This is a genomic window from Sodalis praecaptivus (genome assembly GCF_000517425.1).
Classification (GTDB): Bacteria; Pseudomonadota; Gammaproteobacteria; order Enterobacterales; family Enterobacteriaceae; genus Sodalis_A; species Sodalis_A praecaptivus.
The window spans coordinates 3,279,964-3,337,634 of sequence record NZ_CP006569.1; the positions used below are offsets into that span (position 1 = coordinate 3,279,964).

The 57,671-nt window shown below is 49.0% G+C and carries 55 protein-coding genes (2 of these 55 only partly in view); 20 read left to right on the forward strand and 35 right to left on the reverse strand.

Translation table 11 applies throughout. From position 1 onward, the window contains the following. Together SANT_RS14500 and SANT_RS14505 are read left to right on the forward strand one after the other, a co-directional pair. Positions 1-495, forward strand: the 3' portion of a protein-coding gene (locus SANT_RS14500) for an RHS repeat domain-containing protein (RefSeq protein WP_025422997.1). The gene continues 5,166 nt to the left of window position 1, outside the view; 495 of the gene's 5,661 nt are visible here — the last part of the coding sequence; its start codon lies off the left edge, out of view; the stop codon is at positions 493-495. Positions 496-512: 17 nt separating this feature from the next. Next, the gene (locus tag SANT_RS14505) at positions 513-5,960 is read left to right on the forward strand and encodes an RHS repeat-associated core domain-containing protein (protein ID WP_025422998.1); all 5,448 of its coding nucleotides are present in this window, start codon (positions 513-515) and stop codon (positions 5,958-5,960) included. A gap of 104 nt (positions 5,961-6,064) precedes the next feature. Here SANT_RS14505 and SANT_RS14510 read toward each other — a convergent pair whose 3' ends face one another. The 3 genes from SANT_RS14510 to SANT_RS14515 are packed head-to-tail and all read right to left on the reverse strand — an operon-like array spanning position 6,065 to position 6,874. After that, entirely contained in the window at positions 6,065-6,382 is a 318-nt protein-coding gene (locus tag SANT_RS14510) for a hypothetical protein (RefSeq protein WP_038668621.1), read from the reverse strand. Continuing rightward, on the reverse strand, positions 6,297-6,596 hold the full coding sequence (locus SANT_RS24185) for a hypothetical protein (protein ID WP_071882033.1): 300 nt from the start codon (positions 6,594-6,596) through the stop codon (positions 6,297-6,299). Before SANT_RS24185 ends, SANT_RS14510 begins: the two co-directional genes overlap by 86 nt. After that, positions 6,593-6,874 (reverse strand): hypothetical protein, encoded by a 282-nt coding sequence (locus SANT_RS14515; RefSeq protein WP_148296295.1) that lies wholly within the window; start codon positions 6,872-6,874, stop codon positions 6,593-6,595. Before SANT_RS14515 ends, SANT_RS24185 begins: the two co-directional genes overlap by 4 nt. 328 nt (positions 6,875-7,202) lie before the next feature. Here SANT_RS14515 and azuC point away from each other — a divergent pair, with 328 nt between their 5' ends. Then, positions 7,203-7,286, forward strand: coding sequence for a stress response protein AzuC (gene azuC / locus SANT_RS24890; protein ID WP_215670137.1), 84 nt, complete (start codon positions 7,203-7,205; stop codon positions 7,284-7,286). Between the two features lie 96 nt (positions 7,287-7,382). On the opposite strand, the gene SANT_RS14520 is transcribed toward azuC, so the two are convergent. Next, entirely contained in the window at positions 7,383-7,709 is a 327-nt protein-coding gene (locus SANT_RS14520) for a helix-turn-helix domain-containing protein (RefSeq protein WP_025423000.1), read from the reverse strand. Between the two features lie 91 nt (positions 7,710-7,800). Between SANT_RS14520 and SANT_RS14525 the strand changes: the two genes are divergently transcribed. Beyond that, positions 7,801-8,052, forward strand: a complete 252-nt coding sequence (locus SANT_RS14525; RefSeq protein WP_025244642.1) for a helix-turn-helix domain-containing protein — start codon at positions 7,801-7,803, stop codon at positions 8,050-8,052. Between the two features lie 30 nt (positions 8,053-8,082). On the opposite strand, the gene SANT_RS14530 is transcribed toward SANT_RS14525, so the two are convergent. Both SANT_RS14530 and SANT_RS14535 read right to left on the reverse strand, forming a co-directional pair. Then, positions 8,083-9,042 carry a DMT family transporter gene (locus tag SANT_RS14530; protein ID WP_025423001.1) on the reverse strand — a complete coding sequence of 320 codons (960 nt, stop codon included), beginning with the start codon at positions 9,040-9,042 and terminating at the stop codon, positions 8,083-8,085. 76 nt (positions 9,043-9,118) lie between these two features. After that, entirely contained in the window at positions 9,119-9,952 is an 834-nt protein-coding gene (locus SANT_RS14535; RefSeq protein ID WP_025423002.1) for an AraC family transcriptional regulator, read from the reverse strand. A gap of 1,307 nt (positions 9,953-11,259) precedes the next feature. On the opposite strand from SANT_RS14535, the gene SANT_RS14540 reads away from it, so the two are divergent. From SANT_RS14540 to SANT_RS14575, 8 genes are all read left to right on the forward strand, one after another. Continuing rightward, positions 11,260-12,306 (forward strand): acyltransferase, encoded by a 1,047-nt coding sequence (locus SANT_RS14540; protein WP_025423003.1) that lies wholly within the window; start codon positions 11,260-11,262, stop codon positions 12,304-12,306. Between the two features lie 287 nt (positions 12,307-12,593). Further along, a complete protein-coding gene (locus tag SANT_RS14545; protein ID WP_025423004.1) occupies positions 12,594-15,200 on the forward strand; it encodes a sigma 54-interacting transcriptional regulator in 2,607 nt (868 codons plus the stop codon). A 189-nt stretch (positions 15,201-15,389) separates the two neighbouring features. Then, the gene (locus tag SANT_RS14550) at positions 15,390-15,872 is read left to right on the forward strand and encodes a PTS sugar transporter subunit IIA (protein ID WP_025423005.1); all 483 of its coding nucleotides are present in this window, start codon (positions 15,390-15,392) and stop codon (positions 15,870-15,872) included. Further along, positions 15,869-17,047: a glycoside hydrolase family 88 protein gene (locus SANT_RS14555; protein WP_025423006.1), complete on the forward strand. Its 1,179-nt coding sequence runs from the start codon at positions 15,869-15,871 to the stop codon at positions 17,045-17,047. Before SANT_RS14550 ends, SANT_RS14555 begins: the two co-directional genes overlap by 4 nt. Before the next feature lie 22 nt (positions 17,048-17,069). Next, on the forward strand, positions 17,070-17,561 hold the full coding sequence (locus tag SANT_RS14560; RefSeq protein ID WP_025423007.1) for a PTS sugar transporter subunit IIB: 492 nt from the start codon (positions 17,070-17,072) through the stop codon (positions 17,559-17,561). A 19-nt stretch (positions 17,562-17,580) separates the two neighbouring features. Then, complete coding sequence (locus SANT_RS14565; protein WP_025423008.1) at positions 17,581-18,387, forward strand: PTS mannose/fructose/sorbose/N-acetylgalactosamine transporter subunit IIC; 807 nt, start codon at positions 17,581-17,583, stop codon at positions 18,385-18,387. Next, complete coding sequence (locus SANT_RS14570) at positions 18,380-19,219, forward strand: PTS system mannose/fructose/sorbose family transporter subunit IID (protein WP_025423009.1); 840 nt, start codon at positions 18,380-18,382, stop codon at positions 19,217-19,219. The genes SANT_RS14565 and SANT_RS14570 overlap by 8 nt, the downstream gene beginning before the upstream one ends. Before the next feature lie 156 nt (positions 19,220-19,375). After that, positions 19,376-20,359 (forward strand): hydroxyacid dehydrogenase, encoded by a 984-nt coding sequence (locus SANT_RS14575; RefSeq protein ID WP_025423010.1) that lies wholly within the window; start codon positions 19,376-19,378, stop codon positions 20,357-20,359. A 251-nt stretch (positions 20,360-20,610) separates the two neighbouring features. On the opposite strand, the gene SANT_RS14580 is transcribed toward SANT_RS14575, so the two are convergent. Next, positions 20,611-21,078, reverse strand: coding sequence for a glycoside hydrolase family protein (locus SANT_RS14580; RefSeq protein WP_025423011.1), 468 nt, complete (start codon positions 21,076-21,078; stop codon positions 20,611-20,613). Positions 21,079-22,171: 1,093 nt separating this feature from the next. On the opposite strand from SANT_RS14580, the gene SANT_RS24195 reads away from it, so the two are divergent. After that, positions 22,172-22,423: a hypothetical protein gene (locus SANT_RS24195; RefSeq protein WP_148296297.1), complete on the forward strand. Its 252-nt coding sequence runs from the start codon at positions 22,172-22,174 to the stop codon at positions 22,421-22,423. Between the two features lie 498 nt (positions 22,424-22,921). On the opposite strand, the gene SANT_RS14590 is transcribed toward SANT_RS24195, so the two are convergent. Further along, complete coding sequence (locus tag SANT_RS14590; RefSeq protein ID WP_148296298.1) at positions 22,922-23,377, reverse strand: hypothetical protein; 456 nt, start codon at positions 23,375-23,377, stop codon at positions 22,922-22,924. 770 nt (positions 23,378-24,147) lie between these two features. On the opposite strand from SANT_RS14590, the gene SANT_RS14595 reads away from it, so the two are divergent. The 3 genes from SANT_RS14595 to SANT_RS23470 all read left to right on the forward strand — a co-directional run bounded on the left by SANT_RS14595 (position 24,148) and on the right by SANT_RS23470 (position 28,418). Continuing rightward, complete coding sequence (locus SANT_RS14595; protein ID WP_025423013.1) at positions 24,148-24,861, forward strand: helix-turn-helix transcriptional regulator; 714 nt, start codon at positions 24,148-24,150, stop codon at positions 24,859-24,861. 1,195 nt (positions 24,862-26,056) lie between these two features. Continuing rightward, a complete protein-coding gene (locus SANT_RS14600; RefSeq protein ID WP_025423014.1) occupies positions 26,057-26,755 on the forward strand; it encodes a helix-turn-helix transcriptional regulator in 699 nt (232 codons plus the stop codon). Between the two features lie 946 nt (positions 26,756-27,701). Further along, positions 27,702-28,418 carry a helix-turn-helix transcriptional regulator gene (locus tag SANT_RS23470; protein ID WP_025423016.1) on the forward strand — a complete coding sequence of 239 codons (717 nt, stop codon included), beginning with the start codon at positions 27,702-27,704 and terminating at the stop codon, positions 28,416-28,418. A 1,074-nt stretch (positions 28,419-29,492) separates the two neighbouring features. On the opposite strand, the gene SANT_RS24510 is transcribed toward SANT_RS23470, so the two are convergent. After that, entirely contained in the window at positions 29,493-29,633 is a 141-nt protein-coding gene (locus tag SANT_RS24510; RefSeq protein WP_237234617.1) for a phage holin, read from the reverse strand. A 209-nt stretch (positions 29,634-29,842) separates the two neighbouring features. On the opposite strand from SANT_RS24510, the gene SANT_RS24200 reads away from it, so the two are divergent. Beyond that, entirely contained in the window at positions 29,843-30,262 is a 420-nt protein-coding gene (locus tag SANT_RS24200) for a hypothetical protein (protein WP_148296299.1), read from the forward strand. A gap of 2,080 nt (positions 30,263-32,342) precedes the next feature. Then, positions 32,343-33,056 carry a PAS and helix-turn-helix domain-containing protein gene (locus SANT_RS14620; RefSeq protein WP_025423018.1) on the forward strand — a complete coding sequence of 238 codons (714 nt, stop codon included), beginning with the start codon at positions 32,343-32,345 and terminating at the stop codon, positions 33,054-33,056. Positions 33,057-33,111: 55 nt separating this feature from the next. Here SANT_RS14620 and SANT_RS14625 read toward each other — a convergent pair whose 3' ends face one another. From SANT_RS14625 to SANT_RS14640, 3 genes are all read right to left on the reverse strand, one after another. Continuing rightward, positions 33,112-33,489: a S24 family peptidase gene (locus tag SANT_RS14625; protein ID WP_025423019.1), complete on the reverse strand. Its 378-nt coding sequence runs from the start codon at positions 33,487-33,489 to the stop codon at positions 33,112-33,114. 176 nt (positions 33,490-33,665) lie between these two features. After that, positions 33,666-34,778, reverse strand: a complete 1,113-nt coding sequence (locus SANT_RS14630; RefSeq protein ID WP_025423020.1) for an acyltransferase family protein — start codon at positions 34,776-34,778, stop codon at positions 33,666-33,668. A 1,109-nt stretch (positions 34,779-35,887) separates the two neighbouring features. Beyond that, complete coding sequence (locus tag SANT_RS14640) at positions 35,888-36,070, reverse strand: hypothetical protein (protein WP_148296300.1); 183 nt, start codon at positions 36,068-36,070, stop codon at positions 35,888-35,890. Positions 36,071-36,255: 185 nt separating this feature from the next. Here SANT_RS14640 and SANT_RS14645 point away from each other — a divergent pair, with 185 nt between their 5' ends. After that, positions 36,256-36,969, forward strand: coding sequence for a helix-turn-helix transcriptional regulator (locus SANT_RS14645; protein ID WP_025423023.1), 714 nt, complete (start codon positions 36,256-36,258; stop codon positions 36,967-36,969). Positions 36,970-37,025: 56 nt separating this feature from the next. Here SANT_RS14645 and SANT_RS14650 read toward each other — a convergent pair whose 3' ends face one another. The 7 genes from SANT_RS14650 to SANT_RS14680 form a co-directional block, all read right to left on the reverse strand. After that, positions 37,026-37,397: a S24 family peptidase gene (locus tag SANT_RS14650; protein WP_025423024.1), complete on the reverse strand. Its 372-nt coding sequence runs from the start codon at positions 37,395-37,397 to the stop codon at positions 37,026-37,028. Between the two features lie 133 nt (positions 37,398-37,530). Then, positions 37,531-38,343, reverse strand: coding sequence for a hypothetical protein (locus SANT_RS14655; protein WP_025423025.1), 813 nt, complete (start codon positions 38,341-38,343; stop codon positions 37,531-37,533). Next, a complete protein-coding gene (locus tag SANT_RS24210; RefSeq protein ID WP_025423026.1) occupies positions 38,343-40,748 on the reverse strand; it encodes a prophage tail fiber N-terminal domain-containing protein in 2,406 nt (801 codons plus the stop codon). Before SANT_RS24210 ends, SANT_RS14655 begins: the two co-directional genes overlap by 1 nt. 65 nt (positions 40,749-40,813) lie before the next feature. Then, positions 40,814-41,803 (reverse strand): hypothetical protein, encoded by a 990-nt coding sequence (locus tag SANT_RS22970; protein WP_148296301.1) that lies wholly within the window; start codon positions 41,801-41,803, stop codon positions 40,814-40,816. Positions 41,804-41,812: 9 nt separating this feature from the next. Next, positions 41,813-42,490 carry a hypothetical protein gene (locus SANT_RS14670; protein ID WP_025423028.1) on the reverse strand — a complete coding sequence of 226 codons (678 nt, stop codon included), beginning with the start codon at positions 42,488-42,490 and terminating at the stop codon, positions 41,813-41,815. 2 nt (positions 42,491-42,492) lie between these two features. Then, positions 42,493-42,771, reverse strand: coding sequence for a hypothetical protein (locus SANT_RS14675; RefSeq protein WP_038668632.1), 279 nt, complete (start codon positions 42,769-42,771; stop codon positions 42,493-42,495). Then, positions 42,771-45,899, reverse strand: a complete 3,129-nt coding sequence (locus SANT_RS14680; RefSeq protein ID WP_025423029.1) for a host specificity protein J — start codon at positions 45,897-45,899, stop codon at positions 42,771-42,773. The genes SANT_RS14675 and SANT_RS14680 overlap by 1 nt, the downstream gene beginning before the upstream one ends. 164 nt (positions 45,900-46,063) lie before the next feature. Here SANT_RS14680 and SANT_RS14685 point away from each other — a divergent pair, with 164 nt between their 5' ends. Continuing rightward, positions 46,064-46,285: a hypothetical protein gene (locus tag SANT_RS14685; RefSeq protein WP_025423030.1), complete on the forward strand. Its 222-nt coding sequence runs from the start codon at positions 46,064-46,066 to the stop codon at positions 46,283-46,285. Positions 46,286-46,416: 131 nt separating this feature from the next. Here SANT_RS14685 and SANT_RS14690 read toward each other — a convergent pair whose 3' ends face one another. The 16 genes from SANT_RS14690 to SANT_RS14765 form a co-directional block, all read right to left on the reverse strand. Then, positions 46,417-46,818 (reverse strand): hypothetical protein, encoded by a 402-nt coding sequence (locus SANT_RS14690; protein WP_237234618.1) that lies wholly within the window; start codon positions 46,816-46,818, stop codon positions 46,417-46,419. Next, positions 46,802-47,080, reverse strand: a complete 279-nt coding sequence (locus tag SANT_RS24515; RefSeq protein WP_158500162.1) for a hypothetical protein — start codon at positions 47,078-47,080, stop codon at positions 46,802-46,804. Before SANT_RS24515 ends, SANT_RS14690 begins: the two co-directional genes overlap by 17 nt. Positions 47,081-47,487: 407 nt before the next feature. Then, the gene (locus SANT_RS14700; protein ID WP_025423033.1) at positions 47,488-47,859 is read right to left on the reverse strand and encodes a type II toxin-antitoxin system death-on-curing family toxin; all 372 of its coding nucleotides are present in this window, start codon (positions 47,857-47,859) and stop codon (positions 47,488-47,490) included. Continuing rightward, positions 47,856-48,080: a type II toxin-antitoxin system Phd/YefM family antitoxin gene (locus tag SANT_RS14705; RefSeq protein WP_025423034.1), complete on the reverse strand. Its 225-nt coding sequence runs from the start codon at positions 48,078-48,080 to the stop codon at positions 47,856-47,858. The genes SANT_RS14700 and SANT_RS14705 overlap by 4 nt, the downstream gene beginning before the upstream one ends. A 153-nt stretch (positions 48,081-48,233) precedes the next feature. Continuing rightward, complete coding sequence (locus tag SANT_RS22975; RefSeq protein WP_025423035.1) at positions 48,234-49,154, reverse strand: hypothetical protein; 921 nt, start codon at positions 49,152-49,154, stop codon at positions 48,234-48,236. A gap of 48 nt (positions 49,155-49,202) precedes the next feature. Further along, positions 49,203-49,535, reverse strand: a complete 333-nt coding sequence (locus SANT_RS23480) for a hypothetical protein (protein WP_025423036.1) — start codon at positions 49,533-49,535, stop codon at positions 49,203-49,205. Positions 49,536-49,616: 81 nt separating this feature from the next. Further along, positions 49,617-50,180 (reverse strand): tail assembly protein, encoded by a 564-nt coding sequence (locus SANT_RS14720; protein ID WP_025423037.1) that lies wholly within the window; start codon positions 50,178-50,180, stop codon positions 49,617-49,619. Next, positions 50,117-50,860, reverse strand: coding sequence for a C40 family peptidase (locus tag SANT_RS14725; RefSeq protein WP_025423038.1), 744 nt, complete (start codon positions 50,858-50,860; stop codon positions 50,117-50,119). The genes SANT_RS14720 and SANT_RS14725 overlap by 64 nt, the downstream gene beginning before the upstream one ends. Before the next feature lie 9 nt (positions 50,861-50,869). Further along, complete coding sequence (locus SANT_RS14730; RefSeq protein ID WP_025423039.1) at positions 50,870-51,574, reverse strand: phage minor tail protein L; 705 nt, start codon at positions 51,572-51,574, stop codon at positions 50,870-50,872. A 21-nt stretch (positions 51,575-51,595) separates the two neighbouring features. Then, positions 51,596-51,925, reverse strand: coding sequence for a phage tail protein (locus SANT_RS14735; protein ID WP_025423040.1), 330 nt, complete (start codon positions 51,923-51,925; stop codon positions 51,596-51,598). Positions 51,926-52,212: 287 nt separating this feature from the next. Beyond that, complete coding sequence (locus tag SANT_RS22980; protein ID WP_025423041.1) at positions 52,213-55,392, reverse strand: phage tail tape measure protein; 3,180 nt, start codon at positions 55,390-55,392, stop codon at positions 52,213-52,215. Between the two features lie 73 nt (positions 55,393-55,465). Then, positions 55,466-55,834: a DUF2513 domain-containing protein gene (locus tag SANT_RS14745; RefSeq protein ID WP_051440178.1), complete on the reverse strand. Its 369-nt coding sequence runs from the start codon at positions 55,832-55,834 to the stop codon at positions 55,466-55,468. 42 nt (positions 55,835-55,876) lie between these two features. Continuing rightward, positions 55,877-56,110, reverse strand: a complete 234-nt coding sequence (locus SANT_RS14750) for a phage tail assembly chaperone (protein WP_025423043.1) — start codon at positions 56,108-56,110, stop codon at positions 55,877-55,879. Positions 56,111-56,130: 20 nt separating this feature from the next. Further along, positions 56,131-56,577, reverse strand: coding sequence for a phage tail assembly chaperone (locus SANT_RS14755; protein WP_025423044.1), 447 nt, complete (start codon positions 56,575-56,577; stop codon positions 56,131-56,133). 42 nt (positions 56,578-56,619) lie between these two features. Further along, positions 56,620-57,564, reverse strand: a complete 945-nt coding sequence (locus SANT_RS14760) for a phage tail tube protein (RefSeq protein ID WP_025423045.1) — start codon at positions 57,562-57,564, stop codon at positions 56,620-56,622. A 5-nt stretch (positions 57,565-57,569) separates the two neighbouring features. Next, positions 57,570-57,671, reverse strand: the 3' portion of a protein-coding gene (locus SANT_RS14765; RefSeq protein ID WP_148296302.1) for a phage tail terminator-like protein. Its footprint extends 309 nt past the window's final position; the window shows 102 of its 411 coding nt (coding positions 310-411); its start codon lies beyond the right edge, outside the window; it ends in the stop codon at positions 57,570-57,572.

Consider the following 57,671-nt stretch of genomic DNA (forward strand, 5'->3'; position numbering starts at 1 on the left):
CAGAACCCGTTGGCGCAGGCCGCCTGCCCCACGTTGCAAAACATCCTGCAACGCGGGCATCACGGCAGTTTATTGCCGACGAGCCCACGCTCAATCGCTCCCCCCTGGCCAAGCCTTCTGCCTATGCTTGCGAGCGAAGAACCGTGGATAAGCGTCGATCATCCGCTGTTAATGCTTGCCAGCTACGCCGCCGGCACCGAATCCGCCCGGCAGCTCGCCGATCTCATTAGCCGGCCGATGGCGACATTCACGCTCGCGTTAGGGCCCGCAATGGCTTTTGCCGCCGAGGGTTTCGCGCCAAGTGTTCAGCGCGATGGATCATTTCCCGCTGCGGCGCAAGGTGGCGCGGCCCATGCTTACCTTTTTTTCATGGGCTATCGCCCTGCCCCGACAATGTGCTATCCGCTGCTTTATCCCGACGGCCCTTTCGCCGGCGGCCGCCCGCTATCGGAAGCAACGACCGCCATGACGCGCTATTTTCCCGGCGCTTTTTGACCCCAGGACAAGGATGTATGAATACATTTACTTCACCGTGCATTGACCCGCGCACCGGTTTGATTCGCTTTCAGTTACCGCTGCTGCACCTCATCGGCAATGACCACATGGGTCCGGCGCTCAGCCTGATGCTGGACTATCTCCCGCTGGAAACGCAGCCTAGCCTGTACGGTCAGGGTTTCCGCGATACTTTGTCATGGTTCAATCCGCAGACCCGGCAGTTGCAAACCGACGGCGGCGCGCGTTTCGGGCTTACTCGACGAGACGGGGAATGGGCTTTCCTTTCTCCGTGCCCGCAGCACATCAAGTTGGCTACGCGCCAAGACAGCCTGTGGATTTATTATCGCAACGGCGCAATCGAAATCGTCTCCCGTTCGCCGCAGCAACCCGCCGACGATGTACTGTGGCGACTGCAAACGCGGCTCTCTGCGGGAGGAAACGCCCTAACGCTCAGTTGGGGATGGCGGCAGCATCTGGCGCTGTTGATTTCCGTTGCCGATGACGACGGCGAATTGCTGCGCACGTCGCTGCGGTTATTGCCACCCGCCGGGGAAAAGGCGCGTGCCAGGATGGATGTTGAAGGCGGATCCCCTGCGCAGGCCGAATTGATTGCTGACATCGAAGCCACCGCGCGTAGTGCGGCAAAAGCGGAAGCCGACGCCCCAGCGCAGGCCGGGTTGATTGCTGACATCGAGGCCACCGCGCGAAGTGCGGCAAAGACGGAAGCCGACGCCCCAGCGCAGGCTGGGTTGATTGCTGACATCGAGGCCAACGCCCGGAGCGCGCGAAACCCGGCGTCAGAAGCCTTTGTACAGGCAAACGCCAGCGCCCGGGCAGGGGCCAAGGCCGATGCAAAGAGCAACACGGCGTCTGCGATAAACGCAGAGCTGGTTTTTACCTGCTTTCCCGCATCGCAAGCCCCCGTCACCACCCTGTTGACCGTCGCCGGAGGCCGACTGATTCAGCTATCCAGGGGATCCGCGGGGGAACGGATTTTATGCCGTATCGCCTATCACCCCACCTTGGGGGTAATACAACAGGTTAACTTGTCCGGCGGCGTGTGCGAATCGTTTGGCTACGCAGAAGATGCGGTGTTCCCCCTTGTCAACGGCCATACCACCACCGTCAGCGACGGCGATAAGCGCCTGTATTGCCTGACCGAAACCTTCAGCATCAGCCACAGCGATGCGGTTGCTCCGCATCCGACCCGTCACCATCATCCTGACGGCGCCGCGGAAGCCCCGACCCCTTATCAGTCGGTGATGACCCGTATCCTGCCCATGCCGGCGGAAAACGTTCTCCATTCCGACGACGGCGCACCTGAGATCCAGACGATTATCCACCGCTACAATCGCTTGCATTTACTGGTGGCGAAAGAGGAGATCCGCGAAACGCAGGTCTGTGGACAACGGCGGCGAGGACGAACCAGCACGCAATGGGCTTATAACTGTGACGATGCGCTGGCGCTGGCCGATCAAAGCGCGCACTACGCGCTGGCGCGAGAAAAACGGGTCACCTGGGATGAAAACGGGCCGGCGCCCCGATATCTGCCCCGCTATCGCTGCGAAATATCCCGCTATGAATATGATAATGGGGGCAACCTCATCCAGCATGTTTATCCCGACGGCAGCAGCGAACGCATCACCTACTACTCGCCGGCAGGGGAGGAACACTGCCCTGCCGAGCCTCAGGGCTTTATCCGCTTCATCAAAAGCGTAACCCATTGCCGTAGAGGGGGGGATCCGGCCACGGGCAGAACCGTCTTCTATCGCTACCGCGGCTTCCCCGGCCGGAGCGGCTCGCCGCTGGCGGGGCGGCAAATGATCCTCTGCATCGCTGAAGAAGTACCGGGCCGGCTGCTACAGCGCTTTGATTATCACATGCAGCCCGACGGCGGCAATAATGAACACGGCCGCTTGATAAAAAAAACCTATACCCACTACCCGGAGAATACCCCGAACACGTTTAGCGAAACCTACCGCTGGAGCAAAATGATTCCCGCAGGCCAAAACGACGCCGATGCGCAGCTACAGCGGGAAACGCAGTTGCGCCATCTGGACGATGCCGCGCCGCTCACCACCACTCGGGTATGGCGTCATGCCGGCTATGCGTTGCTGTCATTTACCGATGCCTACGGCAATACGACCCGCTATCACTATGCCCCGGAGGGATATCTAGAGAAAACGGAACACCATGCCGATACCCCCTACGCCTCGGTCAGCCACCGTTGGCTGGAGGAGAACTTCCGCCAGAACGGGTTAATTACTCTGACCCGTACCGATATTCAGGGCAACCGTATCATCAGCCATATTGACGGTTTCGGTCGGCTGCACCGCCGCTATTATCAATGTCGTCAGCATCCCTTGAATCGGCTACCGATCGAGCAACGCGAGTATGATCCGCTGGGACGGCTTTCCCGCCTCACAACCTACGACCACAGCGATGAGGAAGGCCCCATTCGCCCGCTTGTCACCCGCTACAACGATTGCGCCTGGGATCACTGGGGTCACCGTTATGCAAGCGTCGATCACGACGGCCAGCAGGGCGTTTGCCATTACCATCATCTGGACATTATTAAACAGAAAAGCAGCAAACAAACGCGCAGCGACTACCGCAGCGGCCGCCATGGCAATGCTGCGCCGCACTATTCGGGTATCTTCTACGAACGTTACCGGCACGGTAAGCCATTGCGGCAATTGCGTCTGCTGCCGCAGCCTGACGGCAAAGCCTCCGTCATTATCAGTGAACTGCGTCTGAATTATGACGATCAATGCCGTTTGAGCGCGGTGAACGAACGGGGGACAGGCCAGGCCATCCGTTGGCGCTATAATGATGACGATCGGGTAGCGCAGCAGACGCTGCAGGACGGCAGTCTGCTGCATTATCGTTACCGCTCGCCGGACGACAGTCCGTCCTTTATCGCCATCAGCGCGGGACCCACGGCGCCTCAGCAAACGCTATACCGCTGCGAGACCGATCGCTGGGGGCGGATGACGGCATCGCGCGAGGGGGAAGCGCCGACGGCGACCCAGGTCTATTATGCCGCCCTGAGCCCGCTACCCACGGCAGTCCAACATGCCGATGGCACGATCACGCGGTTCGATTTTCATCCCAAGCATAACGCTTTGATCCGGCAAAGTTGGGAGGGAGGCCACCGCGAGTTCCATTACGATAACACCACCGGGTATCTTATTGGCTGCACCGAATACCGTACCGACGCCTCCCCCTCCGGCGCCGTCGTGAGCCGCGTCGCCCTGCGCTACAATTCACAGGGTCAGCGGGTGCAGGAGATGATTTTCAGCGCGCGGGATCAACTGCTGTATGAGGTCTATTACCGGTACAGCCTCGCGGGAAGGCTCCTCAGCGTGCGCGATAGCGAAGATACGCATATACGCTATCGCTATGACGCCGCCGGTCGCTTGAGTTCCGTACGCGACAATTATATGGAAGTCCATTTTGATTACGATCATCTCGAGCGCATGACGCGCCGGCAGGTAAGACTGCCCGGTCAGGAAAACGTGACTACCCGGTGGCTGTTTGATGCTTTCAACCGCCCGGTCAATATCTTGGTCACCAGCCAAACGGGCGCGGAAACGCCGGTGGAACTCATCATTAGCCAGCAGTTTAATGGCCTGGATCAGATCGTCAAACGTACGCTGCAAGAACGCAGGGGCGGAAAGACGTTACGGCGCTACGAAAGTTTTGACTATAGCGCGCGCGGCTGCCTTACCGCCTGCCGCTACGCCGGCGAGTTGCCGCTGCTGGCGGCGGTGGGCGAGCAATTTGAGCAGGTGATCGCCGAAACGTTCACCTGGGATGCGCTAAACAACCTTACCGAGGCGACGGTACACTATGCACAACCCACACAAACCGGCTGTCCCGCCGAACAAACGACCCGCTATGGCTACCACCACCCCGACTGCCCCACTCGCCGCACCAGCATCCAGTACGGCGGCGCCGACGCCCGCACCGTCCAATTGGCCTATGATCTGCAAGGCCGCCTGATAGATGACGGTCATCGGCGGCGCTATCGTTACGATCCCCTAGGGCGATTGCAAGCGGTCTCCGGCGACGGCCTTCCCGCGACATGTTATTGCTACGACGCATTCAATCGATTGCAAGGACAGAGCGGCGAAGACGCAACCTCCCTGCACTTTTATCACGGCCGCCGCTTGGCGCATATCAAACACCATTGTCCCACCAGGCCGGCGCAGGAGATTGACCGGGTCAGCTATGTCCACGCCGCCGGTCTGGCGGCGGTGAAAACCCGCTCCGCGCTCGGAACGGATATTTTACTCACCGCGACGGATAGCCGCGGCAGTCTCCTGCGCTACGGCCGCCAACCCACCCAGCATTACCTCGCCTGGGGCACCCCTGCTGCGGCGACGTCTTCGTTTGATGCCGCTTGCGCCAGTCCATTGGCGCGCTATCTGCCGCTGTGGCAAGGGGAATTGTACGATACGGCGAGCGGCGGCTACCTTCTCGGCAGCGGCTACCGGCTTTATCGTCCCGATCTCCAGGGCTTCACCACCCAGGATAACCTGCGGGTGGGCGGTCTGACGGGGATTAACCGCTATCTTTACGGTCGCGGCGACCCTATCAATCGCTTCGATCCCGATGGCCGCTTGAGTTGGAATGCCTGGGTAAATTACGCCTATGGCGCGGGCGCCACGCTGATGGCACCGGCGGTTTTCCTGGCCGCCGGTCCGGCGGGTTTAGCGACCGCGCTCACGTTATCCGCCACCCAATTGACCAGCGGCATCCTCGCTATCGCCGCGGGCATGCTGGATCGACAGCATCCGCACGTGGCCGGCGTGTTGTCACTGTGTTCATTGGGTGTCGCGCTGGCCGCCAGCGGTATTGGCGAGGCGATCGCGGCCAGAGAGGCCATGGCGATAGAAAGCGCCGGCTTTGCGCCGCGGCCAATTTACCATCTCAACAAATCGGAGATGGGGCTGTATACCAATTACGCCAACCGTCACATCCTGGCGTTTCAAACTCACGGCTCGCCGACAGGCGCGCTGTTGCAAAACCCTGAAGGGCAGATGGTTTCCGCCGCGACGGTCGCCTATGAGTATATTCAGCCGCTGCTGGACGTTGCCATGAAGACCGAGCAGCAGGTGTTTTCCCCCAATGAACCGTTGCTGCTGCTGGCCTGCTATGGCGCGCGCAGCGGCGCGGCGCACGAGGTGGCCAATGCCCTGGGCCGGCCGGTGGCGGCCTATGATAATTTGCTCTTCACGGTAAAGTCGGTTTTTGCCGAAGGCTTCGCCGGCGGCGATATTATGCCGCGCTATCGAGTTGCCCATAATCCGCTGCGGCGTTTGTGGCTGCACGTCAGCGGACAGCCGATGTTCCACTCTGCCAGCTATCACATGGTTTATCCAGACGGCTTTGACGCAATGGCCCAGGGAGCAATGACCTCCATCAGCAACTTTGAACGTCATTACTATGGAATCGGCTAACCCCCGGCCGCGCCGGCCAAAGTGCGCTGGACGAACCGCCGGCCTCGCCCCCGTTGTTCCACGCACTGTTTGGCGGTGCGCGGTGCCCTCCTTGCGCCTAGAGGTCAATCTAGCGCGCCGGGGGAAATATTTATGGCATCGTCGTCGCCAGGAATAAGGTAACGCGACCCGCACTTCTCGGCCGCTGACGACCTGGATAGCGTCTCGGTGCCCGAGGCGCCACAATTTTTCTCCACGGTTTCGTTATGCATTAGCAGCGCTTTTTTGGTACGCGCATCCAGCAGGTCGATATCCCTGTCGGTCAGATACAGCGGCGTCACCCAGCTGCAACCGGTATCAACGATCGCCGGCGGCATCGGGATAGCGCCATTTTTTCCGCAGCCGGCTATCGACATCGCCAGCAGACAAACGATTAATTTCATCCTTGATCCCCCCTGCCGTCTTGTGAACCTCATTTTGCCGCTGCACGATATGCGCTATCGCCTGACGCTGCGCCGCCTCGCGCTGCGCCGCGGCCCGTTTTTGCGCCGCGGCACGCCCCCGCGCGCGGCCACAACCGAATGCCACCATCAGTAACCCCATCACCGCCCCGAGTAGGGTGGCGATGATGCCAGGACATGACAATAGCGTTGTCATTGATTTTCCCCCGCCGGCTGACAGGCATCGGCGACAACGGAAGCGACATCAACGCGTTTATCCTCCAGCGCCTTATCCATGGCGATTTTTTTATTCAGGACGTTCGCCCCTACCGCGACCCCAAAGTACAGACCGAACATCCATTCACTGAGGCGCAAATGGTAGGAGTACCAGCAAATAACGCCTGTACAGGTTAAAAAGGCGATGGCTTGGGTCCATTTACTGAGCGAGTGGCGGCCATGACCGACGCTTTTAAGCATACCTGTAAACCCCCTCATCTCCCCTCCCCGCCGTCTAACAACATTGCTGCTTCATCCTGAATCATTTTTGCCTCCAGTCCCGCTTATTGGGTGAATAGCGTTCAATGTAGGAGCCACGGAGCAAACCTTAGCGCAACGATGCAGGGGGTGCCGCAGACGACCGCGTGCAGGTTGTCACGATGTTGCGTGTCGGCGTCAGTGGCGGCGAATGGCGGGCTAAAAAGGGGGATGTGGCGATTTTTTGTGTGACGCGTATCACAAAAACTTGCATTATTGTGACGAAGGTCATATTATAACCGCAGCAGAATTAATAATTGGCAACAAACCGAACTGGTCGAGGAACAAGATGAAATTCCGTAACTTTATCAAAAAAATCCTGGCGTCTTACCTGAACACCGTTAAAGATGTGCCGCCCGGCGCCATGATGTAACAGCGTCCTTGCGACGAAAAAAAAGCTGCCGCGGCAGCTTTTTTTATGGTTAAAATTCCTCAACGAACAGCACGCCCAGATTATCCGGCCCTTGCCTTACTCTGATCGCTGGCGGCGCGCGACGTTCATCACTTCCCCACGACCCGGCTTCGCCAGCGCCAGAAAGATAAGCATCAACTCCGCAAGCTCATCGTCTTCGGTATACAGGTAAGCGAGAGGCACGTCGAGTACCGTTGCCAAATGCTGGGCAATCTGAATGTTGGCCTCATGGACGCCCTTCTCATAGCGATTGATACGCGTACTGGCGACAAATTCATCGATTCCCGCCGCAATACCCAACTGCTTCTGAGAGAGCCCCTTGGCCTGCCGCGCCTGTTTCAACCGCCGGCAAAAAACATCGAGATAAGAGGGTCGTGTGATCATAGCTACGATAATCGTAGTTTCGGCTTGTCATTAGAACTACGAATAACGTAGTATTGTAGCAGGAGATTCAAACACCACAGGAGAAGTGTGCATGAAGGAAGACTGGCACAAGGCTGATATTATAGCTGCATTACGTAAACGCGGTACTTCCCTGGCCGCCCTGTCCCGCGCCTTTGGCTTAAGCTCCACTACGTTGTCCAACACGCTGCACCGCCCGTGGCCTAAGGGGGAGAGAGTGATAGCCGAGGTTATCGGCGTGCCGGCGGCGGAGATCTGGCCGAGCCGCTATTATGATCATACCGGCGCGCTGCGGCCGAGAAAAGAAAAAGCCAAGGGCGTCTAAACGACCGCCGCGCCGGCGGTCGTCTGGCGCTTAGAGCGAAACGATTTTTTTCACCGGCTGCGGTTTGATACTGACCGCATAGGCGACGCCGATGATCAGGCAGGCGATGCCGGTAAGGGATAACATCGGCGGCCATGCCTGTCGCAGCAAAAAGGTATAGGTCAGGCCGGCCAGCGTTTCAAATACGATAAGCGGCCCCACCAGCACCGTGGGCAAGCGCTGGCTTGCCTCGTTCCAGCAAAACGCCCCCAACCAGGAGCACAGCAAACCGATGGCGATCATCAACGGCACGAACACCAGCGGCCGCGGACCGAACGGCAGGGAGAACGTCGGATGGGTGAACCCCAGACCCAGGCAAATCATCCCATAGGCCGCCGCGGCCAGCGGCAGCGTAGCAAGCCCCTGCGCCGTGGCCCAGGTAGTGGGTTTATGGCAGGGGTGGCGCCGTAGCCAGCGCGCGTTGCGCAAGGGATACCAGGTCCAGCACACCACGGCGATTAGCGCCAGGGCAATGCCGCTCAAATAGCGCAACAGGTGGAACGGCTGCGTGCTCTGACTTAACTCGGCGGCGTTCACGCACACCAGACCGGCGGCGATTAATAATAAAGCCGGCGACAGCCGCCCCCACGGCAATGTGCCTTCGTCACGACCGTAGGCGACATTGGCGCTCACCGCCAGTACTACCGGTAGCGTGCCGATAATCATGGTGGAAATCGGCGCTCCCGTGCGCTGTATGGCGCTGCTCAGGCAGGTGTAATAAATCAAATTACCGACCAGCGATAATTTCACCGCCTCCACCCAATCCTGTCGCTGCAACCGCTTTAACCGATGCCGGTCATACCAGGCCAGCGGCAGGGCGATAAGCCCAAAGGCGACATAGCGCCCCGCTGATTGCAAGGCGCCGGGGTAATCCGGTACCAGCAGGGGACCCACGAAAATCAGTCCCCATAATAAGCCCGCGCCAAGCGCGAAAAATATCCCTGTTATCATCATGTTTCCTGTTGTTTGTAAGGATCGTCCCTGAGTGTGCCTGGTTCAAACAGTAAAATATTGTATGAGATTGCGGTCAGCATGCCGCCGACACCACCTGCTTTTGATAGCGGACCGGCGTAGTACCGTAACGTAAAGCAAATGCGCGGGTAAGATGCGCCTGATCGGCCAAGCCCACGGCGGCGGCAACGTCAGCCGCCGCCATACCGCGCGCGAGCATCCGTTTGGCCTGGTTCAACCGGTAGGCCATTAGCATCTGATGGGGCGTAGCGTGAAACCGCGCTTTGAATTGACGCAAAAAATGGTAGGGGCTCAAAGAGACCAGACTCGCCATTTCTTTGAGGGTGATGACGTGGGCATAATACGCCACGATGTAGTCGCGGACCCTATCGAGACGGTGCGGCGCCGCCTGCTGCGGCCGCTCCGCCACGCGCGCATGGGGACGCAACAAACAGGCTATCTCGAGCAACAGGCCGGCGCAGCAAAGCGCATCCTGACCGTGCCACAGTGCATCCAGCAGCCGCGATAAGACGAGGGCGCGCGCCGGATCCTGGCGTACCGCGTCGCCAAACCACCATCCACTCTCGCCGCTGAGCGCAAAAAGCGTAGGCGGTGCAATGTATATCATCCGATAACGCCAGCCTTCCTCGGTCACCGCCTCGCCGGTATGCAGCTCGTCGGGATTCATCATCACCAGCGATTGGCGGGGAGCAAGGTGCAACGCGCCGCGATAGCGGAACCGTTCCGCCCCAGCGTCGATAAGACCTAAGCCAAACGCATCATGGCTATGAGGTTCAAAGGTATGGCTCAGCATATGCGCCCGGTAAAGCTCCACGCCCTCCAGACCAGGCGGCAAACGGAACTGGGCACGGTTTGTTTCAAGGTGAACGTTGGCTGGCATGCCTGGCATCATGGGCTCCCCTGGTCATCCTGGCTGCGCGGCAAAACCCTGCACCGTCGCGCCGGCGCTCTTGCTGTCACGCGCACGATTATCTTACCGCGATTTGACGCAGGTCGGCGGCAGAAAAAAAGCCGTGGCACGCGCCCCGTCGGCCAAAAGAATAACGCGCGAAGCGTCATCTGCGCCAGAGAAAGCATAACGCCATCGCCGCGCATAACGGCAACATCGCCATGACGCCGGTGTGGGCAGCCGTGAGGGAGTTAAAGCCGGTAGCAGAGCCCACCGGCCAAGGCCGTGAATAATAGAGCCGGGCACGGGGCCCACCGTCCAAGGCCGTGGATAATACAGCCGGGCACGGGGCCCACCGTCCAAGGCTGTGGGTAACAGGGCCGGACGCTGGCCAACGGCCATTGGCGTGAGCCGCACAGTGGGCTGCTCGGCTAAGGACAGACACGGCTAGCGCGTATGCGCAGCCTGGCGCGTATGCGCAGGCTGGCGCCGCGGCCCCTCTTTGGAAACAGGTAAAAAAAATGCCCGTCGAAGCGGGCTAGCAGAAGAAGCGTTGTTATAATTCCCCAGTGTGACTAAAAATTAATCTATCACAATACGTGATTATTTATATAAGGAATAATCCTAAAAGGTTATCACTCTTTGCCCGTTCATCGTACAGCGATTGGCGCGGGTGCCGCATGGGGCGAATGGCGCGTTGCAACGCTAGCGCCAACGGTGCCGCACAGAGGGTGAATCGCGGGTTTTGATAACCGCACATGCTTCCCAGATTGTCATCTTGCCGTCATTTATTCACCCCATACTTCTCAGGCGTCATATAACCAGATAGTGCTGTACGTCCTTTGCATTGCCCGCATTGCGCGGGCATTTTTTCGTTTTAACGCCGGCCCATTTCCATAAATCTTCACTAGACGACTAGGGCGGATCGCTCTTTGGGACGGGTTAGATGCACACTGAACCGTTTCCCCTATTGTTGACGGTATTCCATACTGACAGGGAAAATTACACCCTGCGGCGCACCGCTTTAGCGCTAGCGGAGGGGGAGTCCTTCGCGATTTCTCCCTCGCATTGCAGGCATTTAGCCAAGGGTAGTGCATTGTTCAGGTTTGCCCCACTCTCCCAAATTATCATCAGAATGGGGTCATTGCAGGTTGTCTAAATAGCGCCCGGCGATTTGAAATTATTTTCCTTGCTGGTTTTATCATCATGCGAGTTAAAACATAACAACTTATTATCCAGGAGTAACTTAATTGTTCATCGATGATCATGTTATTTTTTTAGCATTATATTTATCAGAGGTTATCGCGTTGCGAATTTATAGCATTGATTTTATCAAAATCTTGTCGATTTATCTGGTCATCGTCTCCCACGTCACGCTCTATTTTCTATTGCAATCGCCGGAGGATTTTGGCGCGCTTGCCGCGCGACAATTAGGTCAGTTTGGTGTAGTGATGTTCTATATGGCCAGTGGCTATTTCTTGTTAAACAACCGGCACAGTGACCAGTTTTCCTATGCCTATAATAAAGCCAAAAACGTGGGCATTGCGCTCATCTTCTGGCTATCCTTTTATTATGTTTACGATAACTTCTTTATTGCGTCATTTACTGAAGTTGAACATCATGATTTTCTGGCATTTATTAATCTTGACACCTGCATGAGCGATGCCAGCCACTTATGGTTTTTATTTTCCATAATTAACCTTTATTTCCTTTTGCCGCTGCTCCGATTCGCTTTTGTCAAAACGCAGCAAAAAATGCTGACAAACGTCATCGCTGCTCTCTTTGTTATCGCTAACGTATCGTTAGTGGAAAAAGTGCTTAACGCGGCACTGGGCATCGCCGATGTTATCCACCCGGCGTTACTCATGTCGAGTCAAATAACGGGGCTGCTGAGCTTTTTACTGGGGGGCTACCTCGGCCTCTTTTTCCAGCCGCGCCACCTGTCAGGCAGGCTCACTGGCGGGATGCTACTCCTGGCGATAGCGAGTTTCACGCTACTGGTCGTCTTAACCCAGCGCTGGGGTATCGATTTCTTCTACGGTAAAACCTACAACCTTTTTCTCCAGGTATCCGCCGTCAGCGTTTTCGTCTTGCTGTTATGCAGCCGCGTCGGACGACTGGAAAAGATGATTTCCCACGTGGGCAGTAAAACTCTAGGCATTTATCTGGTGCATAATATATTCATTATGGAAATCAACGGCGGCTGGATTCATCACACCCTGTATCCAAAATTTCGTTTTTTGTCGGCCTACGGTTATATCTTTTGTTATTCGCTGCTGGCCTTTATCGCGTCCTACCTTCTTTGTTGCCTACTAAGCCAGAGCCGATGGCTGAATAAGCTCATCAGCTTATAGCGCCCCGTCTTGCGTCAACGTGCTTCCCATTGGTGGCTTCCCGTTTTCCACTTTTGCCCGAAACAGCGGGACGGTCGATAAGCGATTCCCCTGGGGCAGCGGGATAGAGGTAATAGTGTGACCCGTCTCATGTAATTATCAAAATGGCGTTTCATTTCTTTAGTGTTGGCCCGACACTGCAAGTGTCCAGCGGCTAGAGTCGAAGCCAGTGTCTCATCTGCGGCGTAAAGATGGCCAAGGCGTCGTCGGCGCGGTGTCACACTGGCGCCTTGTTGACCTCACTGATGATCACTATGACCGCCAAAGAAAAAATCTATCAAAACATCGTCGCGCGCTATGCGCATCATCATGCCGGTTTCACCGCCCAGGATTGCGCCCAATTCCTGGTCGTCAACCGCAGCGTTATTAGCCACTATCTCAACCGCCTGTGTGAGGATGGCAAACTGTGCAAACACCCCGGCCGTCCGGTGCGGTTTTATATCGCGGCCGCCGACGGGTGCGCCGTCACGGCGATGCCGCCACGCCGTCAGGATGTTTTTAGCAAGCTTATCGGGGATGAGGGCAGCCTGCGCGAACAGGTCGCGCTTTGCCGTTCAGCCGTTGACTACCCTTCCGGCGGTCTGCCGCTGCTGTTGGTCGGCGAAAGCGGTGTGGGTAAGAGTTTTGTCGCAGGCATCATCCACCGCTATGCGCAGGAACGTGGCGTGATAAAACCCGATAAAGCGCTGATAGAGTTGAACTGTGCGGATTACGCGAATAATCCCGAACTGCTTTCCGCGATGCTCTTTGGCTATATCAAAGGGGCCTTTACCGGCGCCGATCGGGAAAAAAACGGCTTACTCGATGAAGCCCACGACGGTTTCCTATTTTTAGATGAAGTTCATCGCCTGTCCGCCGAGAATCAAGAAAAGCTGTTCTTGTTTATGGATAAAGGCTATTTTCATCGATTGGGCGACAACCGGGTGAAACACCCGGCCCATATCCGCTTCATCTTCGCCACCACTGAAAATACCGATCACGTATTACTCAACACTTTCCGGCGTCGCATTCCGATCAAGGTAGAATTGCCCAACTTCGCCTCACGCCCGTTGACGGAAAGAGTCGCTTTGGTGGAAGATTTTTTTCTGCGCGAAGCACAGTGCCTTGAGCAGAATATTACTCTCAGCACGGCCTTGTTAAATCAACTGGTGACGTCCCCCATTCGCGGCAATATTGGCGAGTTGAAAAATCAGATTAAAGTGCTGTGTGCCACCGCCTGGAGCGAAAGCGCTCCCGGGCAGACGCTGATAGTCAATTCCGCCTCGCCTTGTGAACCGCTGTCCCGCGACGACACGACAACGTTTCACTGGCAAACCGAAGGGCGCACCGGCCTGACGGTGTCTGCCCTATTGCCGAAAGCGATGACGGACGACGTTATCTTCCAGGAATTTTGTCACAGCGGGAATGTGTTACTCCTGATCCGCAAACTGGAACACCGCTTATCCGCCATCAGCGGCATTCTCCCTCATCCGCAATGGTACGCCGGTTACCTATGGCAGAAGGTCACGTATGCGGTAGATGAGTTAGAAGAGCTGAGCGGGCAGGAAATCGGCCAAGACGGACGCAAGGCCATTTACCTCTGCCTAAATTATGCTTTGCATCAGCAGTCCGACGCGGCGACGTTAGAGCAGCTCAACGATATCACCGACTATGTCGCGCAAAAAGCACGCATGCTGGCGCAAGAGACCATCCGATTGCTGCACCAGCATGTGACGGAACAGCCGCTGCCTTTGTTAATGCCGCTACTCGGCACCGTCTTCACGCGTCAGGTCGGCGATGACGATGTTATTCAGGGGATAATCGTCGCCCACGGCAGGGCAACCGCGACCAGTATCGCCGGTATTGCCAATAAGTTAAGCGGTGGATTTTATCTTAAAGCTTTCGATATGCCCTATTCCGTCTCGACGCGAGCTATCATTGATCGCCTGATTGACCATCTCAACAATTTCACGACCCGCGGCGGGTTGATTATTCTGGTGGATATGGGCTCGTTAAAGGAGATATATCAGGAAATTAAATTGCATCTCCATTGTGAGCTGCTGGTGGTCAATAATGTCAGTACCGCTATGGCGCTGGATATCGCCGGCAAAATTCAACATCGCGTACCGATGAAAGCCATTATCGAAGGGCTCCAGGGCGCCTATGAGATTGAAGCACGGTATTATCAGGGGCTGCTGCCGGGCAATAAAATAATCATTTCATGCATTTCAGGCGAAGGCATCGCCAAAAAGCTTAAGGATATCGTTCAGCGCTACCTGGCAGGTGAAAACATAGAGATTATTACCCTGGAGTATGATGATCTAAAATGGAAAATCGCCCACGACGCGCAGGCCCTCAACGGCACGCGATTGATTATCACCACCACCGATCTTGAAGCGGGTTACCTGCCGTCATTAAGCGTCCATCAGTTGGTAAAAGAGAAAGCATCCGTGCTGCGGCAGAAGTACTTTACCGATCTTGTCAGCCCGACCGCGCTGGAACCAATGATTGATGAGGTTGTTAAGCTATTTACCGTTGAAGGCGTCGCCGGCAGGCTGAACTTCCTTAATCCTTCGGTGGTTATCGACGAGGTGGAGGCGGTGATCAAACAATATGAGTCTTTTTATAAACGCCATTTTGAAAGCTACCTACGAATGAATCTCTTCATGCACATTGCGTTAATGATAGAACGCTTGATGGTCAACGCCGGCATGGACAACCGCGACCAGGCTACGCTTACCGAGCCCCAGCACCAATTTGTCGCGTTACAGCCGACCTTTTATCAAGCGCTGGTACGCAAATATCATATCGCCCTGCCGTTAACCGAAATGTTGATGGTTTATGAAATTATGGAGCCCTGGATCGATCCCGACTAATCTGCTTGAACCGGTGGCCGGCCCCCCGTTTGTGCTCTTTACTCGCCCGCCTGTCGGTATGGACACACCCCTTCGACACTGATATCAAGCGTCGAAAATAGATTTATCTCCCTGTTACTTATACAAAAAAATAACTGGCATGAAAGCTGCTTTGCGTTGATGACCCAGATAAACAGTAAAGGAGTCGACATGCGAGAAATCTATATCGCGAGCCACGGAGAATATGCCAGAGGTATCGTTTCCGGTCTCAGCTTATTAATTGGCGACGATCATGGCGTCACACCCATTTGCGCCTACTGCGGCGATATCAGCAATACCGCCGAACTGGAGCAGTACCTGGATAATTTGACGCTGGACGCCGCGGGTCGTGGAAACGAGGTCATTCTTTTTACCGATATGCTCGGCGGCAGCGTCAATAACACCGCGATCCTGGTGATGATGCGCCACCCGCAACTTCATGTCATTGCGGGGGCAAACCTCATCATGCTGATGGAATTTTGTCTATCGGAACAGCCGACGACGGCGCTACGCATTACGGCGGCCATTGCCATGGCCACCGACGCCATGTGCTACGTTAACCGACTGCCGGAAATCCTGCTTGCTGCTGATGCTGGCGCCTCCGATGAACACGATAACAATGATGATTTTTTTTCCACCAAGGCGTTGTCATGAACAGGGTAATATTAGAACCTTTGGCGACGCGTTTTCAACGGACGCCCGCCCGTCTGAATCAAAGCGAACTAGCGCAGGCAATTCAGCAGGTACTGGCGAAAATAGACGCACAGTTGCCCCGCTTTAGCTCGACTTTCCCCGCCGCCTGCGCCGTAGACGGGCGCTATCTGGCGGTGGAGAAAGTAGATTGGACGGAAGGTTTCTGGACAGGTCTGCTTTGGCTTGCCTTTCAGGTGACCGGCGATGATAAATACCGCCGGGTGGCGGAGAGATTTCTCGATGATTTTGCCCTGCGGCTGGCTAAAGGTATTCATATCGATACACACGATTTGGGTTTCCTTTATCAGCTTTCCTGCGTGAACGCCTGGAAAATTACCGGCAACGTCCACGCCCGTGAAATTGCGTTAACGGCGGCAGAGCATTTGTATCGCCGCTATAACGCAACCGCCGGCGTCATTCAGGCATGGGGGGATTTACGCGATCCCGCGCGTCAAGGCAGAATGATTATCGATTGTAATCTGAATTTACCGCTACTGTTTTGGGCTGCCAACGAAACCGGCAATAGCGCCTATCGCACAGCCGCCGCGACCCATTTGCGTCAGGCTGCCCGCTATTTAGTGCGTGACGATGCGTCGACGTTCCACACTTATTATTTAGACATTCATACCGGCAACGCGCTGGGGGGCGATACCCACCAGGGCTTCAGCGATAATTCCTGCTGGGCGCGTGGTCAAGCTTGGGGCATCTACGGCTTCGCGCTAGGGTTTAATTACACCGGCGATCCACAGCTGCCGATATTAACCCGTAAATTAACGCACTATTTTCTAAATCGCTTGCCTGACGATTTCATTTGTTATTGGGATCTCATATTTACCGACCAAGATCGTGCCTGGCGTGATACTTCCGCCGCCGCTATTGCCGTGTGCGGCATGCTTGAACTGCTTAAACAACTCCCGCAGACCGACGAATATCGTTCAGCCTATCTGCATGCCGTAGCGACAATAATGCGTCAATTGCAGCAACGCTATAGCACCGGGCAGGAAGACGGGTTACTTCGTGAAGGCGTTTATAACTATGGTCGCAATATGGGCATCAATGTCGCCAATTTGTGGGGCGATTATTTTTATTTTGAAGCGTTAGTTCGCTTATCTCAACCCTGGTCGCCGTACTGGTAAGTACGGTTTAGGAGCGTTAACTATGATTTCATTGATTCGGCTGGATGACCGTCTCATCCATGGTCAAGTCGCCGTGGTCTGGACCAAATATTTAGGGGTCAACCGCATACTGGTGGCCAACGATCACATTATTAATAATGATGTACAAAAAATGTCGCTGCGCATGGCGGCGCCCGATACGGCGAAATGCGCCATTATGGCCGTCGACGAGGCTAAAGAGGTCCTCAACGATCCGAGGGCCGTCAATATGAAGATTATGGTGATTATTAACCATCCGGCCGATGCCAGGCGGATTATCGAACACCTCCCCGCCATAAAAACGCTTAACATCGCCAATTATGGGCGTATTACCGATAACCTGGCGGCGAAAACCCGTGTGGCCGATACCGTCTATGTTACCCCGGAAGACATCGCTGATTTTATGGCGATTGCCGCGCGGGGCGTCAGCGTGGAATATCAAGTGCTGCCGTCGCATCCGGTCAAAAATTTCATCGAGATGTTGAAATCCGCTTAATGATCTTTGGGGACCTATTATGATCACACAAGCCTTACTCGTCGCTCTGGTGTTATATATCGCAAAATTCAGCGATCACGGCCTGGGGCAACCGCTGGTGGAACGCCCTCTGATCTGTGGCGCAATGGTGGGTGTTGTATTGGGGGATTTCCAGCAGGGCATTATCATTGGCGCCTCGCTTGAGCTAATTTTCCTCGGCACCATTACTATTGGCGGGTCGGTTCCCGCCGATCTGGCGGTGGGCTCCGTACTGGCTTCGGCCTTCACTATTTTGACCAAGGCCGAACCGGCGGTGGCGGTAGCGCTGGCATTGCCCATTAGCCTGCTGGCGGTCTTTGTTTATCAGGTCGAAAAGTTGATTTATACCGGATTGGTGGAAAAATACGATGCGTTGTTGAATGCCGGTCGCGATAAAGCGGCATTAGGCATGACCTTCGGCATGATGCTGTTTTACGGCGTGCCTTTCGCCATCATCGCTTTTTTTGGCATTTTGTATGGGACGGACGTTATCCGTTCGCTGGTGGAAAGTATTCCGCCCACCGTAATGCGCGGCATGACCGCGGTCGGCGGTATTTTGCCGGCATTGGGATTCGCCATTTTGCTTAAATCGCTATGGAACAAACAGCTGGCGGCATTCTTCTTTATCGGCTTCGCGCTGGCGGCGTACTTGCAATTGCCCATTATGGGCATAGCCATCCTGGCAGGCGCGGTAGCGGTCTACTTATGCTTTACCGAATTCAATCAACTCAAAATGTTCAACAGCTTAAAAGTCACCACAACCGCACCCGCCGCCGTGGACGATAAAGAGGGGTTTTTCAATGACTGACAACACGCTCTCCCAGGCAGCCGCCGGACAGGAGACCAAAGAAACCAGCAAAATGTTCCGCCAACTGTTTTTTCGCCAGTTCCAGCTGCTTGGGTCAATGAACTATACCCGTATGGAGGGACTCAGCTATGGCTGGACGCTGGCCCCAATGCTCAAAAAAATCTACCCCCAGCCGCAACAATATCTGGAAGCGTTAAAGCGCAACAGTCAGTTTTTTAATACCAATCAAGCGTTGGCGCCCTTTATTATGGGGTTGACGCTATCGATGGAAAAAGAGAATGCGACTAATCCGGCCTTTGATACATCCAGTATTAATGGTATCAAAGTCGCTTTGATGGGGCCTTTCGCCGGGATCGGCGACTCTTTCTTCTACGGCGTACTGCGCATCATCGCCACCGGTATCGCGATTGGTTTGGCATCGCAGGGTAATTTTTTGGGACCGCTGCTTTATCTGCTGGTCTACAATATCCCGAATCTTCTGGTGCGCTATTACGGCGGTGTCATGGGCTATCGCCTTGGCTCTAAATATATCGCCCAAGCGACCGAATCCGGGTTGCTGGGGTGCATTACCAAGGCCGCTACGATAATGGGGTTAATGATGGTGGGTGCGATGAGCGCCGTCATGGTCAAGTTTGCCACCACCTATAAAACCACCATCGCCGGCCAGCCTTTTGTATTACAAGACCTGCTGGATAAGATCTGCGTAGGGCTCATTCCGCTACTGCTGGTATTGGGATGCTTCTATTTGCTACAGAAAAAAATCAGCCCTAATAGCGTATTATTGCTGCTCATCGTGTTAGGTTTTGCCGCCGCCGCAGCAGGTCTTATCTAGCATCGTGGCGGTGTGTAAATATTCGGTTTTTTAGGCATGCGGCACGAGCGTGTCGCCGCGATGACGTTACCGGCCATCGCGGCGACGGCCTGCCGTAAGGCAATATCAACAGACACGGGGGGCGTCTGCCTCGGCGCCCCCGCTGCGAGGTGAGAGATGACAATACGCGCGGTTTTTTTTTCCGATCATCCCCACAAGCTCGACCAGGTTTATGGCGCAGGTCGCCGGCAACGGATAGCCGCGCTGGCTGACGTGTATCCCATCGTAATTTCCAGCGCAAATTGGCACCAGCATCAGGAGGCGCTGGCAAACATTGACGTCATTTTCTCCAGTTGGGGGATGCCAACGCTGCCGGAATCGGCTATCGACGCGATGGTTAATGTGCAAGCCCTATTTTACGCCGCCGGCGCCACCGATTATTTTTGCCGCCCCTACCTGCGGCGCAATATTACAGTCGTCAGCGCCTGGCAGGCCAATGCCATTCCGGTCGCAGAGTTTTGTCTGGCGCAGATCTTGTTGGCGTTCAAAGGTTATTACCGCGTCAATCAAGACTATACCGGACCATCATCATTTAAATCCCTAAGTCAACACCGCTACGCGCCGGGCGCCTATGGCGACACCGTGGCGCTGTTGGGCGCGGGTGCGATTGCCGATAAGCTGCGGGCATTGCTCAGCGCATTTGATTTGCGCGTTCTCGTTATTCCCTCGCGGCCAAAGCGGCGCACGGTTTCGCTGGAATCCGCTTTTGAGCAGGCTTTTGTTATCAGCAATCATTTGCCCAACCGTAGCGACAACGCCGGCTTGATTAAAGGGGAACATTTTGCCCGCATGCGCCATGGCGCGGTATTTATTAATACCGGACGGGGAGCGCAGATCAATGAAACCGAGATGGTGAATGTTCTTAGACTACGTCCGGATCTCACTGCACTGCTTGATGTCACCTCGCCTGAGCCACCCTTGATGGGTTCGCCGCTGTACACGCTTCCCAATATTCGGCTTACGAGCCATATCGCCGGCGCAATGAATGATGAAACTCGCCGGTTGGCTGATTATGTCATAGAGGAATTTAACCGTTGGCTCAATGGTCAACCGTTGCACTATCAAATCACCGAAAATAGACTGATGACGCACGCATGCTGATATTTCTGCAGCCGATAACCGTGTCAACTTTCCCCTCCCTCACGTTGGCACGCTGTTACTATCAAAGTCACGCTCAGGCCTATTAGCTAAAAAACTCTGTGCCTCTATCATCACCGACGACATTACCATTCTGAGCTATTCATCCGCACCCTGCCGGTTTAGGCCTGACCTGGTCTGTGAGGTATAAACGACCCTCATGAAAAAACATAACCCAGCAGGCAGCGGCATAAACAGGCTGCGGCTTATCACGCTCATAGTAATCCCTGATAGGTCGCAAACACTCCCGTGCGCATCACTTCCGCGTGCCGTTTAGCACGGCTAGGCGTTTGCCGCGCCCATGCACTGTTTAACATTCCCGCCGCAGCACCGGTGAAATTACCTGCGGCGATAAGTGCCAATGTATTGGTGAATTTGGCCAGCCCATTGACGCCCATTTGATAAGCCATACTGATGAGAATATCCTGCCGGGGCCCATTGCAGGCCTTCATGGCCGCCGCGATGTCAGGCGTTGCCTGCATTTCGTCAACTTTTCGCTTCACCAGGTTTTGCAACCATACATCCGATACGTCCTTAGGTACGGTAAATGTATAATGCGAGAGCGGGGTCCCCTTGGGACCCAACAAAATACCTGTACCTGCCGTTGGGTAACCGAGACTATCGTAATAAGGCATCTCCCTATACCCCTCTTCATAATTTAGCAATGGTATTATCTGACTCACATTTCCCTCCTGCATCATTGAATCAAACATTAAGATGGTTTTGTTCACTGTATTACGGCTTACTTAGTGATGTAATTTTTTACCTTATCATTCATGCAACCGCCTATAACACGGCGTTGTGCTCGCTCTGGGTAAACAGAAAAATACACCATCGGGTGATCGCTTTTGTCAATGACGCAGGAAATACGGTGAATTCTGGGCATTGATTCTTTTAAATATCGACCAGCGTTACTAACTTCACAATAGATAAAACATTAGTCGTTCAATCCACGTTTGTTAATTCATCTCTTTTTATAACCTTCAAATACGACATCATTAGATTTCATCTCAAGCATAATAATTCACTACACGCGAATTTGGCTCTCGTTGGCGGAAAGAATGTCTTTAATCATTGTAGCCTCAACATGCAGGCCTTGAAAATATCGTCAGCACGGTGTGTCCATGTTGATAGCCGGCAAGCAGCTTCCGCCTGCAATCACATTGCACATGTATTTCATCTGCAATTTCTGCATAAAAAAAGTATATCGGCTTACCAGATAGGCTATTTTTGCAAGTTTTAGCTGGCTGAACTGATTTAGCCTGACATCTAACGCGAACAGCATTGTGCCACGTTGCTTTTGAGAAGCGATAAGGATAAACACGATAAACCTTGTTTGAGGATGCGTTGTATGGGAAAAATGACGGCCATTGCATATCAGTTCTTTGACATACCTCCATTGGGAAATGAGTTAAAATCACGACTCACGTTGGTTTAACGACAATCATGATAACGGAAAAATCGATGTTCATTAATGAACATCTTTCTTGTCGAGGGGATTTTCAACAGTAGCGCCATGACTGATAAAACCATTATTTATGACGATGTTCGCCATGTTACATGACCGTAACTCAGCGCCACCCGACCTGCGACCAGTACCGACTTTTAGCCATACTTTTAATGGCACCCAGAAACGGGATACCTACACGAGGTGAAGGATATTGCTATGATCAGCAAGGCTTCAATGCCGCTCGCACGCTCAGCACACAGACGACTGCGGTCAATAAATAGCATTTATTCGCCTCAGACTTGCAATTTCACTGGGAGATGAAAAGTATGCCTTCTGAACTCGCTAGGCTAGAACGCTCTATACAAACGGCACTGTTAGATTTCGCCGTGGAGGAGATCCAGTCAAGCGGTTCGCTTACGACTAAAGCTCTCGCCAGCGTCTTGATGGCGATACGACAAACGCATCTCACCTTCAGTGATGGTTCAACTGCGACAATGGTATATCATCACCGCTCTATTGTTTATAGAGATGCAAAAAATAACATGCTGGCAATCGAATGTTTTTACCCTGAAGAATAACTGAGTAAAACCGGCGGGTGGAGCTAGCAGTATCATTGTCATTTGATAAATATTTTGACTTGCGCCAGGCAATGGCACCGAATCCCTTATTATAGACTTTGTCATGTTCTCCACGAAAGAGGGCTAACAATAAGCGAATGATACTAATTTGATGCTGCATTCCTGCTACGACCTACCTCTTTTCACCCTGGCGCTTATTCTCTGAAACTGTTCCGACGCGAGAAGATTAAAGATACATTTTATGGCATTCGCGGATGCCGTAAAATCAGAGCGCAGACAAATCGTCGACGGCACCTCATTTAAGCGAAAAGGCCTATCTGGGAATGCAGGATAAAACTGGCGAACAAAGTTAAGCAACTCAATAGAGTATCGGCACAATGCCAAACCAATATATTATGTCGCTCACAAGCCGCTTAGGCAGAATTTGACTTCTGCTGATTACACCCTAAAATAGTTGTGTCCCGCACCGCCAGTCCATCAAGTTTTTTTGACTGTCTATTAATGGTCTGAGTCATCACTCGTTTCGTTTGAGGACAGCAAAGGCAGATAGGCGTTTAGCTCTTCTACAAGCGAGTCAAATTCTTTCTTACGCGCTGACACCTCTTTGTCGTTGTCTAGAATGTCTTTGATTAAAACCACGCAACAGACTTTCCCTAGATCATCGGTTGAGTTGAAAGCCATGGATAAAATATCGAGTAATTGATGATTGCTAATATAGTCTTTGGGCAGCGGCTCAATACCTTGAGCGTTTGCATGAATTTCTTTTTGCAAATAGAGTGAAAACACACCGAGGGGTTGGTAAAATTCAGTATGGATTCCGATATCTCGCCCAGCATTATCAAGTGCATTTTTCATATCTTCAAAATCGGGAAGAAAAACATTTGAGATAAGCACGGAACCTTTCAACTCTATGAAAACTATTCCATTTTCCATCTCAAGCGCTAGCTGCGTCAATCTCTTTTCCACTGGGCTTGAGGCGAATCACGCCGCTAAACATTCGCTGTATTGGCGTCCCAGGCAATAAACGCTGTAGAGGAAGAACATGACGCGCATTTGACCTGCCTTGCCCGTTAATGGCGATTGGACGCACGTTATCGTATGCTTAGCGGTTGTGCGCTGCTAGCAATAGCGTCGAGGAATAAAGGATTGACTATTCGTGAGGCGCAATATCAATAAACCAGCCCACTAGGCAAAGAGAAAAATGATTCATGAAAATGCCCCAAAGCTGCATCCTCAAAACCAGGCAGGGGGAAGTTTGTCAGTGCATGATATTCATTGCTACGCTCGGTTGAGTTCAATCTAGCGGCTGACGGCTTAGACGTTTTTAAGTTTATATTCAAACGGTAACACACCGCATACTGTCACGCTGGCAGTTTGTTTATTGCAAGAAGTGGCAACGCCTTACAGCAACCTGCAAACCGCTGCATGTCATATTGTTGTGACGCCCTACGTCCCCGAGATGTTATCGACCTTTCCTTGCCCCGCCGCCAACTCGCAATACGCTTTAAAGCAATTCTAGCCCAGCATGCAAATCGACTCTTCGCCGCCGTCACCTGGCTATGCCCATGCCTTCAAATCCTCCCACAAAAATCATTATCACGATAATTTAACACCAACATCTTACATCAGCGGAGGGATATACTCTTTACTATAGGGATTAATCATGTGATATTCATAGTTGCGTCAATATTCAAACTAACGGAGAAGTCAAAGGAGATGACCCTATGGACGATAAAACCCCGCATTCACAAACATGTCTGACTGTGGAATCCTTGAATAACATCCCGCTATTATCTTTCCTTGAAAACTCACCACTGCCATTTGGAATTAAAGATACAGAATCAAAGTTCGTTTATATGAATAGTGCTTCAAAAGATTTTTTCAATGTCCCAAATGATTTTGATGTAGAAGGCAGGTTAGACAGGGAATTCCCTTGCCCCTGGTCTGAATTAGAGCCTGAATTACAAACACATGATAGGAAGGCAGAAAAAAATAGAGGAATGACGGAGGTTATCCAAACATCCTATTACGGTAGACAGTCCATTTTAGCACCGTGCTTATGCTCCAAGTCACCACTATTAAATAGTGAAGGCGTGGCTATGGGTATACTTTACACTGCCAAAATGTTCAACTTCCTTTCAATTTTTGATTTTTTTTCAAGTTTAAAGCCTTCGGTGCTAACGCTTAACCCGCCCGTTAATACTTTCACCGACAGGGAGCTTGAAATCATATTCTACGCCATGCAGCGCATGCCCGCGAAGGAGATTGCGCCAAGATTACATATTTCTCATAGAACCGTGGAGAACCGATTGCTAAGGATTTACAATAAGATAGGAGTCAGTTCAGTAAATGAGCTTATTGAATATTGCCATAACGTCGGATTGAATAATTACATACCTAAAAAACTCCTCAGAGAAGGCGTGGACTTTTGCTGGTAATGTGCTTAAGTGATTACGATGCTATAAGCCCGCATTTATAATGCGGGCTCTAGTCTTTCATTTAATCAACACGTCGTCGCAGCAGTCTATTAACGTTATCTCGAATAGCTCTTCATAACAAAAACATGCGCCTATTTCCTTAATAAAAATCAATGCTGTTTAATATTACATTACTAGCAACAACTCGGAAACAGAAACACGAAAATCCCTGACTAGGTCAATAAAAATGTTGTGTGAGCCAGGCATGTCGTCTTACCTAGCTGGTATCACTTATTTAGGCAATGGTTTAGGTTTAGTGAGAAACGACTTCGCTGCTTTTCTTAGGTATAAACCTGGTCCTTACACTACTGAGTGTAACAATTATTGCCAACCCGGACCGTCCTTTTCATGAGATCCAATAAAATTTAGTCGGAGCGGCGAGGCCAAAAATAGGCCGTTATAATTCCTTCTCGTATTCTTACTAACTTAGAACCGTTCTGAATACCAAAAGGAACCTTTGTGGATATCTTTTCAACCCACCTTGATGCTTAGAGCATGACAACACTAATTTTAAGTTAACTAATCGATATAGTAACGCCTGATTTTTATATCTGGTGTTTTATTGACGACTTTATCATAATAAGGAAATTTTTTATTCAGATGACAAGCGTCTAATCTGTTATTTTTAAGAGATTTTTATACGAAAGATTTCCCGAGAGAGATCTAACACAGTTGCTATCCTCACTCCTCGTAAGGTCATAAATCCATCCTAGGCGATAGGCCAAAAGATCCATTTTCGGCCCTGTCCCAAAATACGACCAGAAAATAATTGATCAAGTCAACTCTGGCGTCAGCGATTGCTTACAAATGGTTCCCTCTTTGTATTCATCCCACCGCCCCCCTGCTTAATGGCACCGTTCATTTTTTAACCCATTGTTATTTATCCCCTTACCCCGCCTGCTGAGTATCCTTTTTTTGCCGTCATGGTTTTTCACCTGCGCTTTTGCGTATGACGGCGCGACACAAGGTGACTCATTATTCTTCCGCCTATCGCCCATACCGCCTAGCTCTCGGCGTAACCTTTTTAGGGTAAACACTTATATCTTCTGCTTGTAAAAATGTTAATTTTAAAAAATGCGATGCGTTACTCTTTTTTTGCCTGAAAATTTATGTAATTTTTATTGATGATACCGGAAGCTATTGCCAGGAGGCGATTATGGAAGGCGGCGTATTATTTACAAATGAATCTCTTACGCACATACCCCTAATTTCATTTCTTGAGAGCTCATCTATACCATGGTTGGTCAAAAGTACAGATTCCCGCTTTGTGTATATGAATAAAGCATCGGAAGATTTTCATAATATCCCCCTCGCTTATGACTACGAGGGACGATTAGACGAGGAGTTCCCATGTCCTTGGTCAGAGTTTGCGCCTGAATTCAAGGCGCATGATAGGAAAGCCGAAAGCACAGCGTCGGGGGCTGAAATTATCGTCACATCCTATTACGGCCGGAGCTCTATCCTAGAACCGTATTACTGCCATAAATTCCCAATACATAACGGTGAGGGCCAGGTTTTAGGAAATCTATCCTATTCTAAAAAGTTCAGTTTCGTCTCCATTGGGGATTTTTTCAAAAACTTCAAACCTTCCGTCATCAATTTAACGCCCCCAACGGACGTTTTTACTGATAAAGAATTAGAAATAATATTTTACGCAATACAGAAACTGCCTTCCAAAGAGATAGCACAAAGGCTTACCCTATCTTATAGGACAGTTGAAAATAGACTGCTCAAGATATACGAAAAAATAGGAATTAACTCACAAAAGGGGTTGATTGACTATTGCCATGCTGAGGGATTGGATAATTATGTCCCTAAAAGACTTCTTAAAAAAGGCGTTAACTTTTGCTGGTAATTTTTGAGATCGCATGCACTGCAACCCATTCCATCAGAATGGGATTATAATTCAAAAAAAGGGGGTTTTTCAAATATCCCGGAGCACACTGTCATGGACACGTATATTCCCTGCTAAACCCCACGACCTCGCTGTGTAGCAAAACGCGTTGGATCCCGTTCTTTTTGCGATACTTCTCCGAGCGGATAATTCGCCCCCTTACATCGGTAAAGGTGCTCACCGTGGCCGCCACTCTGACCCACCGTGGGAATCTGCGAGTTCATTAAAACCAGCGAGACGCGGCGATAGGGCGTGGCGTCGAATGAAACAGCGTGTCAGGTGCGCCGCAATCGCGATGCGAAAAGCCGTTATGTGGAGTATTCATCCCTATTGAGGCATAGCATCGTCTTCACGGCACGCCTATCCCGGCTGTGAGCAAATAAAGTGCTTAGCGTTGTCGACTCAAAAACCCCAAAATGAAAACAATGACCAAATGGAGGCTGACGTGATTTTTAGTTAACAAACGATACGCCCTACTGGACTCGCTACAGTAACATAAGGCTTAGAAGTTCCTAGATCTTCCCTTAACACTTCAACTTACCGCATCCTGCCGCATATACATCCCATGATGCAGAAAGATGCAATAACTTACAGTTGCTTGCAGACTGTTGGGTGTCCTCAGCATTGGCCAACCTCCTGATCAAGCGATTCATCACATTTTTAGACTCGACTTCAAATCCAACCTTCTGAAGAACCATAGTCTTTAGCCCGAAAGCTAGCACGATATCACCCATCCCCTTTCAATCGATATAGCATCAAGAATGATAGTCCTAATTTTTAGCTTGATAACCTGATATCAATATCTTGCATTATTGGGGGAATGTACTCTTTACTTAAGTTGATGAACATGGGATTTTTTACTCTCAGGTTTCTAACGTATGATTAAAATCTCATAGGAGAATGTATCATGGCGAAGGACAGCTCCCCAGACCCGAATAGATCTTTAACCATCGACACTCTTGATAAACTTTCAATTAAAACAATGCTGGATCACGCATCTATACCTTGGGCTATTAAAGATACAGAATCCCGTTACATCTATATGAACAAACGCTGCATGGATTTCTTAAATGTTCCTAAAGATTTCGATTATGAAGGAAAAAAAGATTCCGAATTTCCCTGCGAATGGGCTGCAATGGAATCAGAATACACGGCCCAAGATCGTAAAGCAGAACTAAGTCAAGATGGAGCTGAAATTATTTCAATTTCACATTACTGGCGCGAACGAATCTTTGAACCCTATTACTCACCTAAATTTGCCGTAAGAAATAAAGACAATGAAATCCTAGGGACAGTATATTATGCTAAAAAATTTAATTACGTATCAATTGGCGACTTTTTCAATGATTTGAAACCCTCCGTTATATCACTGACTCCGCCGACAGATCTGTTTACTGAGAGAGAGCTTGAAATTATTTTTTACGCCATTCAAAGAGTTTCTGCAAAAGAAATAGCACCTAAATTATTTATTTCTCATAGAACGGTAGAAAATAGATTACTGCGAATTTATGAAAAGAGCGATACTAACTCAATTAATGGTCTGATAGAATACTGTCATAATGTCGGATTGAATAATTACGTACCTAAAAAACTCCTCAGAGAAGGCGTAAATTTTTGCTGGTAATGACTATGGGCAACTTGATGCACTGCTAGCCCGCCAACTTGGAGCGGGCTACCTACTCAAATGCACGGATCCTCATCAAATCTCTTTATTCTCACGCCGTTAATAATGCGTGATCACGCCAAAAATCGCTGCATCACCTCCCCGCTGTTCGTTTTCTAATAACTCCGCATCTATCAAATCATTTAGCCTGTCCACATGTTGAGGCGCTGGCCGCTCCCGCAGCAGCAGCCGGCGCATCGCATAGCGTCCATTCACCACGGCTTTGTCTATGTGCTGCGGATCAACATTGCAGAACAATCAACAACCAACAACGCCCTTCCCTAATGCCAGCATTAACCGCGCTGCTGCCGGGGCGTATGTAATTCGTTGCTGCGCTAGCGCTGATTAACGCGCTCAAAACAACCCCTGCTCCATCATTTCACGTATAACCCTTCGCCCCAAAATACTGTACATACGTAGGTATAAATCAGCTAAATGGGAACGTGATTAGCTTAACAAACAAGCGCTCTGCCGTAATGATGTAACGTATTGAATGCTAACGAGAACATGTTTTACATAAACATAATTGTCTATTTCCCACACAAACCACATGGTATATTTAGGACACAATAAAAAATATCTCCTCACGTTTTCGTTACACTGTCGGACACAGCAATCATGGCCCTCATTCATCACGAAGAAGATTAGCCTTCAGATCAAAGGATTGGCATAACAAAAATTCTTGGTATGCTGCCAGTGCGGATCGCCATTATGGCAATGATTCTCATACCACTTTGTTTGTGGGGTGGTATGAATTAGCCATATAAAGATGCGCTGTAGCACCACTCAACTAACTGAACCGGCTAACGTTAGTAAACTCGCTCCCTACACCATCCCTGCCGCCAAGAAAAATGATGACTATCGCCATCTATCCCGCACCGGCGGCGGCAATGGGCTTATTTCGCAATGCAAGTGATAGCGCCATTGTCATCGTTCCGGATGGGTATTGGGAATAATGGGTTAATCACGCCTCACTAATGCTTTTCGTAATGCCCTGCTGTCGCGCCACTTAAAAAAGGTATCAATAGCCAGCGTTTATCCAGCACCTACACTGCCGGCAATAATGCCTATGGCGTTCCATTCATCGGGACTGAATTTCGTCAACACGCCGTTAGCCACGGTTTCAGCTGAAGCGCCGCACGCGGCCGCTGTCATTAGTCTGCTCATATTTTGCATGGTCCACCTCCCGTGTTCGCGGTTGGTGCTATGTGTGGGTGAGAACAAGCAGAAACCGACCCTGAAGCAGGCAGGGTAACATCGGCGTACTGAAACTCAAAATTTGAATATTTAATCTTTGAAATAAATGCATACTTAAATGAGCGATTTTTTAAATTATCGCTCACAGAAATCATTTAAGTTTATTTTTTTCTTCGGAGGTGATAAAAATGCCACGTTGGGTTTTGGGGGTGTCCCTTTCCGAAAGGGAATATTTATGCAACACAGCGGCTAACGATATCATGGACTCTGGTAGCGTTACCACAGATTCTTTAGTCAAAATCATGAAAGCCATGGCAAAAACGGAAATTATTCTTGATGATGGTTCTTCAGTAAAAATCATTCCTAAATGTAGAAAGGTAACATATAGACTTGTGTCAGGATTAACCCAAGTAGAAAGTTATAAACCGCTTTACCTAAAAAAAATGTTAAAACGCCTTAACGGTCATCCAGCGTTGCATACGACTGTTCCGCTGCCTTCCTTCTCAAAATTACCGCAGCCTAAGATATCAGTGCAGCAAAACAATAATGCCACCATTAGCCAGCACACTGAGGGAAAATCGCCGGAACCTAGTAGCAGTGGATGTTGACAGCACGGCATCCAGGCCGTGGCTTATATGTGCAGGTCTTAATGCCAATCATGCGGGAGTGTAGCGTCCGGTGCTGGACTAAACCCGGCATTGATGATTTCTCGCCGGGTTATCCTGACAGAACCCTATGGCGAACCAAAGCCGGTCATACACGACAGACATTATTTTGACGTCTCAGCGCATCAGCCTGCACATTCACCACAGGAAAGAGCACTGGTATTAGACCCTTTCACAATGCTGGTACCTGTGTAATAAAGAAGCCCCGACAAATTGCCGAGGCTTGATTGTCCCGTGAGGTTTCTGACGTAATCTTCATTTTTATTAAAATATATCAATTTTTACGATCGTAAAGAGATTTTATGCAGCGACCTCATTCACCCCAGAACTTTGACAGTTTTGCCAGCCCTTATACGTTAACCAAAGCCAAATAGGCTTTGGGGTGATGTGAATGTGCAAGCTGATGTGCCGAGAACGGGAATGTAGGCTCCCTTTTAGCGACTTTGTCGGGGTCACGTGCCTGCCAAATAACAGAGAAATTTGCTTTAAAGGAGGCGCTGGAGATCAGCGCGGTCACCATACCAGCAAAGCTAATTGTAGGTGGTAAGCATGGTTCAGGTCATCGTGAAGAGGCATAAGGAAAATTCAAAATCACGCAGGATGCGGGAACGTGGTGAGCATTATGCAATGACAAAAGCAAAGTACGATGTGGACCGGCTAATAGCAAGAAAGATTGACGCGGCATTGACGAAATTGAGCACAGGATGTAGCGCGAAGGTAGCGGCAGCAACCGCCCTCCCTCACTCCGTTACAAACCGAACAGCTCGGCGTGTTGCCTCCCGGCGGTATCCATTTACTGTGCAGGTCATCGGAGCGTTCGTAAAGAAGCGACGCATATAACCAGGTGAATGAGAGTAAGGCCGGAGAAAAAGAAAACCTGACCATTAGCCGCTGGCGACATGATAAAGCATCCGTGAAACGGGAAGTTCTACCCCTTCAAGTCTTTGGAAAAGTCCGGCGCTGGATACTTCGTGACACCTTCGCCAGACAGTATTGATGGGAATGGCTATTACGCGGAATATGCAAACCATCACGAACGACAATAATCATAATTACGCCCGGTCGCCGGGCGATTGCAAATGACTTCTGCCGTATCATGGATGAGTATAAAGATATAATAGATATTTCATCTAATTGATTTTTATACATTAAATCCAAAGCGGCAGATAGAGATAGGTTGACGCAAAAAGCGCTCGCATATTGAAATACGAGCACTGACAATCCCATATTTAATCTAAATTAATGGGCCCAAAGCGGACAACTTATCAGTTAAAACTTACTCATGGGTTGGTTGAAATACGAACTTTAATAAAACCAGGTCTAAAAGCAGGCGAAGAAGAGGTTACCTATCCCTGCCGACCAACGCGCCATGCTCAGCTGGATATTACCGTGAGGTGTTGACAACGATAACCGCTTACACGGCAGCGCTGCGTTCTGAGGGGCCAGCGCCGGAAGATTGGCAAGAACTGGCGGAATGCGTCTACGATGATTGGGTTAAGCGAACAAAGCGATAGACCGTTACTTGACCTTATCGGGCAACAGGAACAGTTGAAATCACGTAACCCACTGTTTTTACTGGTACGCCCTACTGGATTCGAACCAGTGACCTACGGCTTAGAAGTTCCTAGAACTACCATGTAACACAGTAACTTACCGCATCCTGCCGCGCTCACACGTCCCATGATGCTGAAAGATGCAACAACTTGCAGTAGCTTGCGAACGGTTGCATGTCTCAGTATTGTCCCAACCCGGATCAACCGATATATCGCATTCCTCGACTCGACTTCAAACCCAGCACTTCAAAAAACCATGATATTCGGCCCGAAAGTTAGCACGATAGCACCCATTACTTTTCGTTCGGCATAGCGACAATAATTACAGTGCTATTTTATGGCTTTACAACCTGATATCAACATCCTGTATTATTGGGGGAATATACTCTTTACTAAAGTGAGTAAAAATGTGATTTTTACTCTCCTTGACAATTTATTTTAGCACCTTCCAATTTCATAGAGGCTCAATTATGGAGAAAAAGCCAAAAATAAGCAACAAACCGTTAATGTTAGAATCTTTAAATAATATTACAGTTCTATCATTAATTGAACATTCAGCGCTTCCATGGGGCATCAAAGATACTAATTCACGCCATGTCTACATGAACGATGCATGCAAAGATTTCTTGGATATCCCTGAGAAATTTAACTATGAGGGGAGGACAGATAAAGAATTCCCCTGCCTTTGGGCCCCCCTTGAGCCTGAATTTACCGCACAGGATAGGAAATCAGAGCTAAGCCCAAACGGAACTGAGATAATTTCTACCACTTACTACGGAAGAGATCATGAACTTGCACCATACTATTCCCCTAAGTTTCCAATAAAGAATTGCGCAGGTGAGATTTTAGGAACAATTTATTATGCTAAAAGGTTTTCATATATATCTATCCAAGACTTCTTTAGCAGCCTTAAACCTTCAGTTTTGACCTTTAATTCTCCGGTTGATATTTTCACAGAAAGAGAGTTAGAAATAATTTTTTATGCAATTCAGAAAATACCCGCTAAAGAGATTGCACCTATACTGTGTATTTCTCATAGAACTGTTGAAAATAGGTTATTAAAGATATATGAAAAAGTCGGCACCAACTCGATAAAGGGTCTAATTGAATACTGTCATAATGTCGGATTGAATAATTACGTACCAAAAAAACTCCTCAGAGAAGGTGTTAACTTTTGCTGGTGAAAATTATGGTCAACTTAATGCACTGCTAGCCCGCCACTTCAGAGCGGGCTTAACATTATATGCACGGATCATCATCAAATTCGCCCGTCCGCATATCATTCAGTACATATGTGACAACGCCAAATCCAACGACCCCATCATGCTCTTCCACCCCTTCCAGTCTGCCAGGGTAGTCAAGTCGCTCTAACCCCCGTGATGGGTACAGCTTATAGCGACGAAGCGCATACTCTCCCCCAACCTCCGCCACCACAATGCTACCGTCAACCGGCGTGAGGGATCGGTCAACAACGATAATACTTCCCTGATGTATGCCATGGCGGATAGATCCCTCGCTGGCTCGCATAAGGAACGTTGCCGCCGGTCGATGGATGCACATTTTGTCCAGGCTTAGAGACGCTTCAACGTAGTCAGCCGCTGGAGAAGGAAAGCCCATTTTAAACACCTCAAACACTGTACATGCATACAGTATAAGCGCGCTATTTAAAGGGTGTAAATGGGCTGGATGGCTCAAGCATGTATATCACTGACGTTTAGTGTAATTTAGTTATCACCGCATCATGAAAGGATGAAGCGGTTACTGAAATACCGATTAGGCAGTGGCTAGACACATCACTGCGGGATGATATTGCTAGGAGTTGCTTTATTTTGCTTACTCGTTAGTCTTTTCCCCAGCTTAATCATGGGCTTCTCGATGTATTTGTGTGTAAGTGCAGATACCCCAATTGACACCACAATGGTGAGCAAAGGAACAACGAAATATTTTAAAGATAAGGGCATGTCAATTTCATGGCAAATGCGAAGAACAAAAAATAATAGAATCATGTGCACCATGTATATTGAGTATGATATCCGTCCCAAAAATAATACGGGCTTACTGTCTAAAAATGATGCCAGTAATGAATTATTATTATATTTCTGTTTAAGAATCGTAAAATAAAAGACTGTTGCCCATATAAATATAGGGATCATACCTTTCCTCAAGAACAGGAAAGAGATAAAAGATATCGCCGCATAAAGGTAGAAAAGTTGTATAGCTGTGATTCTTTCAGAATAGTTTTTATAGAAAAAGAACGTTGCGAAACCTACCGAAAATAGAGATAGGTTCTTTCCTATAAATCCGTGCGCAAAGTTCCCATTAAGTATTATAATGAGAGATGCAATAACACATAAAAGCAAGCAGTTGTATTTATTGTATATTCCCCTAATCAGCATGAACAGAACTGGAGCTATTAAGTAGAACTGCCATTCTACTGAGACGCTCCACGCTTGCCCTAGTAAAGTATATGCTGTATCTGGAAGAAAGTTCTCAGGAATAATCCCTTGAAGAAGTAATGAATGAAATAGAAAGTGTAGACTTGGATTAGATTGATAATTGTTGATTATTTCAAGCCTTCTTGCGGTAAATGGACTTAATGCAAGAACATTTAAGCTTTCTTCTGTAAAATCTATCAAAATTGCACTAGCTATTAACGCGAAAATATAAACAGGAAAGATTCGGAAAAAACGCTGCGTGATAAAAACCGGGTATGATTGTTTTTTATTATCAATCATAAAAAATATCACAAAACCACTAAGTATGATAAATACATCAACGGCGTATATATTAAGTAATGAAGGCGGTACACGCGGATGCATTAAAGGCAACCCTGCAAGGCTGTGTCCGACAACTACCCAAAGAGCCATTATCCCCCTGAGGCCTTCCAATTCGTTAATATAACGCATAATTTACCCGCTAATAATTAGAAGTTTCTTGCCATTACATATCTAAATGTAAAGATATGCAATAAAAAACTTACATAATTAAGAATACCTTTACCTCACTCTTTTGTAACTTACTGTATTTACATTGTTTATTGTGCACGACGCCAAGAAGGTCAAGGCGTCGCGTATGTCATCTTGTCCACCAAACATCTTTTATGGGTGGACAGTACAATACAATGCACAGTCGCTATGATGTCGCGTTCGCAGCATAAAGAGCTTTAGCGGCAGCGAGAGCGGCATCGGAGGTTATAGAGCTATCGTTTGCGGTAATCTTATCCGCAAGTGCCTGGACTGCTATATCCTCTGCGGTCTCAGGGACTGTCAGTGCCGTTTGTTGGATCAGCAACGGAACGCCGTTAGTCTCTGTCTGCACTATAATCACACCGTCTGTGGTAGACGGGCCAACATACTGAGCCCTTGCACCGTAAGCTCCGACGATTGACGAAGTCGCTAATTCTGCACTTTCATTTCAATCTGTTGTTCCGCCGGGATAAATCTGCGCGATGTCATCGAAACATGCCGGCAAGGAAATCCTACTGGTTACCTCGTTTGCTCTTCAGTCAGAAAAGGACAAAGTAAAGCGGGTTCGGTTTTACCTGATGCCATTACCAGCGCATTTGCAGAAGCCAGTGAATCGAGCGGTGTCCAATTTGGCAACCATTCCCCTTCTATTCATGAGATAAGGAGTCTTGTAAGCCGGCTGTACGCTGTGGAGAATTGAAATGAATTTGCACAAAAATCACTCGGACATAAGCACAGGTCGATGACCAAAAAATACCTCGATTCTCGTGATCAGGCATATGTGATGGTACGATCCAATTATCGCGTTATCGGACATAATGCGGTTAATTTTGGACAAAAGCGAAATTTTCGCTGTATTTCAATCGGATAAAAAAAGACCGAATACGATTCCTGTTTACGGAACAACCACTAAATATCATTATTTTTCAATATGATATGTGACAAATAGCCCAAAAAAACACTTACCAATACGAATCAACGAATTACTTTAGTTCCAATTAGTTAGCATGACCTTCGGACCTTCGACGGACTATTTTCGGAACCCCGCCTCATATGCACGGGTCGTCATCAAACTTTTTCGGCTGCGCATCGTTAATGATGAATGTAATCACACCAAAAATCGCCGCGTGATCTCCGAGCTGTTCACTTTCTAATGACTCCGCATCGATCAGATCGTCCAGCCTGTCCAGGTGTTGCAGCGCTGGCCGATCTCTAAGCAGCAACCGACGCATCACATAGCGCCCATTCATCGCGGCTGACTGAATAGTTATATATCTCTCCTCTCTTATTTTTAGCTCGATAATCTGGTAATAAATTCGTACTTAATTAGGGGGAATGTACTCTTTACCAATTTGCATAACTATGTAATGGTAGCTTTTGGTTGAAAAAAAATGGAGTATTCGATGGAGGCTGTCCCATGGATAAAAAAACCTTAGAGTCACCTAGCCGATTGACTTTTGAGTCGCTTAACAATTTCCCCCTAAAAAAATTTATGGAGAAATCTGATATTGCATGGGCTATTAAAAGTAATGATTCTCGATTTGTGTATATAAACAGGGCTGGCCTTGACTTTTCTAATATTCCGTTGGAATATGATTATGAAGGAAGGTTTGATGAGGAGTTCCCATGCGCTTGGTCTGAGCTGGCACCAGAATTTAAGGCGCATGATAGAAAAGCTGAATCCAGCCCGCAAGGGGCAGAGATAATAACCACTTCCTACTTTACACGCAACTCACTTTTAGAACCTTGGTATTGTCATAAGTTCCCAATTTATGGAGGTGACGACCAAATACTAGGAACGCTTTGCTATTGCAAAAGGTTTAGCTTTTTCTCTACCTTTGAATTTTTTGCAAACTTGAAGCCTTCAGTTATAACACTTAACCCTCCCGTGGATATCTTCACAGAAAGAGAACTTGAGATAATATTTTATGCCATACAGAAATTTTCAGCCAAGGAAATTGCTTTAAAACTAATTATTTCTCATAGAACTGTCGAAAATAGGTTACTAAGAATTTACGAAAAAATAGGCGTCAATTCAATTAACGGGCTGATTGAATATTGTCATAATGTCGGCTTAAATAACTATGTACCTAAGAAACTCCTCAGAGAAGGGGTTAACTTTTGTTGGTGAAACTTATGGTCAACTTAATGCACTGCTAGCCCGCCAGCTTGAAGCGGGCTACCTACTCAAATACACGGATTATCATCGAATTTCTTTTTCCGCGCGTCGTTGATGATATACGTGATCACTCCGAAAATCGCCGCGTCACCCTCCTGTTCATCCTCTAACGACTCCGCGTCTATCAAATCATTCAATCTGTCCAAGTGTTGCAGCGCTGGCCGCTCGCGCAGCAGTAATCTGCGCATCACATAGCGCCCATTCACCGCTGCTATGACTATGCTGCCGTGGACTGGCTTCACAGAGCAGTCAACAACCAACAGCGCTCCTTCCCTGATGCCAGCATTAACAGAGCTGCTACCCGATCGCATGTAGTAAGTAGCAGCGCTGGCGCTGACTAGCGCATTCAAATCAACCCCCTGCTCCATCATTTCACGCATAACCATTCGCCTTAAAATACTGTACATACATACAGCATAGATCGACCTTAGTTGAAAGTGAATAGCTCAATTAACAATCAATTTTGCTTAGTACAGGAACATATTGAAAGAAATGGGGATTGGATCGGGGGACTCAGCTGAACCGGCTAACGTTAGCAGCATAGTCGGATGCCAATACATCAGAAGCAGTGATATCCAGTCCGTCCAGGACGTCTAGCCGTGCGCGATATACGGCCCCTGTAAATGCCCCCGCATAGCCCGCATCAGTGCCGACATAACGCTGAGTAGGCGGCAATGTCGGCAACGTGGACGGGAAGGTTTGCGATGCTGATGTATAGACTAAAGCGTTATCGAGGTAGACGTAAAAGATAAATGTTGTGCCATCAGATGCGACTTTGCATCTCACAGCAACCTGATGAACCCCGCCCCCCATAATGCCATTCAAGACAGCGCCAACAGACAAGTCGACACCAAGAACAACAACCTGAGTTCGCGCTAAATTCGTCAAATCTCCGGAGGCAGCAACAGGTCTTACCTCGCAAATTTTATCAGCAGTTACCGACCGACCGCCGCCGACGAGGAAAATATTGTTGTTAGTGCTTGTATTAGCTAGGGTAGATATTTTTAACCAAAACGTATACATCCAATCTTTAGCGGTCGTGATGTCGGGAACCATTACAGCCGGGAGCGTAAATTGATCACCAGCCTGCCCAGGCCAAACCATGCCGCCATTTGCGTAGGTGTGCGCCTTTGTGAATGAGCCTGTGGAATTCTCAAACGAAAGGCTTTTAATAGTGTCGCCTGCTGCCACGTCTTTTTTCCCGCCGCTCCAGGCAATACCAAAATCAAACGGGCCGACAGTACCCGCATTCATCGTAGAATCACGATAAAGCTTCTCGCCCGTGTCGATAGTGACGTCTACTAACTGCTCAATTTTTCCGGCCATCAGACCCATCCTTTCAATTGCATAAAGTTATAAACAAATTCCGCGTTTACTTCGGCACCCACATACAGGGCATAATCCGGCGCCATTGAACTGGATTTCGCTTGTGAGGGGTGTAAGTAGTCATAACGAAGAGAGCGAGGTGTCACGCCGTTTGTTACATCAGTAACATCGTCTGCGTAATCTGGGTTGTGGTGATTGATAAAGTTCTGCAACATATCAACACCATCAATCTGGCAATAGAATTCCGGGAATTGCTTCTTAAACGTATTATTCAATAAAGCAACTTGCCCCGCTCCGGTGCTTCCTGTCGTATCGGTTGCCCCGGGAAAGTCAGGCAATATCACTACACGCTTACCAATGCTCTTGAGGTACTTCACCATGTTAACGGCATTGCCAATTATTTCATCGGTGTAAGCAATATTATTCCGGCCCAGCCAAAATATATTGATACATTCATCATGCCCATAATACACCGTTCCCGCCGGCGCACCGTTCGGGATGGGCTGCGTTGTCGTCGGGATAACATTGATGGGGGTCATATCTGTCACCGTTACCGCATCCCCAGCGGCGGAGCGGGCAAAGTACGGCGCAGAGCCATCCCAGATAAACGTCCCAGGGATACCCGCGTAGGTACAGGCAATGCTGTTGGCTTCGGCCGGATTATAAAGAAAGCACGGCCCTTGTGCCCACTGTCCAGTTTTAGCCGTCAGCGGTACGTTCTGGACGTCTGCCGGAATGGTGCCGGCGGTCGGGACATAATAAGCCGGGTCGCCACCCTGGCGCGCAGCAACAGCCACAGACCGCGCAGAGCTGCGGCCGAAATTGTAGGCGTATAATCCGGTCAGCTCCTGCAATCGATTCATCATGCGGGCGTTTTCCATCATTGAATGCCCCCAACCGACTAATTTTAGCCTCGCGATATATGGATACGGGATTAGGTTTGTTTTATTAGCGTAAAATAGACCGCCCGGCGCATTGTCGGCCCGATCAGAGGTCCAAACTATGCGCTCGGTCCCGTCGATATGCGGGTTAGTCTCGTTTGAGTCACCCGATGTAATGGTCGTCTCGGTGTTATTATCCGTGTTATAAACGCGAATTTGAGATTTACCTGCACTGTCAGTCACTGTGAAGGGTGCTAGGGGATTGGTTTCGACAGTCGGGATAGTTTGGGATGCTTTATATGCCTCGTCCCATAACGATTTTTTCTTAAGCCATTCCTCAACATCAAAAAGCATGTTTTTATTGCTATCGACAAGCACAAACGGTTTTTTGTTAAGCTCATACTCTCCCGTTGAGGCAATATATTTTGACTGAGACGACAGAACGGTTATATTTTCTGATGTCGCGCTATCGGGAAGTGAAGTTAAGTCAATGTCTTTCCCGCCCGCCGTCAGTTTCTCAATTGTCGCATTTTTCAGCACAATCGGCAGCAGATAGGTTTTAACGCCGTCCCGCGTCATCTCGATAATGTTATTATCATCATCAAGGAGAATGGATTGAACATTGCCGAAAAGCTCGTACTCTCCCGCTGCGCCGAACTCGTCGGAAGAAAGAAACTTAGCCGCATCAGCATAACGGATCAGATTTTGCACGAAATATTCGGGAGGTATTGAGTCTGATGTAAAATCTACGCCGCCTAAAACTAGTCTGTCCCCTATCAACGCTGGCGCAGTCAGTGGCTTTTTGAAGGTGAATAAATCTCCGTCAAATTTTTGAAGTATGTTGCCCTGATCATCAACCACAGCTAGAACAAGCCTTTGCGCTAGTTCATATTCCCCACCGTAATCAGGACTTGAATAAGCGGCCAGCTTGTTCAAGGTGGCGAGGTTGCTTATAGAAGCTTCTCCCACCGTTTTAGAAACAGCAGTCGCGGAACCGGCATCATTTAACCAGTACGTAATTCCATCGGTCGGAACATCGCTGGATGGCGTGGCAAAAATATCTCCTGCGGACGTCGCGGCCAGACCGGTCGACGTGTCAGCGTAAAAACGTCCCGCAGCCATCGCAGAAGTTGCGGCAGACTCGGCGCGTTCGGCGGCAGCAATAGCAGCAACAGAAGATTCATTAGCCGCAGCTCGCATTTCTTCGACAGTTTGTATTATCACTGGCGTGATTTCAGACTCGCCCGGCGTTGTCAGGTAATCGTTCAACGTTCCGGGCAGGGAGTCATTAAAAACCGTGATTGTTCCAACCTTCTCCGGCGGCTGTCCGTACGCCTCTATAATGACTTCATGCTTGCCAGTTTGCGCCGTTAGCGAATATCTGCCATCACTGCCCGTTTCAGTAGTAGATGGCGCGTACTGCACTACCGCCGACGATGTTTTCACCGCACGCAAGGTAATGGTTACCCCTGCGCGTGGGTCACCATTTGGCCCTATTAATTTGCCGCTAATAACTACTGACATCGGTTTCTCCAGCAATACCCCGCAAAAGGAGCATAGTTAATTAAAAGATATTGGCGACGAAGTGTTTAATAAATGCGGATTATTGACATATCGATGTGAGCTGAGCTTGTTACAGTAGAGCCACTATCTTGATAAACATACAAAGATACGGCCCGACCCTGTGTTAAATATACAGCACATGTTAGTTCAAATATCATATCAATGGGCCAGTAATCCTTTGATGTCTGCCCTATAACGGCCTGCGCACTAGGAGAGGTTGAGCTATCAATTTTAAGGTACACGCTCGCCGTGGCTGGCGGACCTGAAAATCTTATGTGTGCTGTGAACAGGTAATAACCTTCTTTGGGGGCAGTGTAATTTCCGCTTGAGTATGCATTTTCAGTATCAACAACTTTCGTAGAAAAGGTCACTTTCTTAAATGTTGTATTGGGAATTGATAAACCAGACGATGTCTCTTTAAGAATAACCAATCCTTTGGACGTGTCGCCCGTTCCGCCTTGTGAAATACTGAGTGGGATCGTAAGTCCTGATAGGGATGTAATGTCGGAATTGTCGCCCGCTGATGCTTTCCCATCAAGTTCAGTTTTATCAGCTTTTTTATCTAACTCAGTATTGAAAACATCAGAGCCAATTTTATCATTAATAGAGTCGGTGATTTCGGCCATGCTTTTAATTGTGACTTGAGTACCGTCCGGCGCGGTCAGTGTAATGTCCCCTGCCCCGGTTAAAATCTGCTGCCAGCCGTCCAATTGCGATTGATAAAATGCTAATTGAGCAGATAAGCGGCGGGCAAAATCAGGAACGGAGTCAACGTAAAAAGAGAGTATCGCATAGGGCTGGTCAGTCAATGCTTCTCCCGGCGAAGTTACCAGCCTGAGCTGAGTGTTACTGTCAACCGCTTGAATTTCATAAGCGCGAACTGAACCTGAACCTGGTACCAGCAAAATCTGCCCAGGCCCGATACCATAAACATTATTGGCCCATTGCGTCCCTGTACCTGTCACGACAGTTGAGCTTTCCTCAGCATTTATTGTTCCTGCTTTATACCATGCCATGCGTTGACCTTATTGAAGTGAAAATTGATAGTTATCGTCATAAAATTGGGTTTCTATATAAAGCGACTTAGTCATTGATACAGGTAAATCCGGCGCACCGCCATTGTATTGGGCAACAAAATAAACCACTGGCGCGATTCCATCCGACGCCCCCATCCAATTATAAAAAATCGTCACACCAATGTTGGGATCACCCGGGGAAGTCGGCTGATTCACTGCATACGAAAATCCGGAATACGCAGCGGCAGAAAAACCGCTAAGTCCGTTGATGTTATCGACCCGTTTTATCTGTAATGGCAATGACGTGCCCGTATAGATGCATTTGCCTGACGCATCATAGAAGGCAATGCCCCAGCCAGAAGGATTAGGAACGTAATTACCAAACACATACAAACGGAAACCATAAGTTCCGCTGGGGGTGCTATTATCTAGTATGACGTTAGCCACCCATTCAGAATTGTTAATTTCTAATGATGTCAGTGCCCCGACTTTATTGTCTGAGGTTGCCTTGATAAAAAGGATTGCTCGTTGACTCGATGGGATACCCGTTGCGTAGCTTTGTGTTATTCCTCCAGTCTGTGCGGTGACGGTCAAGTCAATGACTTTAACCAATACCATAGGGGTATATTGTGGCGACGCAAAAAAACTGCCGTCCTGTCGCCAAATTTCCATACCATAATTTGCCATATTTATCCCGCATACACTACCAGTTGAACATAAGCGGCATTCAAATTAGACCACGTAATGGTACTACCATTGATCGATACATTGGGTTGGTTAGCTGCTGCAAACCCATTTCTAGAAATTAACTCATATGTGAGTGTTTTATCGGGCGGAATGTCATATGACCTGTTGCCTGACGTTCCTCCGTTGTAATCCACGATATCCATTAAATACGTTGGTAGAAACGAATTCACGACATCATAATCCGAGTTGTTGACGTAAATACTCGCACCGAATTCAGCCATTATTCTAAGTTTCCTATCTTGACTCGAATCGCATTATTTCCATCATAAACGCTGATTTTATGCGGCTCGATAGTCAGTCTCCCACCGGAGCCACCATTAATCTGAAAGTCTCCATCTTTAGTTAATTTCCAACCACTCTGCAGATCCACAAAATTTGTGGATTGAATATAGTTACCAATTTTCGCGTTAGTGATGCTTGCGTCTTCAATGTAAGCGCTATTTATGAAAACCTGACCACCTTGTGCGACAAAGGCCAAATCATAAGTTCCACTGTTAGCGTTGTAAATCCCGAATTGATCAGCATTGAACAGCACCAAGCTTTTTACTACCGAGCCGTTAGCCTCCGCTCCGATAGACATACCTGCGCCATAGTACGTCCCATTCAAGTTGACCCCTGCCTTTACGCTATAGATTGCGCTTCCAGTGCCATCAGCATTAAAAACTGTCGTGGCCTTGGTTTCGATTGAGGCTTCATTTGCATTAAGCCTTGCCGTAACTAACTGCTGGTATTCGGCGAAAGCGCTGTTTGCATCAGCTTGGGCAGTTCTGACTTCAACTATCCCTGCGCGATTTTCCCCGTACTGCTGCCATTTTTGATAAACATCGGCATCATTGGCTAAAGCATTTTCGATAATGGCGTCTGTATTGGTATCTATCTGACCAATAAGCTGGGCATATGTTTCGCTCTGCTTAATACTGTTATCGATATAGTCGATCATTCCGGCGGGATCGCTGTCAACTTCTCCTCTTGCCTCAACAAAGATTGATTTACCATAAGCATTTACACTTCGCACATAAAACCAGTAAGTAATCCCCGGCTTTAAGCTATCCTTTATCCAATATGTCGCCGTTCCGAGATAATCTGCCTCAGATTCGATGTCATTTATATTGATAATTTCTTCACTCGAAAACCAAAACTCAAATTGAGTCCCGTAAATTTTCGGCGCTGAAATATGAGGGGTTATGGTTATCTGAAAGAAACCCCCTTCTACTTCTATGGAAGTGGGCGCAGCGGGGGCGCCTATTACCATCTCAACCTGAGTCTCATCCCCAAGTCTACCCTGTTCATCCCTGCCACGTACGCCTACCAAGTAATCACCAACGTCTAGCCCATTGAAATAGTATTCAAGTTCAGCAGTGTTGCCCTTACTGACAAGCTTTGTTTCTCTGTATAGGGTGACATCAAACGTAATATTTCGGTTTACCGTTGCCGTGGTCCACGTGATTTTAGCCTGAGCCAAGGTACTGTCATTGATAGGGATAACCGTCAGATGCTCGATTGCAGGTATTTTGGTCGTGTTGTTTGTGGTTGGGTCTCCTTCAAATTGCGCCCCTTCATCCACTACAGACTCTTTTTGTGGCTCATGCTGTAAAGCCGTTACCGTGTAGGTTCCATCGTCTGTATTCTCAGCAATCGCCATGATGCGGAAATAGCGAGTTGCCAGGGTGGACTTAGATAGTGTGAAAATACCCCATTTCTTTATACCTGCCGGCTCGCTTTCCAAGGTGATTATGCTGTCATTTGATTGGCCTATGACACGGATCTTCACCAACTTAGCCAAATCATTCAGATAAGAAAAATACGCTGTTTCATCGGCTGCAAGTTCTAAAGGCGCATCTAAGGTAACCTGCCGCCCGGTGAAGGCAATAACACGACCGCCCATTCTCGCGCTGGCGTAGTCATTATCTGCCACGGTGATTATATCGCCCGGCAGCCCCACTAATCCCTCACGCCCCGCATCGAAAACCACAGTTTGGGTTTCTAATTGTTCGGTCTTGAGGATCCAGCGTCCAACCCTATTCGCCTGCCCACGCGACGTGCATCCGAAAGCTGTGACTTTGGTCACATTGAGCCCGTAGCGCGCTATCAGCGTGTCGTCAGAGACATACTCAATATCAGAAGACCAGCCGTTGTCCGGGTTAACCCATTCCACTTGAATAGCGGTATGGCGTGCCTTGCGCGCACTAGAGGAGTATTTGAAAGTCCCATCAACGACATTTGCGTTAGTGTATTGCCAGACAGGATCGGATGGTCTGTCCTGAACGCAAGTCATCTGTAGACCATCCCAGATAGGCATGCCCCGGAAGCACGATGACAGGTCATAGAGCACATCGTATGCCTGCCGTTGATCGGTAATGTAAACGTTGCAAGTGAAACGAGGTTCTTGACCTCCGTACCCATCATCAACCAACACATCGCAATATTGGGCTACGGCAAACATGGCGAACTTATCACATCCAAAGCTCCCCAGTCGTTTCCCCAGCCCGTAACGCTCGTTAGTCACAAGGTCATAGAAAACCCATGCCGGATTGTTGGTCCATGCCAGCTTAAAACCCCCTGACCAAATTCCTGAATAGGTTCGCGTGTCAGGGTCGTAATTGTCCGGCACATTGACCATCAAGCCCTTCATGTCATAAGTCCGGGTGGGTATGCCGCTGAACTGCCCTGTATAATCAATCGTGGTGCCGACTACTACGCTATTGGGGTAATTAAGCTTGGCGTCGATAATTTCCGTATAGCTGCTAAAATACGTGGAATTTTGAAGCTTGCTTGAAGTGCTATCCGGCTCAACTCGCACCAGCCTAAACGACCAAGGCGTATAACCGGGCGCATCGATAATGTGCGATTCGAGATACTGCCCACTGATTTTACCGTCGATATTCACCGTCTCTTCAGTGATCCACTGTTCGCTCTGGTTCTGAACCTGAATCATGATATTGACGCTGGTATAGCCCAAGTTGCCGTCATCGTCCTGTTCTACTAACGATTGAACTCCAAGCGTTACACGCACCCTGTCAACATCGCTATCGGTAACTGTTTTTACAATGGGCGAAGCCTGTAGCAGGACCGTGCTGACCCCCACCTCATTTTCAATATCAGAGTAACCGGGCAGATATGTTTGGTCCTGCGTCCCAGGCGTCCAGCTTGCATCCACGCCTGAGAAATTGGCGTTACCGTTGGAATCAAGCACGGGCGTGTCGTTTAGGTAAAAGGATTTCAGTCCATCAACAGGCCCGTAAATTGGCCCCTCAGATATGAGGTCGACAATTTGCAAACGTTGAGTTGATTTGAGATTGTCCGCTTTTTCTGTTGGAGTGCTTGCGCTACTGCTGCTTCCGCCACCCATGTTTTACTCCCATTAAATAAAGCTCGCTGAATCGAGCCGATGACTGATCAAATATCAGGATTTACTTATGTAGTGTAAGGTTTACGTTAAGTGTTCGGCTCGCCCATGTGAGTGTGGACACGCTTATCACTGGGTGAATGGTTGGAAGCTGAGTTAGGAAAATTATGCAAATTCATTCAAAAGCGACAGATGACGGCAGAATGATTGCTTTACAAGTTGCTTTCACTGCTTTGGTTGACCTATGGGGAAGGGATAGACCCGAACTTAAAAAAAAATTAATCAGCTTTTTAGAGGAAACGGGGATGGACCCTGAAAATAAACGTTCATCTGCTGCATTCTATGAGCTTATCGAAATGATAAGGGCACTCGAAGAACGACGCGGATAGTGCCATCAGGGTTACGAATAGTGACCCTTCTTTTTTCTAAATCATATCTTGTTTTTTTCTTTTTCATATTCTCTCCTGTGTTTCGGGCCATAAAAAAACCCGCCGAGGCGGGTCAGTTATGGTGTTTGTAGTTAGGGGTACTGTATCAATCCATAATCAGTTTGGGCCTCAAACTCTACGGTAAGAAGCCGGTTTTTTCTGTCTAGATCCCACGTGAAGTCTTTCAGTCCGGTGACGCCATCTATTGCTAAAATTTCGGCTCGTAGGGCATTTATAGCGCCGTTAATTGTCAGATGTTTGCCCAATATGGACTGAAAATATGGCGTTCCAAAGTCTGCATCTAGGAACCATTCACCGCGAAACAGTGACAGCCGAAATTCTATCTGCTGTCTAACTCGTTCGGCACCATCCACATATTGCAAATCGCCACTTTGAAACACGATTTTCCCATCTGTAATTTTGATATCAATCATAGTCATCCCGGCAATAAAAAGCCCACCTGGGTGGGCTTCGGCATTACCAATAGTAAACATGGGGTTTGCTGTTACCGAGCGGGAAAGCGACTCCATCGTAGTCACGACACCCTTGCATAATGGCACGGCACAAGGCTTTGTTCTTGCGCCGGCGTGGGCGATTCATGAACAGATTTACCCACCAGCCGGGACTGTTGCCATAGTTAACAGGCCGGCGCGAGTATGGTACGAACTCCCGACTTTTAACCCCTGGATAAACCGTGTAAAGAGGGCGAATTTTACCATCGCCCATGCGGTCTTTTACTTTGTTTTTTATGGACATTTTAGGCTCCTATAAGTTACCTAAAAAATGTCCTCCGCGTAGTAGTACATTGTCAGTCCTTATGCTTAAGCTCTGCCCTGCGTTCCTGCATATTCGCACCGAAATGTTGACGTTGGTTCCCACACATCCAGCATGAACAACGACAAGGTGTATGATAAGCCACGCCTGCGTTTCTAGGCGTAACCTGTCCAAATTGGCAGAAGCCAGAACTATTGTATTGGCCTCGTTTAGCCTTTAACCGCTTTTGATGGTGCCGTCGAAGGGCACGATTTCTGTTTGTCATTTCGTAACTCCCGAGTTAAAACAGGAGCGGCCACACCTTCGCATGACCGCCTGAACGGGAGTTCAGAATGATTAAGTTGTCTGTTCATAAGATGCCACCTTCATACTGGATAGCACTGCATCGATTAGCTCAGCTTGCGTAATTCCGCAGCGACCGAAAGAACATCGTGAATTCCTTGAGCGGCCTCCACTACATAGTCAGCCAGCCCCGGCACAGGCGTGATTGTCACCCCATTCATCTCAAGGAAAATCATTGCGCTCGCAATTGCAGTCCTTTTGTTCGCATCGTTAAATCCATGGCCCCGTGCTATCGCCAGGAGTAATGCTGCCGCAAGTTCAAAAGGGTCGTTTTTTTGGTCGTAAACGTGTAGATTTTCCACGCGAGCAACCATCCCCTCAACCAAACCGATATCGCGGTAACCACTAAGGCCGCCAAACTCCTCTAACTGTCTATCGTGGATAGCTATCACCTGCTCTACAGTTAGAAAAAAAATCATTTATCGGCCAGTTCTTCAAACAGTGCCTTGCTCTCAGGCTTGCTCATGACTCGGCCCAAAGCGGCATCAAATTTAGCCTGCTGCAAGGCGGCAAACTGTTCTGCACTGATAACCACCACATCAGGAGCCGTGCGTCGAGTGATGGTAACCGGCTGCTCGTTAGCTTTATCCAGCACATCGGCAAGCTTTGCTCTAGCGTCCGAATACGTGAATGTGATCATGTGATTTAACTCCGCTGGATACGAAAACTACTCTTCAATTGTACAACTCAAGTGAGTGAGGCGTCAAATTGAGCAGCCGTATGCGTCAACTGTGCATGCGATCATCCTCTTTTGCACCTATCACCGCGTCGTCAACTCTGGATAAAATAAAAATCATTGGATACTCGCATTATCTTTATTAGGTATATTATTTGAGACAGGAGAGTAATTTACTATTAGAGTAATCCCATTCTTTTTATCCAATGACATGAATATACTAGTCACGTCACTATATTCGTCAGCACCCCATAAATATAAGACATTAGTTATTTTACCTAAGTTACCTCTAAATCCTCCTATTTCTGAGGCCATCTTTTTAAAATTAACTGTGTTATATGGGTATCTAGCCACAACAGAATCCAAGTATCCCTCAAAACCGCAATATTCGACATCTGATAATGAATTTATTGTTTTGAATAACTCTTCTTTTTGCAATACAAAACATGACTCGCCATTATTTTTTTGTTTTCCATTTTTTAGATTTAAAACAAGTTCATTTGTTAATTTTCCGAAGGGATATGTCCCGACCAGTGTCACGAATGGTAAGTTTTCAGGGGCACCTCTCCATTTTGAACCATCTAAATTGAATTTGAATTGTGTTGGCCCCTCTCTATAAACGGGGACCTCCACTATCATTGTTTTAGATAAATAAATACTCTCTGCGAATCCTCTAGGCTCTTCAACTGCTGCAACATTCGAGTTATCTTTTCCGATTCTAAGGTTTAGTTCAATTATATTCCCATTATCAAATTTAGCATGAGCCTTACAGTTATCTTCTTGTTGGCAAAAAAATTGGCCTTTCGTTAAGAAAAATCCTGATTTTTTCGTTATTTTATCATCTTGGCTTATCATAACAATGCTTAGTTTTGAACCGCCATTATATGGAAATTGGAACTCTTTTGAATTAAGCGATTCTAGATAGGCTGAATATTCTCTTACCCCCCTCATTTCATCTTTAGTTTCTTTATAATCCCAAGCATCCACCCGAATAGAAATAAAAAACAAGACTAGAGTTAATAAGTTAATTATCTTCATTTTAATGGCCCACCTATGGCATCACATCACGAAAACTCATAGATTTTTTCACAGACAGTTACGCGCTGACTCAAGCCACCCATCAGCCAACCACACCGGTTGCAGGTGCGTCCGCACCACTGAACCGCTGTCTGTTTTATCGACATCGGTGAGCGCTATAACACCAGTAAATGTAACGCTCACTGAAATTCTATAGCCATTCTCAGTCTCGATGCTCGTTGTCGCTGGATTAAGCCTTTGCCATGCGGGAGCAAGACATAGTGCATACTCTCTCGGTGTTTTTGATGTTTTGACTTCCAGGGCGGGTTTTTTGTTTTCCAAGCCAGACATTGAGCATCCCGTCAAAACAATGACAGCCAGACACAACAAAGATATTTTCATTGATAACCCTTACCGTTACATTTCGCAACAGCATATCACCAGACAAAAGTAACGTAACGCAAATTGTAAGTAAGCTTGCGATCAACTCTTGTCAGTTATCAACCCTTGGGAAATAACATGAGACCCCACGCGCATCCTGCCGTAAAGCAACGGCACCGGGTCGCCCTGTCCCACAACGTTTTCTAGTGAGCTAAAGTAGTTGTTCGCTTCGCCATTGTCGGCGTTCGAGGACGAGCTGGTCTTCGGGGTTCGAGTAAGCATCTGGGCTACGCCGCCAGCCATCAATCCAATGCCTGTTGCAATTAAGGGCGCGCCAAATGGAGTGCCCGATAACCAAACCCCCACGGCGACTAACGCAGTCCCCAGAATGGTCTGAAACAAGCCACCACTCTTTGCCCCGGCCACCACCGGCGTGATCCGCACCTCGGTATCTTTCCCAATTTTGGCGTGCATACCCTTTTCAAGCGTATCCATACTCAGGCTTTTTTTGCCTACCCGGACCCGATAACGCCCCTCGCTTATGTGCTGGCGTAAGCCGGGAATTTGAATTAACAGTCCTCGCAGCGCTTCCGCTCCAGTATCTACGACCATGTCGAAGTGAGAACCAAATCGTTTGAGATCCCCGTCAAATCGGACTCGTGCCATTTATCATATCTCCAGGTGGAATGGGTGATTTTTTTCCAGAAACCCCCGTAGCAATCACGCTTACTCAGGGTATTAGGTCGTTGGTGCAAGATAAGCTGTTCACCGATGTAAATTGCCGAATGCGTCGCTTTTGGTACCGTCTGGCCGGCAAGGTCAAGGCACATCAGAAAGACATCTCCCGGCAGAACTTCGGCGTCGTCAGCAAGTCGCGTAAAGCCGTTGGCGGCCATATTGGCGATGTATAAATCCTCCTCGCCTTTCCACCAGCCATCGTTACGCTCGAAATAAGGTAGTTCGTGGCCGCAGAGGTGATAGGCGTCTCGCATTAGCGTGTAGCAGTCCATAACGCCATGCTCAAACGTACGCCCTATCAGGCGCGGTACGTTGCGAAATTTCCGTATCTCTTCATCACATACAAGCCACCATGGCAAACCACTTCGACGCTGTGCTATCCGGTCTGCCTCACTGAGAAATGGGTTCCCGTCAGGATGACTATGTACAATGGCTTCTATCTCGCCCTTGTCTTCTGCCGCAGCCCAACTAACAGGGTCTATCTCAAAATGATTATCCGGGTCGGCTGCAATGTTTCTGCAAGGAAAATACTGGCCCGCTACAATCAAACCGCAGCACTCAGCCGGAGCGCATGCCTCAGCATGAGCTAAAATGTCATCGTCTATCATGAGGGCCTGCTATTTGATTTTATTTGCTGCCGGGAAAGCGGAGGTATTAAGCGGACTTGTTGCGCCGAAACGCAGCTTGCAGGAGCCTAGCCGCTTGCCGCATTTGTCTTTGGTGCCGTCCGAGGTTGGCTGATCGAACTCATCCGCTACCGGGCCGCCGGTATAGCCACAATCTGCTGACCGGTAAACCCATTGGCAAACATCTGCCAGAATCGTTCTGGCAGGCAATAACGCGCCATCTGTCTCGCATGGCAAGCAAAGTGTATAAGTAACAAATTCCGCTTGTTGCGCGGTGCATTGTTCTATTTCATATCGGTTTACCGATTCCATTGTCGGATCTGCTTGCGGATTGCCGTTATCGAAGTTCTCAGCGTCTAGATACTGCTCGTAAACTTCCCGCCGCGTCACTATCGCTCCGACTGCATCGTCGAAATCCTGATTGATGCCAGTAATCAGGCCGCTTATATTCGCCAGGGTCAAAGTTGGTCGGTTGCTGGTTCCCTTACCGTTAGCCTCAAACCCTGACGCCTCTACAGGATAAGGCTGATAAGTGTTCCCCTGCCACACCACCGATTGCCGCAACCCATTAAGGCCCGAATGAAACCTGTATAAGTCGCCGCCGATGTAACTTAAATCGACTTCATAAAGCACCAGCAGCGCATCTTGCTCAATATTCTGAACATCGATACGCATCCCGGCTGGGATATCGCGCATTGATTCCTCCGTACTGCATCACTAGGCAACCACTTCCTGAAACGTGGCCGTGATAGTTTCCCAAAGCCCATTAACCTTGCGGCTCCATGTAGCGCACTTGAAAGTGCGAGGCGTCCACTTATCCTGCGCCTTCCAGGTGAACGCCTCTACACCTCCCCGCTCGGTGAGGAAATTTTCGATGTGATCGATGTAGTCAGCGTCACCCGTAAAGGTTAAGGAGTAAGAACGCAAGTCACTGTTGATGCCGTTCTTCTGGCGCTGCTCGTAGCCGTCCCCATAGCTGACCACTCGCACTCTCGGTTCAACTGTAGAGGTGAAATCCTGGTCTGGAAGCCACTGAAATTCATACATATCTTAACCTTAAATTGGTATGCTATCTCAGCCCACAAAAGAGGATTCGTAAATGCAACTCAAGTTATGGAAAGTGTCGCACCCGGTAAGAAATGAAAATTCTAATAGTCAAATAACTGTCGAATTAGTCATCTTATCCAAGGAGTCATTTGACTCAGTTTTCGATGGCGTTTTATAAATCAAGTTGCCTTATGACCAAACAATGTCACTTGAACAAATAGAATCCGCCGCAATAAAATTAGCCCTAGATGCACTGTCCTGAGCATTGGGCGCTATATGCGCCCGTCTTAGGCCCTCAATATTCCTCCATCACGCTGCTGATTTAGCAAGGCACTATTTATCCGACTATCTACCATTCTCTGAAGTGTCTTTAGAAGGTTGTCGTTGTTTTGCTGTTGTTGATCATTGGTGTTTCCACGCTGATCAACATTAAGTGTAATTGGTGCGTTAAGGGTCACCCCTGCACCGCCAACACCTTTAGCCCTCACGCCCAATGAACCATCAGAACTCCGTTTCAAGGGCAAAATAGCCTCCGGTCCTGCTTCACCCATCACTCCGCCGCCGTTCGCGAAGGCGAAGAACGTCGGCTTGCTAACCACCCTCCCGCTGTATGCGCTCAGGCTGGGAGAGTCGTAAACGCCGCCTTTGGCATTGAGGCTCAGATTGTTATAAGCACCAGTATTGAAACCAGTACTTGCTGAAGCGCTGCCGCCCGCAGCAGAGGACGCGGCACTACCTACCAAACCGAAGAGGCTTTGCAATGCCGATGACGAAGCCGAACGGATGGCGATGCGCGCCATATCGTTAAGCACCGATGTGGCAAAGCTGCTAAAGCTCGCCTTACCCGTCGTCACGAACGAAACAAGACTATCTTCCATACTACTAAAGGCATTAGTAAAAGCGTCCTTAGTCTGCCCGGCGATATTCTTGGCAGAATCGATGTAATTCTGATATGCAGCGGTGGCCCCATTCGTCCAATCACCTTGTAGCGCATCCAATTGGGCATAGGAATCGCTTTGCTGTTTTAGACGTGCATCAAGCTGAGATTTGATATTTGCCGTTTCTTGCTTATAGGCATCAGATTCTAAGAGCGATTTAGGGGTAGCCTTGTCTAGTTGCTCTTGATAGCGCTGAAATTCTTTGTAAATACTGGCAGTGCTTTCGGTACGTTCAACCTCCTTATCACCTTTGCCATATGCATTGAGCTGACGCTGATATTGCTCTCCAGCTCCGTTATAAGCTGAAGCCATGGACTCGTTAAGTTGAGCCGATCTCTCTTCCAGCTTCTGCAATGCTTCCCGCTGTTGTATTCGCTGGGCCAATGCCGCATTTTGCTCGTAGGCACCCCGCAAAGCGTCTTCATTTGCGAGTATGCTTTTCTGCTCTGCGGTTAATATTGACTTGCTTTTCAGATCGGCAATCTGCTGGTTGAATTTAACTAGCGCCTGCTCTGATGTAGAAAGCTTGTCTGTGGTAGCGAGTTGGGCCTCAAGCGTGGCGTGTTGCTCCTGCAACTGTAATAGCTCGCGAGTAGCAGCACTGTCAGTAACAGCTTTTTCCTTCGGGGTTTTGGGGTCCTTATATTTGTCACTGATTTGCTGGCGAATCTGATCAGCCGTTACACCATCAGGAAGAATTCCACCGTTCTGAAGGTTTTTCTCAAATGCATCCAGCTCCTTTTTGCGCTGCTGTGCCTTAGTCATGACGGTGTCATACGTCGAGTTTATGGCCTTCGTAGCTTGTATGGCCTGTTCCTCAAAGTATTGACGAGTTTGGTTTGTGGCCGCTTTGTTTAGATCACGCTGATTGTCAGCTAACGCACTCTGCAATTCACTTTGTGCGGCGGCAAGCTGTTCCTTGAATCGCGCCTTTGCATTTCCGACACCAGCAGTTGCCATGCCTCCTTGTGACGTATCAATTGATTCTAATCCGCTTAAGCTAGCTTGTAGATTATTGACTTTCGCAGTTGCTTCTTTAACCCGATCTGCAGGTGTTTGAGTCCTGCCGATATCGAGCATTGCATCCCAGGCACCCTTAGCGGCATTTGCTACGGTGTCCCACGCCGACTCTAAGGCACCCAGATTTTGCTTCACCTCAGCAGCAGCTTTTTGCTGGGCGGAAGCATATGCGCTTACAGCCACCGCAGCGGCTTGTTGTGTATTTCCCTGACGTTCAAGCGCCGCTATCTGCTCGTAAACAGAAGCGGTCAGGTAATGATATTGGTCGTTTAGGGTTTCTGAAGCGCGAACCGGATCTTGCTCCAACTTCTTAAAATCAGAGATAGTTTCATCAATGCTTTTACCTGTAGCGTCTTGCATCGCCACAGCCGCCTGCGCCACCATCTTGAGCTGATCGCCGCTAAAAGCACCGGTATTTAAAGCTGCAGTTAAAGCCTTTGCGGCATTAGCTGTAGTGCCGATATTTGAGCTGATCGATTTAGACATATCAGCGAGTTGGCTAGCAGAAATGCCGGCATAGTTACCAGTGGTGATGATCGCCTGATTGAAGGCGTCCATTTCACCTTGGCCTTTTTTATAGGCCAGCGCCAGCGCACCTGCTGTGACTGCAAGCGCCGTGATACCTAACGTTAGGGGATTGATGAAACTTAACAGTGCCTTAGCTGCGTTGCCGACGCCACCAAATGAATCCTTGATTTGCCCACCCTGCTGTATAGCGACCAGCCACACGGGCATGCCAGAGGCTAAAGAGGTCACCACATCGGTGATTTGCATCGGAAGATAGCGCATTGCCTGAGCGTACTGTTTGGCGCTGAGGGTTGCAGCTTTGATCGTTCCGTTCTGCTGATTCAATTTCTGAATGTATGGCGCCACTTGGGCAGAAACACCTAGCTGTGCGGCTTTGTATTCCAGCAATTCGGCCGTGGTCATTCCCATGGTGTCGGATTGCTGTTTAAGGCTTGCGATAAATGATTCTTTTGCTGTTTGTGCCCGCTGATCCGCTGCGGCCGATTCCCTCGCTGCTTTCGCTGCGGCTTGGCCCTCAGCTGTTGAGGCAAGCGCCGCCTGCTCAAGTTGGGTGCGCATCTGTTCAATCTTAGCGGAATACTCAGCCAGATCTTCGCCGCCAAGCAGTCCAGAGGCGCCAAAGCCTTTAAGCTGCTTTTCCATCTCATCTAACCGACCATAGGCACCGACAACCGGATCGATTTTCCCCAAAAGTGACACTAGAGCAGATTGTTGTTCTGCCAAGCTCGAATTAACGGCCTTGCCTGACTTGGCAGCGGCTATGGCGCTTCTATTCATTTCCTCAGTTTGACGCGTCCATCCTGCCGCCGCAGTTGACGCGCGACGAGCGGCGCTATCAGTTTTGGCAAATTCACTGGCTAACGAGCTGGCAACGCCTTCCGCCTTTTCTCCTGCTCCCGTCAGCCTATCCAGTGAATCCGCCGCTTTAGCTACGCCATCTTGCTGAACCTTAATGATTAGGGCGGCTGTTTCTTGCGGCATGTGGGGATCTCCAGACAATAAAAAACCCCGCTTCAGCAGGGTTTTAATTAATTATGCTTTTTTAGAACGGGATTTACTTGAGTAAGTTAGTAATGATGATCGTGGCTGCGGTTTTGATCGAATCTACTGTTAATTCAATTCCCTTTGACTTAACAAGCGCTACTGTTTTGCTCCAAACATTATTCGACCTGATATTATCCAGAAAATCATGCCCCTCAAATGTTAACCCTGTCGTGTAATATGCAGAAGAAGCTAATGTTGAAACGTCAATAATTTCAAGCAATCCCGCCTGACCAAGTATCTTGATATGATAGTTAACCAATTCGGATGATACTTCTGGAAAATCCTCGTCTGTAACCACTTCGCTTCTCTCTGAGAGATTTTCCGCTTTCAACATGATACTTCTGACCAGATCCCAGTCCCTTTTCATCGCATCACCCATGAACTAAAATAATTACCATCATAATACTACCAAACGGCATGTTCAAAATAGCTTTGGTACGTCTTTCATGACCTCATAGGCCATGTCCATGATGATCTCGACTTCGGCAGGGGTTGGACGGTTGCCGGTTAACTCCGTCCAGGCTTTTAGCTCCGAGTAAGTCAGCTCTCCGCCAGAGCCGCGCATAAGGTCAATGAACCATCCCCAAAGATATCCAGTACCTTCTGGCAGGTTTGGCGGATTGACCATGAGATCAGGCGTGATGCCAAGTTTCATCGCTGCCTGATAATGCTCTCTTAGGCTCTTTCCATCCTTTTGCCTTTTGTCGAGCTTTCGCTGGAATTCTGTGTAACGGACGAGTCCAGCGGCTTTTTTTTAAAAAACTCTGCCCGGTTAGCAGCAAAGTTATTGATACGGTCTTTGAGATATGGTGATTCAGTAAGCAATAGCTTCAGGTTCTCGGGCGTCAACTCTTCTTCCAGGGACCAATCGATAATGAGTGCCTGGAACTGTTTAAACTCGTTCTCTTCATCAAACTCTTTCGTGAACGCCTTATCTTTAAGTTGCTGAGGAGTCAGATCGAATACTGCGCGGCTTGCTTCAGTTTTCGCGGCGCGGAACTCATCACTGTCTATGCCGCGAACAAGTAAATATTCTTGCGTTGGGGTACCATCAGGGAGGGTCAGGAAAAGTTTCTTGCCCTCATTTGCGGCACCGCGTGTAGCGAAATCACTTAGTTTCATTAATAACTCCATTGGGAAAACCCGGCTAACCGGGCATTAAGATTAAGAGCCTTGACCGTCTGCGGTGCGGGTGATCTGAAGAAGAATGCCGGTTGCTTTGTCTTCATAAGCGGTGAAATCAAAAGTGAGTGCCTGAAAAGCGTCGGCCTCAGCCAATGCTTCTGAGGAAAACTTAATGCGGGGAAGCAGAAAGGTATACGCCCCACCCTGCCCGCTTAGCGTAAACTCAAGCGAGATATCGGAATGGTCGTAGAACATCTGCGACAAATCTTCGTTCTGATACAGAAAGGTAATCGACCCTGTAGTAGCGGCATTAGTTGAACCACTGGCCGCAACGCCGCGTTGCCCGTAAACGTGGGCCTGTGATATGCCATTATCGATGTTCAACGAAACAGACGTAACCGCATTAGATGCCACACCATTTACCTTAATGGCCGCCGTCAAGGTTGCATTTTCGCCCGTAGAGTCGAACGGATCATTATTCTCTGGCTCGGCATATGTAGCTCCCGAGATAGCGGAAGCCCCATAGAGCACGGACGCGCCCATAATGCCGAAATCAGCAGTTACTATGGCATTAGGTGCCGCCGTTAGAGCAAATGTGTTAACCAGACATCCTGGGTAGCGGCGTAAAGTATCGATGTCGGTTTGCTTTCGCTCAATCGTAAAAGATTTTTTGGTGGCGCCGATGACCAAAACATCATCGTTCCACGTGTTAAATAACAAGCTTTGCAACAGATAGTCGAAATCACCATACGCGAATTCGGTATTAAGTGTTCCTGACGAACTTTCGGAGCCACGGGCGGAGAAGATCGCCTTTCGGTCGCTCCTGACCTGGTTGGAACTCAGTTCATCTCGGGTTAGTGTTAATTCGCCGGGCGTTTTGGGAATGCGGATAAAGGCTGGTGTTGCCGGCGTATCCCCTTCAATAGTTTCAGGCACCAGCCAGTAATCGACCTGTTTGGCTCCAGCAGCAGCTACCATAACCATAATTTTTAGCTCCGTAATTCGTATGATGACCAATAAAAAGTCAGATGAGCGACCGCCCAGCCATCAACAGACTGCGGATCGGTGTATTCGCGGTTTTTGATGGTGAC

Excerpts from the sequence above, each read along its gene's own strand:
- SANT_RS14505 (WP_025422998.1), top strand. The coding sequence starts at position 513 with ATGAATACATTTACTTCACCGTGCATTGACCCGCGCACCGGTTTGATT.
- SANT_RS14510 (WP_038668621.1), bottom strand. The coding sequence starts at position 6,382 with ATGAAATTAATCGTTTGTCTGCTGGCGATGTCGATAGCCGGCTGCGGA.
- SANT_RS24185 (WP_071882033.1), bottom strand. The coding sequence starts at position 6,596 with ATGACAACGCTATTGTCATGTCCTGGCATCATCGCCACCCTACTCGGG.
- SANT_RS14515 (WP_148296295.1), bottom strand. The coding sequence starts at position 6,874 with ATGAGGGGGTTTACAGGTATGCTTAAAAGCGTCGGTCATGGCCGCCAC.
- azuC (WP_215670137.1), top strand. The coding sequence starts at position 7,203 with ATGAAATTCCGTAACTTTATCAAAAAAATCCTGGCGTCTTACCTGAAC.
- SANT_RS14520 (WP_025423000.1), bottom strand. The coding sequence starts at position 7,709 with ATGATCACACGACCCTCTTATCTCGATGTTTTTTGCCGGCGGTTGAAA.
- SANT_RS14525 (WP_025244642.1), top strand. The coding sequence starts at position 7,801 with ATGAAGGAAGACTGGCACAAGGCTGATATTATAGCTGCATTACGTAAA.
- SANT_RS14530 (WP_025423001.1), bottom strand. The coding sequence starts at position 9,042 with ATGATAACAGGGATATTTTTCGCGCTTGGCGCGGGCTTATTATGGGGA.
- SANT_RS14535 (WP_025423002.1), bottom strand. The coding sequence starts at position 9,952 with ATGCCAGGCATGCCAGCCAACGTTCACCTTGAAACAAACCGTGCCCAG.
- SANT_RS14550 (WP_025423005.1), top strand. The coding sequence starts at position 15,390 with ATGCGAGAAATCTATATCGCGAGCCACGGAGAATATGCCAGAGGTATC.
- SANT_RS14555 (WP_025423006.1), top strand. The coding sequence starts at position 15,869 with ATGAACAGGGTAATATTAGAACCTTTGGCGACGCGTTTTCAACGGACG.
- SANT_RS14560 (WP_025423007.1), top strand. The coding sequence starts at position 17,070 with ATGATTTCATTGATTCGGCTGGATGACCGTCTCATCCATGGTCAAGTC.
- SANT_RS14565 (WP_025423008.1), top strand. The coding sequence starts at position 17,581 with ATGATCACACAAGCCTTACTCGTCGCTCTGGTGTTATATATCGCAAAA.
- SANT_RS14570 (WP_025423009.1), top strand. The coding sequence starts at position 18,380 with ATGACTGACAACACGCTCTCCCAGGCAGCCGCCGGACAGGAGACCAAA.
- SANT_RS14575 (WP_025423010.1), top strand. The coding sequence starts at position 19,376 with ATGACAATACGCGCGGTTTTTTTTTCCGATCATCCCCACAAGCTCGAC.
- SANT_RS24195 (WP_148296297.1), top strand. The coding sequence starts at position 22,172 with ATGCCTTCTGAACTCGCTAGGCTAGAACGCTCTATACAAACGGCACTG.
- SANT_RS14595 (WP_025423013.1), top strand. The coding sequence starts at position 24,148 with ATGGACGATAAAACCCCGCATTCACAAACATGTCTGACTGTGGAATCC.
- SANT_RS14600 (WP_025423014.1), top strand. The coding sequence starts at position 26,057 with ATGGAAGGCGGCGTATTATTTACAAATGAATCTCTTACGCACATACCC.
- SANT_RS23470 (WP_025423016.1), top strand. The coding sequence starts at position 27,702 with ATGGCGAAGGACAGCTCCCCAGACCCGAATAGATCTTTAACCATCGAC.
- SANT_RS24510 (WP_237234617.1), bottom strand. The coding sequence starts at position 29,633 with ATGCAAAATATGAGCAGACTAATGACAGCGGCCGCGTGCGGCGCTTCA.
- SANT_RS24200 (WP_148296299.1), top strand. The coding sequence starts at position 29,843 with ATGCCACGTTGGGTTTTGGGGGTGTCCCTTTCCGAAAGGGAATATTTA.
- SANT_RS14620 (WP_025423018.1), top strand. The coding sequence starts at position 32,343 with ATGGAGAAAAAGCCAAAAATAAGCAACAAACCGTTAATGTTAGAATCT.
- SANT_RS14625 (WP_025423019.1), bottom strand. The coding sequence starts at position 33,489 with ATGGGCTTTCCTTCTCCAGCGGCTGACTACGTTGAAGCGTCTCTAAGC.
- SANT_RS14630 (WP_025423020.1), bottom strand. The coding sequence starts at position 34,778 with ATGCGTTATATTAACGAATTGGAAGGCCTCAGGGGGATAATGGCTCTT.
- SANT_RS14640 (WP_148296300.1), bottom strand. The coding sequence starts at position 36,070 with ATGCGTCGGTTGCTGCTTAGAGATCGGCCAGCGCTGCAACACCTGGAC.
- SANT_RS14645 (WP_025423023.1), top strand. The coding sequence starts at position 36,256 with ATGGATAAAAAAACCTTAGAGTCACCTAGCCGATTGACTTTTGAGTCG.
- SANT_RS14650 (WP_025423024.1), bottom strand. The coding sequence starts at position 37,397 with ATGCGTGAAATGATGGAGCAGGGGGTTGATTTGAATGCGCTAGTCAGC.
- SANT_RS14655 (WP_025423025.1), bottom strand. The coding sequence starts at position 38,343 with ATGGCCGGAAAAATTGAGCAGTTAGTAGACGTCACTATCGACACGGGC.
- SANT_RS24210 (WP_025423026.1), bottom strand. The coding sequence starts at position 40,748 with ATGTCAGTAGTTATTAGCGGCAAATTAATAGGGCCAAATGGTGACCCA.
- SANT_RS22970 (WP_148296301.1), bottom strand. The coding sequence starts at position 41,803 with ATGGCATGGTATAAAGCAGGAACAATAAATGCTGAGGAAAGCTCAACT.
- SANT_RS14670 (WP_025423028.1), bottom strand. The coding sequence starts at position 42,490 with ATGGCAAATTATGGTATGGAAATTTGGCGACAGGACGGCAGTTTTTTT.
- SANT_RS14675 (WP_038668632.1), bottom strand. The coding sequence starts at position 42,771 with ATGGCTGAATTCGGTGCGAGTATTTACGTCAACAACTCGGATTATGAT.
- SANT_RS14680 (WP_025423029.1), bottom strand. The coding sequence starts at position 45,899 with ATGGGTGGCGGAAGCAGCAGTAGCGCAAGCACTCCAACAGAAAAAGCG.
- SANT_RS14685 (WP_025423030.1), top strand. The coding sequence starts at position 46,064 with ATGCAAATTCATTCAAAAGCGACAGATGACGGCAGAATGATTGCTTTA.
- SANT_RS14690 (WP_237234618.1), bottom strand. The coding sequence starts at position 46,818 with ATGTTTACTATTGGTAATGCCGAAGCCCACCCAGGTGGGCTTTTTATT.
- SANT_RS24515 (WP_158500162.1), bottom strand. The coding sequence starts at position 47,080 with ATGTCCATAAAAAACAAAGTAAAAGACCGCATGGGCGATGGTAAAATT.
- SANT_RS14700 (WP_025423033.1), bottom strand. The coding sequence starts at position 47,859 with ATGATTTTTTTTCTAACTGTAGAGCAGGTGATAGCTATCCACGATAGA.
- SANT_RS14705 (WP_025423034.1), bottom strand. The coding sequence starts at position 48,080 with ATGATCACATTCACGTATTCGGACGCTAGAGCAAAGCTTGCCGATGTG.
- SANT_RS22975 (WP_025423035.1), bottom strand. The coding sequence starts at position 49,154 with ATGAAGATAATTAACTTATTAACTCTAGTCTTGTTTTTTATTTCTATT.
- SANT_RS23480 (WP_025423036.1), bottom strand. The coding sequence starts at position 49,535 with ATGAAAATATCTTTGTTGTGTCTGGCTGTCATTGTTTTGACGGGATGC.
- SANT_RS14720 (WP_025423037.1), bottom strand. The coding sequence starts at position 50,180 with ATGGCACGAGTCCGATTTGACGGGGATCTCAAACGATTTGGTTCTCAC.
- SANT_RS14725 (WP_025423038.1), bottom strand. The coding sequence starts at position 50,860 with ATGATAGACGATGACATTTTAGCTCATGCTGAGGCATGCGCTCCGGCT.
- SANT_RS14730 (WP_025423039.1), bottom strand. The coding sequence starts at position 51,574 with ATGCGCGATATCCCAGCCGGGATGCGTATCGATGTTCAGAATATTGAG.
- SANT_RS14735 (WP_025423040.1), bottom strand. The coding sequence starts at position 51,925 with ATGTATGAATTTCAGTGGCTTCCAGACCAGGATTTCACCTCTACAGTT.
- SANT_RS22980 (WP_025423041.1), bottom strand. The coding sequence starts at position 55,392 with ATGCCGCAAGAAACAGCCGCCCTAATCATTAAGGTTCAGCAAGATGGC.
- SANT_RS14745 (WP_051440178.1), bottom strand. The coding sequence starts at position 55,834 with ATGGGTGATGCGATGAAAAGGGACTGGGATCTGGTCAGAAGTATCATG.
- SANT_RS14750 (WP_025423043.1), bottom strand. The coding sequence starts at position 56,110 with ATGAAACTTGGCATCACGCCTGATCTCATGGTCAATCCGCCAAACCTG.
- SANT_RS14755 (WP_025423044.1), bottom strand. The coding sequence starts at position 56,577 with ATGAAACTAAGTGATTTCGCTACACGCGGTGCCGCAAATGAGGGCAAG.
- SANT_RS14760 (WP_025423045.1), bottom strand. The coding sequence starts at position 57,564 with ATGGTTATGGTAGCTGCTGCTGGAGCCAAACAGGTCGATTACTGGCTG.